This is a genomic window from Thermodesulfovibrionia bacterium (genome assembly GCA_030646035.1).
GTDB lineage: Bacteria > Nitrospirota > Thermodesulfovibrionia > UBA6902 > UBA6902 > JACQZG01.
The window spans coordinates 1-56,431 of the sequence record JAUSMY010000040.1 but is presented as its reverse complement, the minus strand read 5'-3'; the positions used below and the strand labels follow the sequence as shown (position 1 = coordinate 56,431).

The window sequence follows — 56,431 nt, the reverse complement described above, 5'->3', positions numbered from 1 at the left end:
CAAGAAGGATAAATAGTCGCAAGAAAACTTATCAGAATCGCAGCAGCAGGCACAATAAGAAAATCAAACAAGTCTATCCTCACAGGAAGATAGCTGAGATAGTAGACATCTGCAGGCAGGCTTATGAACTTGTAGGTCTTAAGCAGCTGGCAAACAATATATCCTCCGGCAACACCAAAGGCCGTACCCAGGACACCAATAATCAGGCCGTGGATCATGAAGATAGACATAATCCCGCCGGATGTAGCGCCTACAGCTTTTAGAATAGCTATCTCTCGCGACTTTTCAATGACGATCATTATCAGATTGCTGACGATATTAAAGGATGCGACAAGTATTACGAGTGTCAGGATTATGAACATTACTATCTTCTCAAGCTTCAGGGCGGAAAAGAGGTTCCTGTTCATACGTATCCAGTCCCAGGCGTAATACTTTATTGTAGGTATCTTTTCATCGCTATTCACTTTTGCTCCATTATTGAGAGCATCGCCGATTCTTTCCGATATGGCTTCAGCTTTGTAAATGTCATTTACACGAACCTCGATTCCCGTAACAGAACTTCCATAGTTGAGAAATTTCTGCGCATCTTTGATATTAATAAAAGCAAGGCCTGAATCATACTCATACATACCGACTCTGAAGGCACCACCGATACGGAACTTCTTCATCTTGGGGATCATACCGAGCGGCCCGACCTCACTTACAGGCGATATCATCTCTATCTCATCGCCTACAAATGCTCCAAGTGTCCTGAGAAGCTCCATGCCTATTATTATCTCAGGAACATCCCTGCCTTCCTTAAGGCCGGCTAAACTGCCTTCCTTAAGGCTGTTCAGCACATCCGTTGTCTTCGCCTCAAGCGCCGGATCAATGCCCTTTAAGATAACACCGTTCACCCTGTCGCCAGACCGTAACATGACCTGGCCGTAAATATACGGGGAAGATGACAGGACATCTTTTTCAGCACTTATGGTCTTCATCATGGAATCATGATCAGATATCCTGCCTTCATAACTCTGAACAACTATATGCGCATTGACCCCGAGGATCTTTTCCTGTAGATCCTTCTGAAATCCCTCCATTACGGCAAGTACGATTATCAGAGCCATTACGCCTAACGCAACGCCTCCGATAGATATCAAAGTGTTCAAGGATATCCCTCTGCTCTTTTTCTTGCTTCTGAAGTAGCGGAGCGCTATGAAGAATTGATAAGGAAGGTTCATAAAATATAAATTAAAATCTTATTTTTTATTCTTGGCCTTGCTGCTGTTCCGGTTTCATCTGCGGGAATAGAATAACGTCCCTGATCGACTGAGAATTTGTCAGCACCATGAGAAGCCTGTCGATTCCAATTCCCTCTCCTGCGGCAGGAGGCATGCCGTATTCCAACGCCCTTACAAAATCCTCATCCATATGGCTGGCCTCATCATCGCCCTTCTCTCTTGCCTCAACCTGCTCAAGGAACCTCTGCTTCTGGTCTGCCGGGTCATTGAGCTCGGAAAAGGCATTTGCTATCTCCCTGCCGGCAACAAAGAGCTCAAACCTCTCGACAAGTTCGGGGTTCTCTTTCTTTCTCTTTGCAAGCGGTGACAGTTCAACAGGATAATCTGTTATAAATGTCGGCTGGATCAGCTTCCACTCAACCTTCTCTTTGAATATCTCATCCAGTATCTTTCCATGTGAGGCATTCTTGTCAAAACCGATATTATTTGCAGATGCAAAAGCTCTGGCTTTCGCTATGTTACTGAATACGGCACGATCTACGCCTTCCTTCTCCATCGCCTCCATAATGGTCAGCCTCGGCCACGGAGGCGTAAAGTCTATCGTCTCCTGCCCGTCCTCTCCATGCGGCACCTTTAAACTCCCTGCGACCTTTTCGCACAGGAGAGCGATCAGCTCTTCGGTAAGATCCATAAGATATCTGTAATCAACATAAGATATATAAAACTCAAGCATTGTGAATTCAGGGTTATGCTTTTTTGAGATGCCCTCGTTCCTGAAGTTCTTGTTAATCTCATATACCCTGTCATATCCGCCGACAAGGAGCCTCTTGAGATAAAGCTCAGGAGCTATCCTAAGGTAAAGGTCTATACCCAGGGCCTTATGATGGGTGATGAATGGATTTGCAGCAGCCCCTCCGGGGATCTGATGCATCATCGGGGTCTCAACCTCTATGAAATCCCTGGAATCAAAAAAATCCCTGAGAGCCTTTATCAGCATGCTGCGCTTTATAAAGACTTCCTTCACAGCGGGGTTAACGATAAGGTCAACATAACGCTGCCTGTACCTTATCTCAATATCTTTAAGCCCATGCCATTTTTCAGGCAAAGGGCGAAGTGATTTGCAGAGAATTGAAAAGCTCCTGACCTCTATAGTCAGTTCATCAGTCTTCGTTTTAAAGAGGATCCCGCTTAAACCCGTTATGTCACCAATGTCCATATCCTTCAGCAGATCATAGCTTTCACCCAGGATCTCCTTCTTGAAATAGACTTGTATCCTTCCGGTCGCATCCTGAATATGGGCAAAGGCAGCCTTGCCGAATCCCCTGTATGCCACGATGCGGCCTGCTATAGTGCAATTGATCTCATCCTGAAGAAGTTCATCCTTGCTCTTGCCGGCATGGTGTGAATGAATATCATCAGACTTGTCCTTTACGGAAAAAGGGCCTCCGTAAGGATCTATGCCGGAATCCTTAAGCTTTTGAAGCTTCTTGAGCCTCTCCTGTATTAATACGTTATGTTCTTCCATTATTCACTTTACAAAAAAAGGGGTACATTCAAGGCAGCCTAAGGGATCATGACTACTTTTCAAGCAGGCTCGACAAGACCCTTGTCTTCTCCTCAATAATTTTGTCAAAGGATTCCAGCTCATCCCTGGTTTTAAAGAGTTCATCAGCTATGCCTAATGCAGCCATGATCGCCACCTTTACATGATTAGAGTTTGGAGCTGCGCTATAGACCTCTTTTAATTTACTGTCAACATATTGGGACAGCTTTTTAATATAAGCCTCATCCTCATCTGTCTTTATTGAGTAGTTCTGTCCAAGGATCTGCACCTCTATTGATCGCATAGAATAATCCCCTACAGCTCTATAGATTCAAGCTCGCCTATTAAACCCTCGATCTGAGACTTAACGGCGTCACGCTCGCTGTTGAGCTTGTCAATGTTTTCTTTGAGTTTATTGGCGATCTCCAATTCTTTTTTAAATGATATGATCTGCTCATCCTTCTTCCCAAGCTCTTCATTGAGTTCCTGCACCCTGGAATTCAGTACACTATTTTCATCTGAAAGAGATTTGAGCTTTATGATCACCTGCGTTATCTTCTCCTCAAGCAACTTCATCTTATCCAAGACATCATCCTCCCTTAAGAAATTAAAGACTTCCTGTTTTGTCAGTTTGTAAGTTATCAAAGTTAAACCTAAAAGTAAAGCACTTCAATCTATCTGTTTAATTATACTCAAAAATCAATATCCCTCAATATTCAGTCCGTATAATAACCTGTACCGCCAGTAACTCCTTAAAACCTTTTTTACGTAATTTCTGGTCTCATCATAAGGGATCTCCTCTATGATCTCATCAGAAGGCCTCCCCTGATACCTCTTCATCCATCCCCGTACCGCGTTCTCGCCGGCGTTATATGAGGCTATAGAAAAAGGCAGAACCTTGAATTCTTTTAAAAGTAAGGACAGATAGTGTGTTCCAATTAGAATATTTTTTTCAACATCATACAGGTCTGACTCATTTTTCAGAACAACGCCTGCATCTGACTTGAGCCTGCCGGCGGTGGCAGGCATAAGTTGCATAAGGCCGTATGCCCCGGCCCAGGACATCACACCAGAATTAAATCTGCTCTCTTCCCTTATAAGAGCCTCAACAAGATAAGGGTCTATGCCTTTTGATTCAGAGACACTGCTTATTATATCCCAGTAAGCAAGCGGATATGACAGAACGAGAAAATCTCTCCCCTCTGCCCCTTCTGCGAATCTGATAATGCTCTTATATTCATCAATGCTCTTGGCCAGGTACCCGAGATATAACAGTTCTGAGTTAGCCAGAGATTTTGATAAAACAGCGGCAATTTCATTCACCGCCTCATCCTTCATCCCCAAAAGCGCAAGCGCATCTATTCTCTGGAAGCTCACGCCCTCCGGCCTTTCAGGGATATAAGGAGCAGCCCTCTCAGGCATCTCTCCAATCCCGTAATTCAACCTTAGAAGCAGCCCGTAATAACTGTTATCAGGGGCAAAGTCTTTGATTAGATACTTGCCGGACGCAGGACAATTTACACCTTCAGATTTATGAGTAAGGCAGTTCTCAGAGAGCTTGTCAATGCTCCTTGCCTTCCAGTAAATGTACTTATTGTAATCCTTGCTCTTCTTATATTCAGAGAGCCTGATAAAACCTGCAAGGGCCGCCTCATAATTGCCGGCGGTGTAGTTCATCCACGCTATCCCCCACAACGCCTCCTCTGCATCTGACGGTGAGTTCTCTATTATTTTATTGAATATCTCTGTAGCCGCATTCACATCACCCTTTCTCCTGAAGTCGTCGGCGTAAACAAAGAGAGCCATTGCAGAGTATTTGTCATTAGGGTACTTCTTCCGGAGTTCATTTACTACCTGCACAAACTCCCCAAACCTGTCAGCCCTGTAAAGAGACCTTGCCTGCCAGTATTTTGCCCTTGCGGAACCGACCGTGCCAAAGATAGCAGCTGACTTATCATAATCCTTAAGCCTGAAACGGCACGTAGCGATCTGATATTTTATTCTCTTTTTGATGGGATCAATAAAACCTTTTAGTGCATGATTGTAGTTAACTTCGGCCAGCCTGTAGTCGCCTTTTTTAAAGAAGTTGTCAGCCCTCTTTAATATCTCCCTCTTTGTAAATATATCAGCCTTCAAAGGCTTCAGTTCCTTACTTGCATCCGTAGAGAGCGGGGACGCGCTTATGTAGATGTCTTTATATATCTTTACTGCAGCTTCTGTTTCGCCTCTTCCTCTAAGCAGTGATGCGAGCATCCATTTGTAATCCCATTCCTGAGGATATAAATTGATGAATTCATATAGCTCTTTCTTTGCATCATTATCCCTCTTTAAGACAAGCAGGGATTTTATCCGGATAAGCATCACTTCCTTCTTGAGAAGGCTGTTCTTTATCTGGGCTGCCGCATCAAGGGCCTTTTCATATTCCCTGCTCTTGAGATAAGTATCAGCAAGAAGTTTTGACGCATAATCCTTAAGAAGCGGATACTCCTCTTCAGCCTTCTTCAGGTATTGTTCAGCCTTAACGGTTTCCCCTTTGATCAGGTAAAGCCTTCCAAGCAGGAGAAAGGCCTTGGCATCCGGCGAAGATCTTTCTATCAGTTGAAGAAGTGATGTTTCTGCCTCTACATGTTTGCCTGAACTTATGAATCCAGCCGCCTCTCTTATCTGAGCCTCGGCCTCATCAGGCTGAAAATATGAAGCATGAGAGATATGGGCAAAGCACAAAATAGATAAGAGCGATAAAAGAAGATATGGAATCTTTCGGACCGATGGAAGTAGCATTAGATATATTATCTTAAAAGACTCGGGCAAACAATCAAAAATATTGGAGGCGACGAGCGGATTCGAACCGCTGAATAAAGGTTTTGCAGACCTCCCCCTTAGCCACTTGGGTACGTCGCCTTTTAAGTGTGAGTAGGATTTTACCAGATTTTACCTTTTCATTGCCAATTCAAAAATTTAAAAACTTCAGATGCCGGCAAAATTGATCCAATATCGCTTTTATAACTGTATAGGTTGTGATAGAATTTACGCAGAGGCTTTCAGATGGTTAATAATGATAAAAACGATAACGAGTTTGGCCGTCAAGGCGAAATGGAAGAAGATGCGGCTGAACGCAAATTTGTCAGGAGGACTTTAGTTGACAGGCGAAGACACACGCACCACCTTGGATATAAAGGACATCAGCGAAGATACCATATCAGAAGACTAAAGAATGACAGAAGAGATGTTCCAGAACCGGAGAAAGATGACCTTGGTAAACATATCCCTTAAAAAAAGAGCAGGGCGATGCCTGATAGTCTTCATAATAATAATGGGGCTATTATCGTTAGGCGCGATGTGGTTAGTGACCAAGTTATCAATAATGCGTCAGGAAAAAATGGCGCAGAAAAATACTGAGCAGACAACACAAAAAACTACTGAACATAACTGGAAAGCAATAGCAGACAGTTTAACCTCTAAATATCAAGGCAAGATATTTTCAGTTTTACTAATCAACCCAAAAAACTGCCGGATCAATCTATCACCTGCCCTGTCTGAGCTTGAAGCTGTGGAAATGGCTGAAAACATAGGACGTGACATAAGAAATTTAACAGCCGGCATTAACATTGCAACACCATCAGTTCAGGTTTTCATTAATGGAAAACTTACTGCAGTCGCCCGGCTTGAGGGATCGGATTATATTGGTGAAGTCAGCCGTTAAATACGGCTGAAACATTGATATAGCAATAAACAGCAAGGAGTTAAACTAACATTTTCCCTTTAAGATTTTTCTCTTCATACATCAATTCATCAGCATCGGAAAGCAGTTTGTCTATTGAACACGGGGACTCGGGATTATAACGTTTTATCCCGATACTTAAAGATATCTCACAGGTCTTTCCCGCTTTAGCATTGTATGCATCCAGATTTGTTTTTAAGCGGCGGATAAGTCTCTGGATGTTGTCTTCATGCATACCATCTGCCAGAATCGCAAACTCATCACCGCCGATGCGGGCTATGATGTCAGATTTATCAAAACTTTTCCTGATAATGCCGGCTGTTTCTATTAATACATTGTCGCCAATCTGGTACCCCAGGTTATAATTAATATACTTCAGGAAATCAAGGCCGGCACAAAACAAAACCTTTTCTCTCTTTTCGCGCTCGGCCAGCTTCAGCTGATCCGCGCCCAGAACAAAAAATTCTCTCCTGTTGTAAAAGCCGGTAAGTTTATCAGATATTGACAATGTTTCAACTTCCTTCTCCAGGTTTTTACGTGCTACAATATTCAATCGTAATGGTTTAGCCAGGAAAAAATACAGGATCGGGATGACCACACATATCAATATTAATGAATCAATAATAGCTTGCGTGCTTAACGGAAAAGAAGTGAACTTCGAGATGGTGAACATAATTACGGCTTCTGCAGCAAATATTGAGACAATTGTAAACAGAAAAAGACGTTTCAACAAGAAACCATAAAACCACAGATAAGAATTATAACAGACAGGGCACTCATAAAATCTTGTAAAAACAAAAAACTTTATCAGCCAGTTACGGCGCTGCCTATTAAGTTCCACTCCGCATTTTTTGCAGATCATTTACAGTATACTCCCATCATTATCCTTGCCTCTTACACCTGCTAAATCCGGGCACTGCTTCTATGTCACAATCTTAAGAAATCGTAACAGAGCTTTCAACAGAGCAAGAATACGCGATCTCCAATTAAAAAGAAGGAGTTAATCCCGATTTGAAGGGACTAACTCCTTTGATCTTTAATGGAGCGGGTGAAGAGGCTCGAACTCTCGACCCCAACCTTGGCAAGGTTGTGCTCTACCACTGAGCTACACCCGCAATAAAACAATTTTTAACTCTTTTTATTCTATAATAGACAGTTAAAATCATAATGAATATTGAGTGGGTTTGTCAAATGCTCCACCCTGACATAGAGGAATTTAAAAAGAAGACAAAGGAAGGCAATCTGATCCCTGTCTATAGGGAGATCCTTGCCGATCTTGAGACCCCGCTTTCCGCATTTCTGAAGCTCAAGTCTAAGGCAGGTTTCTTGCTTGAGAGTATCGAGGGCGGCGAGAAATGGGCAAGATACTCTTTCCTCGGAAGCTCCCCTTCAATGATAATCGAGGGGAAGGGCAGAAACATCACTATCAAACGCGGTTCAGAAAAAGAGAAGGTTAAGTTCAAGCACGACCCGCTTGAGGTGATATCAGCTGAACTGAAAAAGTACAGGCCTGTAAAGACAGAAGGCCTCCCGAGGTTTCACGGAGGATTTGTCGGCTATATCGGATATGACACAGTGCGCCATTTTGAAAAGCTGCCTGACATGCGCCATAAGGGCATTGACCACCCTGATATCTTTCTGATGTTCACTGACACGCTTCTTGTCTTTGATAACCTGAGCCAGACAATAAAGGTCATATCCAACGCATACACAGAGGGAAAAGACCCTGAAGAGGCATACCGAGAGGCTGAAGAAAAGATAAATGCCATAGTAAAAAAACTGATGACAAAGGCTGTCCCGCCAAAGAACAGAAAGAGCAATAATACCGGGACAGAACAGAAAACAGAGATAAAAAGTTCATTCGGGAAAGAAGGATTTAAAGAGGCTGTTGAAAAGGCAAAAGAATACATCAACTCCGGTGATATCATCCAGGTCGTATTATCACAGAACTTTGAAAGAGAGACAGACATCAACCCCATGAACGCTTACAGGGCGCTTAGGGTCATCAACCCATCGCCGTATATGTTCTACCTGAATACAGGCAGAAGCACGCTTGTCGGCTCATCGCCTGAGATACTCGTAAGGGTAGAAGACGACACTATCGAACTGAGGCCTATCGCAGGCACAAGAAGAAGGGGCAAGACCAAAGAGGAAGATATCGCATTGGAGAAAGAGCTCATCGCCGACCCGAAGGAACTGGCTGAGCATATAATGCTCGTTGACCTTGGCAGAAACGATGTCGGAAGGGTTGCGGTCACAGGTTCCGTAAAAGTGACCGAACTCATGACAATTGAGAAATACTCGCACGTGATGCATATAGTCTCAAATGTTGTGGGCAAGCTCAAAAAAGGGCTTGACTCATTTGACGTGCTCAGGGCATCATTCCCTGCAGGCACCGTATCTGGAGCGCCGAAGATAAGGGCTATGGAGATAATCGAAGAACTTGAACCCACGAGGCGCGGGCCGTATGCCGGATGTTTAGGGTACTTTGACTTTTCAGGTAATATGGATATGTGTATAACAATAAGGACTATCATATTTAAGAATGATAAAGCATACATCCAGGCAGGGGCAGGCATAGTGGCAGACTCTGACCCTGAAATGGAATATCAGGAGACAGTGAATAAGGCAAAAGGCATGTTCAAGGCGATAGAGATGGCGGAGAAACTTTAATGTTATTAATGATCGACAACTATGATTCCTTCACTTATAACCTGGTTCAGTACTTCGGCGAACTGGGTGAAGATGTAAAGGTCTTTAGGAATGACAGGATAACTATTCCTGAGATTGCGATGCTGAGCCCTGGAAAGATAGTCATCTCGCCGGGACCATGCACGCCTAAAGAAGCGGGTATATCAATTGAGGTCATAAAACATTTCGCAGGCAAATTACCCATACTCGGCGTATGCCTCGGCCACCAGTCAATAGGCGCCGCGTTTGGCGGAGACATAATAAACGCGCCAAGACTTATGCACGGCAAGACGTCAATGATACATCATGACGGCAAAACCATATTTAAAGGATTGCCAAATCCTTTCGAAGCAACAAGATACCATTCACTCCTCATTAAGCGCGAGACACTTCCCAATTGCTTTGAGATAACCGCATGGACTGACATGGATGAGATAATGGGGATTAGGCATAAAGAGCTTCTTATAGAAGGCGTGCAGTTTCATCCTGAATCGATATTGACAAAGGCAGGGATGGACCTTCTGAGGAATTTCTTAAAGCTATAAGCAGACCAATGGCCAAACCTGTTAAACACAGAGTAAGAAGATACAAGAGTTCAAAGAGATCTACGAAATCCGGGCTTCTTCCCGGAGCTCCGGTATTTGTCGGCGAAAAAAAGACTGAAGAAGTAAAGATAACTTTAATTGATTATGATGAGATCAATGTTGAGATAAAAGAAGTCCACAAAGTTGAAGACTGCTTCCCATTCAAAGAAAGGCCGACGGTCACATGGATCAATGTTGACGGGCTTCATGATGTATCTATAGCAGAGAAACTGGGCGAACATTACAATATCCATTCCCTCGTCATCGAGGATCTCCTTAATACAGAACAGCGCCCCAAGATGGATATTATTGACGATTACATATTCATCGTCCTCAAAATGCTCACTTACAACGAAGAAACCAAGTATGTCGATGTTGAGCAGGTAAGTCTTATCATCGGCAATAACTACGTCATAACATTCCAGGAAAATATCGGGGATATTTTTGACTCGATCAGAGACCGGATCAAACTTAATAAAGGGCGCACAAGAAAGGCAGGCGCTGATTACCTCGCGTATTCCTTGATAGATGCCGTAGTGGATAACTATTTCAAGGTCATTGAAAATATCGGTGAAGATATAGAGCTGATAGAAGAGGAGCTCGTCACGAATCCGAGGCCTGAAACACTGCAGAAGATACATTTATTGAAAAGAGAGATGATATTTCTGCGGAAATCAGTATGGCCCCTGCGTGAGATGATAGGAAACCTGGAGCGGGAAGAGACTCCGCTTATAAAAGAATCCACCAGCATATACCTGCGCGACCTTTACGACCACACGATACAGGTCATTGATTCAGTGGAGACTTATCGGGACATGATCTCCGGCATGCTTGATGTATACCTCTCAAGCATAAGCAACAGGATGAACGAAGTAATGAAGGTCCTCACCATCTTCGCGGCGATATTCATACCGCTGACCTTCATCGCAGGACTCTACGGCATGAACTTCAATACGGCAAACAGCCCTCTCAATATGCCTGAACTCAACTGGTACTACGGTTATCCATTTGCATTGGGTCTAATGGCTACTGTGGCAATTACGATGCTGTTCTTCTTTAAGAGGAAGAAGTGGTTTTAGCGCCCTCTACCCAACCGGGATCTCAAGCACTATCCTGTCATATGACACTTCAGGAGTACACTTCTCTCTGCCGTCTTTGGTCTTCTTCAGATCTATAAGCCCCATCTCTTCCAGAAGCCGGACATCATTAAATGTATTCTTGATATCCCTGTGGAGCAGGCTGGCAAGTTGATAAATTGATTGCGGATGTTCTTTCTTGATCGTCTTCAATATCTTCAGCCTCTTCTCTGTCAGAACCTTTCTCATGGCATCAAGACTTTCAAAAGATATCCCCTCGTGCCTTGAAACCTTCTTACCTTTTTCCAGTTTTCCCCAGACACCTTTTACCTCATCTAATAATTCATCCTGCGTTTTTATGGATATTTTTATATCTCTTACTCTCATCTCTGCCTCCTGAATCGTTCTATGTCCATGTTAAAGTCCTGCCATAACTTATCCAGGCTATGAAATATATAAGGATACTCTCTGCCTTTGTAATGCCTGTGGTCTCCTTTATATTCTGCATTGTCATATCCCAGCACCCTTTTATTATCAGCAATATAGGCAAAAGAGTATTTGATGCCATGAGGCTTGTCTCTGCTTTCAGGAACACTCCATATCTTTATCTCCTGAAAAGTACTGTCCTCAAAATATCTCTTCTCATGATAAACAAGTTCTGCCTTCATTTTACCTCATCATGGTACTAATATACCATACATGCAAAAGAGCACCATCAGTTATTAGTTTAAAAAAATAAAGATGGATAAATGCAACCCCATTACTGCCTGATTTTTCAAGATAAAAAATTAACCCACATACTACCGCTGAAGATATTTTGAATTAATAAACAAGATGTGTTTCAAAGCAGAAGTCAGCAAAATCGAACCCAATGAAAGCAATAGAGACCGGCTCACCCAAGCAAAAACGACTGATGCAGATGCGGGACATTAACCTTCGCGGATATTTTCTGTTTCATTATCTCTTTCCTGAAACCCTCAATGCTGTCGCGCTCGCCGTGTACGAGGAAGACCTTATCAAGCCCTTTGCAGTGCCGCAGCCAGTCTAAAAGTATATCCTTGTCAGCATGCGCTGAAAAACCGCCTATCGTATATATCTTTGCGTTTACCTTGAAAGGCTCATCAAAGATCTTCACTCTCCTGTTGCCGTCAACTATCTTCCGCCCAAGTGTGCCGGCAGCCTGATAGCCCGCGAATATCACTGAAGATTCTTTTCTCCATATATTATGCTTAAGATGATGGCTTATCCTTCCGCCGTTGCACATGCCTGAACCCGCAATGATAATGGCATTGCTCTTTATAAAATTTATCTTTCTTGATTCTTCAGGATGCCTTGTGAGCTTTAAACCCTGGAACATGAAAGGGTCTATTCCTCTCTGCAACAGCCCGGCTGCTTCAAGATCGAAAAGTTCAGGATGCCTGTGCATGATATCGGCAACATTGATCGCCATAGGAGAATCAAGATAGACGGTGCAGGCGGGTATCTCCGCGTTCTGCCTGAATTCTCTCAGGAAATAAAGCAGGTCCTGAGCCCTCTCCAATGCAAATGAAGGAATAAGGACATTGCCGCCCCTTTTGAATGTATCGATTATCGCCTGACGGAATTCAGCTACTGAGTCATCAATATTCTTATGGTTCCTGTTTGCGTAAGTGCTTTCAAGTATGACCACATCAGCTCTTTCAGGGAATGAAGGGTCATTAAGTATCGGCTTGCCCCTGTTGCCGAGATCGCCGGAAAACAGTATCGTTCCAAAACCTTTAACCTTGATCTCTATGAATGCAGACCCGAATATATGCCCGGCGTCCCTGAATGTTGCGGTCACGTTTCCGTTTAATTTGATCGGAGTCTCATATCGTGCGCTTGGATCAAAATGCACAAGTGCGTCAACAGCATCGAGAGTTGTATATAGAGGCTCCCGCTGTATCTGTCCCCTGCGCCTCTTTATCCTCTTCCATCTCTCAAAATCCTCTTCCTGTATCTTCGCGGAATCAAGCAGGATTACCTTTGCGATCTCGCCGGTTGCAGCGGTGGTAATTATCTTCCCCTTAAAACCTTTCTTGACAAGGATTGGAATTCGTCCGCAATGGTCAAGATGCCCGTGCGTGACAAGGAGGTAATCGATAGAGGAAGGATCGAAACCGAACTCGCCATAGTTTTTCTCATCGATCTCAGAACCGCCCTGAAAGAGCCCGCAGTCAACAAGGATATTCAAACCTCCGGCTTCAAGAAGATGGCACGAGCCGGTTACAGTATCGACACCGCCGTGAAAAGAGATGTTAATTGACATTGGTTATACCATATCCTTTTATCTAAAATTAATTGAACGACTTATATATATTCCACAACCCTTCAGCGATAAAATTGGAAGCTATAGCCGCCAGCATCAGGCCCATCAACCGCGTTATCACCAGAGAGATGGTCACACCCATTATCTTGTTGATCTTGTCAGCGAATCTAAAAAAAAGATAAGAGAGAAAAAAGGTCAGTAAAATGGCAAGGAGTGTTATGACCTTCAAGTCCCATGTCTTGCCTGTTCGTATCAATACGATCACCGTAGTGATAGCGCCCGGGCCTGTGAGCAGAGGAATAGCAAGCGGGAACACGGCGACATCATCCCTCTTTGAAGCATCCTTGACTTCCTCAGGCGTCACGCTCTCTCTGGAGACCCTTCCATGGAGCATGTCAATGGCTATCAAAAAGAGCAGCACCCCTCCTGCGACACGCAGACTGTCCACGGTAATATTAAAGAACCTCAGGATGGCCTCTCCGGCAATGGCAAAAGCTATCGCTGTTATGCAGGCGACCGTCACAGAGCGTTTGGCTATCTCTTTCTTTGCAGAAAGATCCATCCCGTTAGTCAACGCGATGAACGTGAGTATGCCGCTCACCGGATTTACAATGACAAAGATAGATGTGAATGCGTAGATGAAAAAGGTCAAAGGTTCCATTTGGTCAGATATATCGCCTCTTAAAAATGCACCGTTATCAACCTGAACATCGGTCTGGATGAGACCTCATCCGGAGAGAGGAGATTGTTCTTATCCATATCCAGGCCCATAAAAGCCTTCATTATGTTTGAGTTGCTTTCCGCGTAATCTGAAAACTCAAAAAAGGTGATCCTGCTGTCTGTGTCCCTGTCTATCTTCTTGAAAACACTTTCATGCTCTTTCTCTTCAGTGATATCAGGGACGCTGCCCCATTCACTTTCAGTCACTTCTTTGTTCTTATCAGCATCAAGCTCATCAAAGACCTGCTTCTTCATCTCGCCTGAAAATTCCTGGAGATCTACCTTTCCGTCATTGTTTATATCAAGGCTCTTGAAGTATTCGTGCAGAGCTTCGCTTCTTGATGCCCCAAGGCTCATTATTGCAATTACAAGAATACCTAAAATAATTTTTACCGTTGCTCTTCTCATTTAATCCTCCTTAATATTTTTCAGCTGTTATTTCGTTTCCATGTCCATTCACGGATCTCAGGCATGTCCTGGCCGTACTTTTTGATGTACTGCTTATGCTCAATGAGTTTATCACGAACAAACTGTTTAGTGTAAGCTGCGACAGAGCCGAGATCCGCTACGCGGTCTATCACATCAGCAACAAGGTGGAAACGGTCCAGGTCATTACAGACGACCATATCGAACGGAGTTGAGGTGGTGCCTTCTTCTTTGTATCCCCTGACATGGAGGTTCTTGTGATTCGTCCTTCTGTAGGTGAGGCGGTGGATAAGCCATGGATAACCATGATACGCAAATATTATCGGCTTATCCTTAGTAAAGAGAGTGTCAAAGTCTTTGTCCGAGAGCCCATGCGGATGCTCCTCTTTCGGCTGGAGCGTCATGAGGTCAACAATATTGATGACCCGTATTTTTAGATCAGGCACCTGCTGGCGGAGGATGTCCACTGCGGCAAGTGTCTCAAGTGTAGGGACATCACCGGCACATGCCATGACAACATCCGGCTCCGAACCCCTGTCATTGCTTGCCCATTCCCATATGCCTATCCCGTATGTGCAGTGCTTGATAGCAGCATCCATGTCAAGCCACTGAGGTGCAGGCTGTTTGCCAGCGACAATAACATTTATGAAGTTACGGCTTCGCAGACATTTGTCTGTCACAAAGAGAAGTGTGTTTGCGTCAGGCGGAAGATAAACGCGGATGATGTCCGCCTTCTTGTTCACCACATGATCGATAAAGCCCGGGTCCTGATGGCTGAAGCCGTTATGGTCCTGCCTCCATACATGCGAGGTCAGGAGATAATTAAGAGACGCAATAGGACGGCGCCATGGTATCTCCTTTGACGTGACCTTCAGCCACTTTGCGTGCTGGTTGAACATCGAGTCAATGATATGGATAAATGCCTCGTAGCATGAGAAAAGCCCGTGCCTGCCTGTGAGAAGATAGCCCTCAAGCCAGCCCTGGCACGTATGCTCGCTCAGTATCTCCATCACGCGCCCGTCAGGAGAGAGGTGGTCATCTTCAGGAATCGTATCAGACATCCATACACGGTCTGTCACTTCAAAGAGCGCGCCGAGGCGGTTTGATGCTGTCTCATCCGGGCCGAAGACACGGAAGTTACTGCTCTTCATATTGAGCTTCATTATATCCCGCAGAAAGTATCCCATAACGCGTGTTGCCTCTCCCTCAACCTGCCCTGGTGCATCTACCTTTAACGCGTAATCGCGGAAGTCAGGCATCTTTAGAGCCTTGAGGAGCGCACCGCCGTTGGCATGAGGATTTGCGCCCATACGCCTTTCACCCTTTGGAGCGAGTTCAGACAGTTGGGGTTTAAGCATGCCTTTCTCATCAAAAAGTTCTTCAGGCCTGTAGCTCTTCATCCAGTCTTCAAGAAGTTTGATGTGGCCGGGATTGCCAGTCATTTCTGAAAACGGAACCTGATGCGACCTCCATGAACCCTCGGTCTTCTTGCCGTCAACTACCTTCGGGCCGGTCCAGCCTTTTGGCGTCCGCATAATGATCATAGGCCACATCGGCCGTTTTGTAACCCCATTTAAACGGGCACTATCCTGTATCGATTTTATCTCGGCAAAAACTGTATCCATGGTCGAAGCCATCAGCTCATGCATGACTTCGGGGTCAGACCCTTCAACAAAATACGGTTTATATCCATACCCGATAAAAAGCTTTTCAAGCTCCTCATGACTGATCCTTGCCAAAAGTGTGGGGTTGGCTATCTTGTATCCGTTCAGATGAAGTATCGGCAATACTGCTCCATCGCGCGCAGGATTTAGAAATTTGTTTGAATGCCAGGCAGCGGCAAGCGGTCCTGTCTCAGCCTCTCCGTCTCCGACGACACAGGCAGCGATAAGGCCGGGGTTATCAAATACCGCGCCGTAGGCATGAGAAACAGCATAACCGAGTTCACCTCCTTCATGTATCGAACCCGGTGTCTCAGGCGCTACATGGCTGGGAATTCCGCCGGGGAATGAGAACTGTTTAAAGAGTTTCTTCATCCCGTCGGCATCCTGAGAAATATGCGGATAGACCTCGCTGTACGTTCCTTCAAGATAAGTGTTGGCAACGATCGCAGGGCCGCCGTGACCGGGGCCGGCAATGTAGAGCACATTCAGGTCATGCTCCTTTATAATTCTGTTGAGATGAACGTAAATAAAATTGAGCCCCGGAGTCGTGCCCCAGTGGCCGAGCAGCCTCGGCTTGATGTGCTCTATCTTCAGAGGTTCCTTCAGGAGCGGATTATCATAAAGATATATCTGCCCCACGGCAAGATAATTTGCCGCGCGCCAGTAAGCATTCATTAACTGTAATTGCTCTGCGGATAAAACATTACTCATTTAACCCTCCTATAACTGTAAACGCCTCTTTTGCAAGAACTGCGGCTTCGTCTACTGAAATCACCCACGCTTCAATTTTACTTGAAGATGAAGTGATGCGCCCTTCAATACCAATTGTATCATTGTTAATACGGCGGTCAAGCTCTATGCCGCACCATTTCATATCATGGAGAATGCGCTCTCTTATCAACGAAGCATTCTCCCCTACCCCGCCGCCAAAGAGAATTACATCAGCCCCGTTGAGAACTGAAAGGTATGAACCTATATATTTTCTTGCGCGGTAGCAGTAAAGATCAATTGCAAGGCGCGCTTCAGGTGCGTCGCTTTCCAGCAGCACACGCATATCATTGCTGATGCCTGATAAACCCAATAAACCTGAGGACTCGCTCAGCATTTTATGTATCTCATCTGCTGTAAGGCCTCCGGACTTTTGAAGAAATAATAATATCTCAGGGTCAATATCTCCTGAGCGTGTTGCCATGACCAGACCTTCAAGAGGAGAAAAGCCCATTGAGGTATCTACAGCTTTGCCATCTCTTATAGAAGTTATCGAACAGCCTGCGCCAAGCTGAAGCGATATCACCCTGCCCCCGTATTTAATATCAGGCCGTATTCCCTGCCATCTCTGAAGCATGGCGCTGTGAGCAAGGCCGTGAAAGCCGTAACGCCGTATCCCGTGCTCTATGCAAATATCACGAGGCAAAGCGTACGTTTTTGCAACTTCAGGCATCTGAGAATAAAAGGCTGTATCAAAGACCGCAACCTGCGGAACATTCTGCCCGAATAATTCGCGGCATATGCGGATCCATTTCAAAGCCGATGGATTGTGCAATGGCGCCATAGGTGAAAGGCGGTTGATCTCATTCTCGATTTCACTATTTATCAGACATGGCTGAAGGAGTTTTGTGCCTCCATGAACGACACGGTGGGCAATGCATTGAACATCCTTAAAATTGCTTTCATTAACAAAAGCCCGCAGAATTGCCTCGGGTGTACTCTCGTTCAGCTTTATATGTCTGTCAGCCAGCTTTTTAGGCACGCTGCCTGAATTGATAAATGCGGCAAGACGGACAGAGGAACTTCCTGTGTTTACACTTAATATCTTCAATTTGCCTTTTTGTAACGATTATAAAACAAGACAGTTTGATACTTCCCTGATAGAATGAATTATATATGAAATTTGACCGGAAGCAATAACAAATATTATATTTATCCATACTGCAGAAAGATAAGCAGCTGAACTTTCCCCCGCATTACTTCGAGTTATGGGAAGCAGAATATGAAGACTAACGGCAGTGACAGGATAAAGAAGAGCCTTCATTACTCTATCATTGACGGGACCTTTGCCGCATCTATGATAGGTTTCGGAGAATCTTTTCTAGCTGCTTTCGCAGTCTTTCTCAAAGCAACCAACATAAACCTCGGCCTGTTAAGCTCCATGCCTCTGCTGATAGGTTCACTATCGCAGCTTTACTCAAATAGGCTTATCAGGCTTTTTGGATCGCGGAAAAATCTCGTCTCAACAGCAGCCCTGCTCCAGGGTCTGATGTATATCCCAATATCCCTCGTATTCTTCTTCGGAACATTCCGTATCGCTCATCTGATATTTTTTGCCTGCCTTTACTGGTTATTCGGCATGATACTCAGCCCGGCATGGAACAGCTGGATGGGCGACCTTGTGAATGAAAACGAGCGCGGCGCTTACTTCGGCATGAGGAACAAGGTAACAGGCTTTGCAACATTCTCAGCTTACATGGCAGGCGGATATATTCTGCAGAATTTTTCAAGCACGCCTGAAATGCAGTATATAGGCTTTGTCACGATCTTTTCACTTGCGCTTATTTCGAGAATAGCCTCATTTTTCTTCCTTAGGAAAAAGTACGAACCGCCGTATGAAGTGTCTGAATCAGCTGAATTCAGTTTTGTTGAGTTCATCAGACAGGCGAGATTCCGTAACTACGGCACATTTGTGCTTTACCTCTCTTTAATGAATTCCTGCGTCTATATGTCAGCGCCGTTCTTTACTCCCTATATGCTGAACGACCTGAAATTCAGCTACTCAACATATACCATCATCATTGCGGCTGCCATCATTTCAAAACTCCTCTTCATGCCTGTCTGGGGCAAGGCATCCGACAGGTTCGGCTCAAGAAAGGTACTGAGCCTATCAGGTTTCTTAATGCCTCTTGCGCCTATTCTCTGGCTCTTTTCCAGTTCGGTCTGGTATCTTCTGGCAGTCCAGATCTATGCCGGTTTTGTCTGGGCAGGTTTTGAGATAGCATCCTTTAATTTTATCTTTGACACAACAACACCTCAAAAAAGGGCGACCGGCATCGCATATTACAATGTCATTAACGGTGTTGCCATATTTGCCGGCTCCCTAATCGGCGGCCTGATAGTACGCTACAATCAGATATTCTGGTCGAATTACCTTCTGGTATTTGTTGTGAGCTGCATCATCAGGTATATAGCCTCGTTTATCTTCATTCCAAAACTCAGGGAGGTCAGGGAGGTTGAGCACATCCCATATTCAAAACTATTTTTGAAGGTAATCAGCACAACACCGACAATAGGGCTTGTATATGATCTGATACCGTTTAAGAAGAAATCTGATTGAGACAGTTAGGAAAAGTTAAATTGATTTTTGGTAAAGTTTAAGTTATATAATAACTGAGTGATCGACCCAAAGATAAGGTGATGACATGACCTATTTCAGCAAGTGAAACAAAGCCTTGATTTCAATATCTTAGCCCAGCCAACTGAGACAACATGCGGCCCGGCATGCCTGCACGCAGTTTATAATTATTTCGGGGACAATATCTCGCTGGATCAGGTTGTCCAGGAGGTAAAGTATCTTGATGAGGGCGGCACACTTGCCGTGTTTCTGGCATGCCATGCCTTGAACCGCGGATATACCGCAACGATCTACACATACAACCTCAACATCTTTGACCCGACATGGTTTGCGGACGACGGGCCGGATATACAGGAACGTTTAAAAGCACAGATGTCGGCAAAGGATATTCCCAAACTCCATGTGGCAACAGAAGGCTTTCTTGAATTCCTGCAGCTTGGCGGCAAGCTGAGATTAAAGGACCTGACCAAAGCGCTTATAAGAAAATACCTGAACCGCGCCGCTCCGATCTTAACGGGCCTCAGTTCAACATATCTTTACCAGAGCCCGAGGGAATCAGGACAGATGAACGACTGGGATGATATAAAGGGAGAGCCTGCAGGGCATTTTGTCGTGTTGAACGGATATAACAGGGAAGAGCGGACCGTCATGGTGGCTGACCCTTTTCTCGCGAACCCGTATTCCGACAGCCATCATTATATGATCTCAATAGACAGGGTTTTGTGTTCTGTACTTCTTGGAGTTCTGACCTATGACGCAAACCTGCTCATCATCGAACCCAAGAAGGCAAAGTAAGGAAGAAGATTGGCAATACTTATAGTCGTCAATGACCCCAGCGACCTTCCGATCCATTTTGAAGGAAGTGAACTTGTAGCTGCAAAGACCTATCTTACCGATCCGGGCTATGCCGCGATGCGTGACGTGAAGGTCTTCAATCTCTGCCGGTCCTACCGGTATCAGAGCACCGGCTACTATGTCTCGCTGCTTGCCGCCGCAAGGGGGCACAAGCCCATTCCGAGCATCAGCACGATACAGGACCTTAAATCCCAGACCATCATACGGGTTGCTTCTGATGAAGTTGAAGAACTTATTCAGAAGAGCCTTGCCCCTATCCAGTCGACAGAGTTTGTGCTCAGTATTTATTTTGGACGGAATATGGCAAAGAGGCATGACCCGCTCTGCAACCATCTATTCAAACTTTTTGAGTCTCCATTTCTGCGGGCTATATTTGTCTTTAATGACAAAGAGCAGAAATGGCAGATACAGAATATTAATCCCATCGCAGTGAACGACATCCCTGAAGAGCATCGCGCTTTTGTGGTTGAAGCCGCAAGTGAGTATTTCCAGAAGAGGCGGAAATACACCAGCAGAAAAAAGGCGCCGCGATTCGACCTCGCTATCCTCTTTGATAAAGATGAAGAGGAACAGCCTTCAAACCCGAAAGCTATCGAACGTTTCATAAGGTCTTCGGAATCTCTCGGAATGGAAGCGGAACTTATCGACAGGGAAGATTTCGGCAGGCTCAGCGAGTTTGACGCGCTCTTCATCCGTGAGACCACAAGCGTACTTCATCATACATACCGCTTTGCAAGCAAGGCTGCGGCAGAGGGACTGGTTGTTATTGACGATCCTGAGTCCATACTGAAGTGTACCAATAAGGTCTTTCTTGCGGAACTGCTTGAGCGCAACAAGATGCTGACTCCAAAGACGGTCATCGTTCACCGCGAAAATGCAAAACAGATAACCGGTATGCTCGGTCTGCCCTGCATCCTGAAAAAGCCGGACAGTTCGTTCTCACAGGGTGTCATAAAGGTTGAGACTGAGGAAGAACTGAGGCTGAATGTGGGGAAGATGCTCGACCGTTCAGAGCTGATAATCGCCCAGGAATTCCTGTCAACACCTTTTGACTGGCGCGTCGGCGTCTTTGATCGGCAGCCGCTTTTTGTATGCAAATATTACATGGCTAAAAAACACTGGCAGATAATAAAACGCGACCTGAACGGTTTAAAGACCGAAGACGGCAGGGCTGAAACTATCCCGGTGGAGCATGCTCCAACAGGCCTCATACGCGCCGCGCTCCGCGCCGCAAACCTGATAGGCGACGGTTTATACGGTGTCGACATAAAACAGGACGGCGACAAGTATTACATCATTGAAGTGAACGACAATCCCAACATCGACTACGGGGTTGAGGACGCGATACTCAAAGAAGAGCTCTACCTGAGGATCATGCGTGTCATATTGCGCAGGATAGAACAGCGCAAGGAAACATGGTATTAACCTGTGGCTGCGAATAGACTGAAACTGTTTGAAGGCTGCGGCATTGAACTCGAATATATTATCGCAGACTGCGAAACGCTTGATGTCATGCCTGTATCCGACGAAGTCCTCCGCTCTGCAGCAGGACGGTACACGACCGATCATTATAACGGCAGCATGGGCTGGTCAAATGAACTTGTCTCTCATGTCATGGAGATCAAGAACAATGATCCCGTGCCCTCGCTGAAGGGGCTTTCAAAATCATTTCATAAGCAGATAACAGACATCAATAAGATCCTCAGCCCGATGGGCGGAATGCTCATGCCCTCTGCCATGCATCCGTGGATGAACCCCCGAAAAGAGACCAGGCTATGGGCGCGCCGTTACCATAATGTGTACGAAACCTACGACAGGATATTCAACTGCAAGAGGCACGGCTGGGCAAATGTCCAGAGCATGCACATAAATCTCTCTTTCAAAGGTGATGATGAATTCGGCAGGCTTCATGCCGCTGTACGGCTGCTCCTACCGATGATCCCAGCGCTCGCCGCAAGTTCTCCTGTTGTTGAAGGGAAGATCACCGGCTTGCAGGATACGCGGCTTCTGCATTACGCCGCAAACCAGAAGAAGGTTCCTTCGATCATGGGAAAGATAATTCCTGAACCTGTCTTCACAAAGGCTGAATACAAAGAAAAGATACTTGGGAAAATGTACAGGGATATAGCGGAATATGATGATGAGAATATCCTGCAAAATGAATGGCTCAATTCAAGAGGCGCCATACCGCGTTACGAGAGAAACGCGATGGAGATACGTATTGCAGATACGCAGGAATGCCCGCGCGCTGATATCGCCATAGCTGAGATAATCATATCAGTCTTAAAACTTCTTGTTGCTGATGAATGGTCCGGCTATGAAGAACAGAAGGCATGGGGAGTGAACGCATTGCTTCCGGTCTTTAAAAGCACCATACGCGATAGCGGAAGCGCGGTAATTGAGAATGCGCATTATCTCGAGATGTTCGGATTCTTTGGAAAGAAGGCAACTGCAAATGAATTGTGGAAGCATCTTATAACTGAAGCCGGAAAGAAAGCCGCCATTTCTTCTGAATCGCTTGAAATACTCAGGCTCATTACAGAAGAGGGAACTCTCTCAAAGCGAATACTCAGATCCATTGGCAGAAACCCTTCACATGAAAAGCTGAAAACGGCATATAAAAAACTTTGCGAATGCCTCGCTGAAAACAGGGTGTTCATTGAATAAGCCATTTGAGATAATCATCTCCTGCGAACACGGCGGCAATCTTGTGCCGCAGGAATACGCACATCTTTTCAAGGGCAAAGAAAAACTGCTGAAGAGCCATAAGGGTTTTGATCATGGCTCATATGAACTCGCAGGAGCCATTGCAGAAGATCTCGGAGTCCGCTGTTATTACTCAGAAATCACACGCCTGCTTGTTGACCTGAACCGGTCATTAAAACATCCGAACCTCTTTTCTGAAATAAGCCGAAAGATCGACCGTGATGAAAGAGCCAATATCCTAAAAAAATACTACCATCCCTACCGGAATGCTATTGAATCAGTTATTGCAGAAAAGATTCATTCGGGCAAAAATGTTCTGCACATAGCGGTTCATACCTTTACGCCTGTGATTAATGGCGTGAAGCGCACTGCAGATATTGGGCTGCTATATGACCCTTCGAGAATGAAAGAAAAAGATTTCTGCATCCGCTGGCAGAAGGCGCTCACCGCCTCAAATCACGATCTCGTCGTCCGCCGCAATTATCCCTACCTCGGCAAAGCCGATGGTCTTGTGACATATTTCAGAAAAAGTTTCCCGCAGAGACAGTATATCGGGGTTGAGCTTGAGGTCAATCAGAAATTTCCCGTCGGAGATAAGAGGCACTGGAGAGAACTTCAGGCGAATATCATTAAAGCGGTTAGCGATGCCCTGCTTTGCAAATAGAATTATATTGACCCTGCTAAGAAATATTGTTATTATCCAGATAACTATCTAATAAAAATATGGTTAGGAGATAATATGAAACGTCTCGTTGCTCTATTAATCGTATTGGTGTTACTTCCCCTATGCGCTCATGCTGAGATAGAGAAAATTGCCGTTCCGTGTGAAACCGGGGTGTGTTTCTATTGGTGGCCCAAGATGCCAACTTTAAAAGGCTGGCACCATGACCGTGATCATAGTTACATGTACAGCGCCAATGCTCAAGCACCTGACGGTTATACATTCGCCAACGCTGAATCAGTTATCTACGTGAAGGCGCTTTACAAGCCAAGAATTCCTGAAATAAAATCTATGGATTCGTTGATTAGCGATGACAAAGAGCAGTTCATGTCACAAGATCCCAGTCTAAGCATTTCTGAAGTTACTTCACTTACTACTGCTGATGGTCAGCTTCTGAAATCGTATACATTTTTCCCGAAAGAAAAGGGAAACTGGGAGCAAGCGTCATACGGCGAAGAAGGTGATTTCTATCTAATCTTCACTCTTAGTTCTCGTTCGCAAGAAGGATATCAAAAAGTACTGGACGCATATAAGCAATTCATAAGCACGTACAAGGCCAAACCCTAACATGCGCAAAAAGACACGTGTCTCACCCGTGCATTGTGGGATTATATTAATATTGTAAAATTTATATAGGAGGTGTTCACAATGAGACCAAATGAAATCGTAAAAGAGATAGATAAATTGGACTTGTCAGAAAAACTACTATTAGTTGAGGATATTTGGGATGCTATTGCTCGAAACAATGAAGTGCTGCCAATGCCGGAATGGCAAAAAATCGAATTAGACAAAAGATACAAAGATTATAAAGATGGAAAACTGGAACTTCATGATTGGAAAAGTGTTCATGAAGAGCTGCGTGATAAATATAAATGATTCTGCGCTATACAGACAGGGCTAAAGACGACCTTGAATTAGCGTTTGAATGGTACGAAAAACAGAGAAGAGGACTTGGTTTTGAATTTCTCGACTGTATTGAGGTATCGCTAAATAACATTCTCGCTTTCCCGGAGATGTACAAAACATTATATTCCTGTTTAAGAGGCTGTGTCATTAGAAGATTTCCTTTTTCAATATTTTATTCTATCGAAGGAAACGAAATAGTAATTCATTCTGTTTTTGATAACAGACAAGACCCTCAAAAACACCCATAACAAATCACCACAGCGAACACCATAGGTACATTCGCTGAATAAGCCAGAATCCGCCTGCAACTTGGAATTAACCGCGCTTTTAGCATATAATTCTATAAAACAAAAAAGGAGAATGCCATGGGTGCTGAAGATGTAAATGAATTAACAATGAACTATGAAGAGGACAATGTCCAGCTCGTCAAGGAACTTGACAAGGTGATACTTTCAAAAGGCGCGTGGGCGACTTTAATGTTCAGATACCAGCAGTGGGACAAGAAGAACGAGACGTTCGGAGAAGAGAAATACAGTATCCGCCGCTACCAGAAGACCAACGGGGTGTACAGCCAGAGGTCCAAGTTCAACATATCCAGCAAAGAGCAGGCGAAGAAGATCATTGAAACGCTGCAGGAGTGGACCAAAGAGTAGGCAGTTCGCAAGATATGATCTTCCATGAAGACACCCGAACTCCTGGCGCCTGCCGGCAACTTTGAAAAACTGATAACCGCGCTTCACTACGGCGCCGACGCGGTATATCTGGGGCTTTCTGAATTCAGCCTCAGGGCAAAGGCCGGTAACTTTGATGAAGATGGGCTGATAAAGGCCGTTGAGCTGGTCCATCAAAAAGGCAAAAGAATATATATCACTGCAAACATCATACCTCACAGCAGAGATATCTCTCCGATAAAAGATCATTTAACCTTTCTAAAAAGGGCAAAACCGGACGGAATAATAATCTCTGACCTCGGCATCTTTGAGATGGCAAAAGATATCTCGCCGGAGATCCCGATCCATATAAGCACGCAGGCAAATATCACAAACCCTAAGACCGCCCTATTCTGGGAAAAGGCCGGTGCTAAAAGGCTCGTCCTTGCAAGAGAGCTTGCGATCGATGAGATAAAAGAGATACGCGACAGTGTATCAATCGAGCTTGAGTGCTTTGTCCACGGCGCAATATGCATCTCTTATTCTGGTAGGTGCTATATCAGCAGCTTTCTCGCCAACAGGCCTGCCAACCATGGGGAATGCACAAACTCCTGCAGATGGAACTATACGCTAATGGAGGAGAAACGGCCTGATGAGTTTCATCCTGTTTATGAAGACAAGCGAGGCACATACATGATGAGCTCAAAAGACCTCTGCATGTTAGAGCACCTTGATAAGCTTGCCGATGCAGGGATTGACAGCTTTAAGATAGAGGGGCGCATGAAGGGCATAAATTACGTTGCCGGAGTGATCAAGACTTACAGGGAAGCGGTTGACAGCCTGAAGGATCGTCCCTACGTTGTGCAGGAGAGATGGCTTAGAGAACTTTCCATGATCTCAAGCAGAGGTTATACAACAGGTATGTTTCTTGGCAAGCAGCCTGATGAAGATTACAATCATAATGAAGAAAATGTTTACAGGATGAGCCATGATCTGGTCGGCATAGTGAGATCAGTCCATAACGGCAGAATCGATATCCTATTAAGGAACAATCTCAGCACAGGAGATAGTGTCGAATTCCTGTCAACAGGACTTGAAGATAGATCATTCATTGTGGATGATATATGTAATGAAAAGGGAAAGCACGTTGATGTGGGCAGGAACGAAGAGATCGTATCAATCCCTTCTGTTGATGGAGTGAGAGAAAATGATCTTATCAGGCGTGTCAAATCAGATAACTAATTCAAAAAAAGGAGATATGCCATGAAGATGAAGAGAGCCATTGTTGCAGTTGTTAGTTTTATCGTATTGTTTGCCGGAATCAGCGCCTCAGAGGCAAAGAGCAGGGATGAGATAAACATAGACGCTGACGCCACTCTGGCGCAGTTCCAGAAAGAGATCCCCGGAGGGAGTGAGTTTCTCAAAAAAGCAAAAGGCGTGCTTATCTTCTCCGGAGTGATAAAAGCAGGCATCGGTGTAGGCGGAGAATACGGCGAGGGTGTGCTGCGTATAGACGGCAAATCAGAAGAATATTACAGCACAGCCGCAGCATCTATCGGGTTTCAGCTCGGGGCGCAGTCAAAGTCAATAGTTATTGTATTCCTCGAAAACAAAGCGCTTGCCGATTTCAGGAAGAGCGACGGATGGAAAGCCGGGGTAGACGGCTCAGTCGCCATAGTGAAATGGGGTGAAGGAGGCGACATCAATACCATGAATATAGAAGACCCGATAGTCGGCTTTGTATTCAGCAATAAAGGGCTTATGTTCAACCTGACCATCGAGGGTTCAAAATTCACAAAAATAATCCGCTGAAACAGTCTGTCAAAGGAGGCCTTGCAGATGAAGGTTATCGGTTTTAACGGAAGCGCGCGCAAAGACGGAAATACGGCTATACTCTTAAATTCTGTTCTGGATGAGATAAGCAGAGAAGGCATTGAGACCGAACTCTTTCAGATGGCAGGCAAGCCTATCCACGGATGCATCGGATGCTTTAAGTGCTTCGACAAAAAGGACAAGAGATGCAGCGTTGATAATGATATCGCAAATGAATGCATCGAAAAGATGCTTGAGGCTGACGGTATCATTCTCGGCTCTCCCACCTATTTTGCCGATGTCTCTGCAAATATGAAGGCTCTGATCGAAAGAGCAGGCATGGTATCACGCGCCAATGACAATATGTTAAAGCGCAAGGCAGGAGCCGCTGTTGTCGCCGTACGGCGCGCCGGCGCCAGCCATGTCTTCAGCTCTTTAAACTACTTCTTCCTCATAGGGGAGATGATAATCCCCGGCTCAAGCTACTGGAATATCGGCATCGGAAGAAAACCGGGCGAGGTCAAAGATGACAGCGAAGGGATTGAGACCATGAAGAAGCTCGGAGAGAACATGGCATGGCTTATAAGGAAGATCAATTCCTGACATTTATCTTTAACTTATTAGAATTGTAACCACCCGCTATTTAACAGTAGCTTAATCACATATAGAAAGAATATAATTACAAACATATGGATAAAACTTATCATTTTATTTAATGGAGGAGCATATGAAAACGAAAGGTTTTATTTCATCTTTATTAATAACTTCAGTAATTATCCTAACCTTCGGAACCGCCCTCGCCTCACAAGATATCACCTCAACCAAAGTCAAAGAGTCTCCTGCCATTGACGGAGTTTCCAATGACAAGGTATGGGAGGGTATAAAAAGCTTTAAGGTAAAAGATGTCAGGACAGAAGCAGATGTGACAATTAAAAGTATTTACACTGATGATATGATCTACTTTCTGGTCAAATACCCTGATGCTACTGAAGACAGGCTCCACAAACCATGGGTATGGGACAACAACCTGGAGTCATACATACTCGGCCCGCAGAGAGAAGATACCTTTACCCTCAAATGGAATATGATGGACCATAAAGTCGATCTCTCCAGTTTCTCGGACGATGACTATACTGCTGACATATGGTACTGGAAGGCAAACCGTACTGACCCGAGCGGGTATGCTGATGACAAGTACGACATAATCTCAGCAGTCTCTCAGAATAAATCACAGGAAGTTGTAAGTACGACAGGAAAGAAGCGTTATCTTCTGAGGCTGTCTGATGAAGGGAACCCCAGCTATCAAAATATAATACTTACCGAATACAAAGGTGACATCATAGACCAGTTCACGCATATAAAGCCCTCAGGAAGCATGGGAGATATCCCTGCCAAAGGCGTATGGAAAGAGGGCGTATGGACTATCGAGTTCGGCCGCAAGCTTGATACAGGGCATAGCGATGACATCCGGTTAAGCCCCAAATCCGGGGAGAAATATCTCTTCGGAATATCAATCCCCGGCCTCTACGGAGAGCCCATTGATAAGAAAACAGCGCACTGGTATGGACAGGGGAGAATATCCGAACCGCTTTTCCTGATATTTAAATAATTATGAATAAGTTGCATATATCAAACCGCGCCCTCCGATACATCGGCCTTGGAATACTTGTATTCCTCATAGCCGTTATCAGCCTGCTTGACATCTACCACACTTCATACATGAACAGGGAACTGGCTTCTTTAGAGGAAGGGCACAGAAAAAATCTCAGGGATATAGATGAACTTCTTTCAAGGTTTGTTGATATAAGGGGGCAGCTCACCGTATATGTAATTGAAGGCCATACAGATATAAAGCCTTTGCTGAAAAACATCAAACAGCTTACTGCAGATTCAGAATCCCTGAAAGATACTCTTATCCATGAAGATGACAAAGTAATGCTGAAGGCCTTTATTGAAAAATCAAAGAAATACAGAACTGCAGTGGTTGCTTATTCACAGGAGCTTGCCACTGGAAGTACCGGAGAAGGGGTGCGCTCATGGGAAAAGGTACTCCTTGAAACAGAACATTCAGCCCATGAGAATGTGCTGGCACTGAAAAACAATGTCCGGGTCGAGATAAGCAGGCACATGGAAGAGATCATATCTAAAGGAAAGCGGTCACAAACACTCAGTTTGGTTTTCGCTGCCATTGGAATATTGTCCGGTATTCTGCTCGCCTTTCTCCTGCAAAAAGCGCTATCCAGGCCGGTGAAGAACCTTGTTACTGTTTTCCAATCTGTTGCTGACGGGAACCTCAGCCAAAAGGTTGATGTAGCCTCAGATGATGAGATCGGCCAACTCGGCCTCGCATTTAATAAGATGACCCAGAAGCTTTCTGAAGTCTTGGTCTCAAAAAGCCACCTCGACGAGATCCTGGAGTCTATTGCTGACATCATGGTCATACTGGATTCTAAAGGCAGGATCAAGAACGTTAACAATGCAGCGGTGAACCTCCTCGGCTACAGCAAAGATGAATTGATAGGCAGTGAATTCGGCATGCTGTGCGGTAAGGCCGGAAGAGAGACAGACCAGGCTGATTTCTTCGGCATGCTCCTTGATGCAGGCATTGTCAGGGGATATGAGACCTCATGCGAGACAAAGGGCCATGACTCAATACCATCCATCCTGTCAGGCTCTGTGCTGAAAGATGACCACGGCGATATCACCGACATAATAATAATAGCCAAGGATATCACTGACCGCAAATCAGTGGAAGCCCTGCTTATGGATACACGCGAGAAGCTTGAGACAGACAGAAAAAACCTTCACCATGCACTTGAAACCTTCTCGCAGATCATTAACGAGGTTGAGGCAAAAAAAGGTTTCACTAATCATGAATACAAACCTGTTCATAATCCCTACATCCCCACCTGCTGGGAATTTAAAAAGTGCGGAAAAGAAGACTGCCCTGCTTATGGAAAACATAATGTGAGATGCTGGCAGCTTGCAGGCACACACTGCGGGGGACAAGTGCAGGGACAATTCGCACAGAAATACGGCAGGTGTGAGCAGTGTGACGTTTACAAGATGTCCACAGCAGATGCGCTTTATGAAACAACCGAGACCTTCAACAACATGATGTTCATCCTTGAGGGTACCCACAAGGATCTTGTATCAGAGCGTATCAAGGCTGAAGAAGCAAACAAGATCAAGTCCGAGTTCCTTGCAAACATGAGCCATGAGATACGCACACCGATGAACGCTATTGTGGGGATGACCTCGCTGGCGCTGGATACCGAGCTTACGGATGAACAGTATGATTTCCTTTCAATTGTTAAAAAGAGCGCTTATTCCCTTCTGAACATAATAAATGACATCCTGGACTTTTCAAAGATCGAGTCAGGGAAGATGCCTATAGAGCATATAGATTTCAACCTGAGGCTTACAGTAGAAGGGGTTGCCGAGACCCTCGCCTTCCAGGCATCTGAAAAGAATCTCGAACTCGCATGCATGATCCATCATGAAGTGAGTTCACTGCTGATAGGCGACCCTGCCAGGATACGCCAAATACTGCTGAACCTGGGCAACAACGCTATCAAGTTCACTCATAAAGGGGAAGTGGTAATAAGGGCCGAACTTCTGGAAGAGGACGATGATGTGGAAAATATCCTCTTCTCTGTTTCAGACACCGGGATAGGGCTGCCTGAAGACAAGCTGGATATGATCTTTGATGAGTTTTCACAGGCAGACGGCTCCACAACACGCATCTATGGAGGAACCGGGCTGGGCCTGTCTATATCAAAAAAATTAGTTGAACTCATGAACGGAGAGATAGGCGTTGATACCACACCGGGCAAAGGGAGCAGGTTCTGGTTCAATCTGCCGATAAAGAAACAGAAAGATATTCAGCCGATACCTGTTGATAAGACAACGCCGGAATTAAAAGGCATGAGAGTGCTTATAACCGACGATAACAAGACCAATAGGCTGATACTTGAGAAGACACTGGAGAACTATGGCTGCAGGCCGGTATCAGTTGACAGCGGAGTTGCAGCTATCAGGGAACTCAAGAAAGCTGCTGCAGCTAAAGACCCGTTCAAGGTCATGCTGCTTGACATGCAGATGCCTGGAATGGACGGTGAGCATACCACTGTCATTGTTAAGAACACGCCTGAGATCAAGGACACGGAGATAATTATTCTTACATCTCTGGGGAGCCGGGGAGATGTTGCCGACATACGGAATATAGGTTGTTCAGGCTATCTCATAAAGCCTGTTAAGGAATCTCTGCTTTTAGAAACAATTGTCACTGTGCTCAGCGGAAACGAAAAGGATAGATCGACCCATAGACATAAGATCGTGACAAGCCACACATTGAGGGACACAAAGTACCAGAGCGTAAATATACTGCTTGCTGAAGATAATCCGGTCAACCAGAAAGTGGCTCAGAAAATACTGACAAAAGCAGGGTATCAGGTTGATATTGTTGAGAACGGCAGGCTGGCGCTTGAAGCGCTGGATAAGAAAAAGTACGATATTGTTTTAATGGATATACAGATGCCGGAGATGGACGGCATCAAAGCCACAAATGAGATCCGCTTAAGAGAGAACAATGGCATGCACACAACAATAATCGCAATGACAGCACATGCGCTGAAAGGCGACTTTGAGCGCTGCATCGAAGCCGGGATGGACGACTACCTGTCAAAACCTATTGAGCCTCAGGAGATGCTGGAGAAGATCTCCAAGTGGGTAAGATCCAAAATAGTCATCCCAAAACCGATAGCAACAAAAACGACTGACGACATTACTGAATCCGGAGCCAAACCTGAATCAGATACACCTGTAGACATAAAGAGCGCGATGGCCAGGTTCGATGATGACAAAGACTTTTATAAAGAGCTGTTGAATGAATTTCTTTCTTATGTACCGGATAAGATCAAGGCGATCGAGGACGCCGTGGCATCAGGAGACACGGACACTGTGCAGAAGAATGCGCACAGCATAAAGGGCGCGGCAGGAAACCTGAGCGCCACAAGGGTGCAATCCCTTGCATTGGCAATAGAGCACAAAGGCCGAAACAATGATATATCCGGCCTCACACAGCTTGTTGACAATCTCAGGTCTGAGATATCCGAGTTGAATAAATTCGCAGAGAGCATTTAAACAGTAAAAGGCAAATATGAAGATACTTGTTGTTGAAGACGACCTCATATCAAGAAAACTCCTGGAGAAGACCGTCAAGGCCTGGGGCCACGAAGTAATAGCAGCTGAAAACGGAATGATAGCGTGGGAGATATTCCAGCAGGAAGAGATCAAGTTCATAATCGCAGACTGGATGATGCCGGAAATGGACGGGGTCACATTGTGCAAAAACATACGCGCCTTGAATAAAACAGGATATATTTATTTTATACTGCTTACCGGCAAAGACAAAAAAGGGGACATAGTAGAAGGGCTTGAGGCAGGCGCTGATGATTACGTTGCAAAACCTTTTGACGTGGCAGAGCTTAAGGTCAGGGTCAGGGCAGGAGAGAGGATACTGAACCTTGAAAAGGAGCTTACACAAAAAAATGATGAACTTGGCAATTTAAATAAAAGGCTGGAGGAGATAGCCAGAACAGATGCCCTCATGGAGATCGGGAATCGCCATGCCTTTTATGAATCGATTAAGAAGTCCCATCACCGTGCATGCAGATACCTTCAGAATTACGGGCTGATAATGTGCGATATAGATTACTTCAAGAACTATAACGATACATACGGCCATTTGGAAGGAGATATTCTCCTTAAGAAAGTTGCTGACACATTAAAAGAGGTCATCAGGATGTCAGATGACATATTCAGATGGGGCGGTGAAGAGATAGTCGTAATTGTGCATGAGCAGGTGAAGTCTCAGGCAATACTTGTTGCTGAAAAACTGAGGCAAGCCATAGAGTCTTTAAGGATCGAGCATAAAGGCTGTGAAAGGGGCTACCTTACCATAAGCTGCGGGGTTGCGGCATTTAACGAAAACGACAACCACAACCAGTGGAAGGATATCCTCGAACGAGCCGACAAGGCCCTCTACATCGCAAAACAGTCCGGCAGAAACCGTGTCTGCGTACCGACAGATAAAGTAGAAACAGCGCCCTCTTCATAACTTATGTAACTCAAGCTTCAATAACTTCCCCTCGCCCTAATAACTTCTTTTATGATAAAATCAGCATGTCCCAAAAGCTATACTTTGACCGGAGGATGTAATGATAAAAGAAGCCATAAGTTTGTTAATAGAGGGCCGAGACCTTTCGAAAGTCCAGATGGCTGATTCCATGAGGGATATCATGGAGGGCAAGTCTACAGACGCGCAGACAGCCTCTTTTCTGACAGCCCTGAGATTAAAGGGCGAGACCATTGATGAGATCACTGGCGCGGCGGTCATCATGCGCGAAAAGGCGACAAAAATAAATTCTCCCCTGAATACGGTTGACACATGCGGGACAGGCGGCGACATGGCGCATACATTCAACATCTCAACTACCTCTGCCATAGTCGTATCGGCATGCGGCGTGCCTGTCGCAAAGCACGGCAACCGCTCTGTCTCAAGCAGGTCGGGAAGCGCTGATGTTCTTGAGGCCCTCGGGGTCAAGATAGACCTTGAGCCTAAAAAAGTAGAGCGTTGCCTTCAGGAGACCGGATTCGGCTTCATGTTCGCTCCGCTCTTCCATCCTGCCATGAAGTTCGCAATAGGCCCTCGAAAAGAGATGGGCATAAGGACCGTCTTCAATATACTTGGGCCTCTTACCAACCCTGCCGGCGCAAAGAGACAGGTGCTCGGAGTATTCAGCGACCCGCTTACAGAGACAATGGCACATGTGCTATGTAACCTCGGCATTGAACATGCATTTATCGTTCACGGCAAAGACGGGCTGGATGAGATAACAAATACAGACGATACAAAAATATCTGAACTGAAAAACGGGACTGTGAATACCTATTACTTGTCTCCTTCGGATATAGGATTTAAAAAAGCAGGAAAGGATGAGCTTGTCGGAGGAACAGCTGAAGAGAATGCGAAGATAACAATGGACATACTCAAAGGCTTAACCGGCGCCAAAAGGGATATAACCATAATGAACTCAGCCGCAGCCCTGATAGCAGGCGGCCACGCGAACGGTTTTTTTGGAGCTGTTAAACAGGCTGAAGAGGCCATTGACTCAGGAGCCGCGCTCAGGAAACTTGAAGAGATAATAGCGATTACAAATAAACTTTAAAGCTGGAAGTTGTGGTTTTTTCCTTTAAAATTATATGCCTTTTCACTCTCAAATTTTAACTTTTCCGTTGTTTGACTAAAGACCCCTGATATTCTAAAATCTATCATGCATTCCAGCTACGTTCCGCTTCACCTCCATACCCATTACAGCTTGCTTGATGGGGCAATTAGAATTGATGACATGATCGAGAAGGCCCTTGAGTATAAGCTCGCGGCTATCGCTATCACTGACCATGGAAACATGTTCGGCGCGATAGAGTTTTATAAAAAGGTATCAAAGGCAGGGCTGAAGCCTATCATCGGCTGTGAGGTATATGTCGCGCCTGACAGCCATTTGAAAAAAGCTTCATCCAACGGAAAAGCAGAGACATCTTTTCACCTGATACTCCTTTGCAAAGACATACACGGTTATCAAAATCTGACCCGGCTGGTGAGCAAGGCGTATCTTGATGGATTCTATTACAAGCCGAGGATAGACAAGGATATGCTGTCGCAGTACAGCGGAGGGCTTATCGGCCTGTCAGCCTGCCTTAAAGGCGAGGTGTCGTTTCTTCTTCATAGGGGCATGGTAGACGAGGCAAGAGATGCGGCATTAAGCTATATGCATATCCTCGGAGCGGATAACTTCTATCTTGAGGTTCAGGCAAACGAGCTTCCTGAACAGGATATAATCAACAGCCAGATAATAGAACTTGGCAAAGACCTCCACATAGGGGTGGTTGCAACCAACGACTGCCACTATTTAAACAAAGAAGACTCAAACGCGCATGACGCGCTCTTATGCATACAGACCGGCAAGACCCTTGATGACAAGGAGAGAATGCGCTTCTCAAAGAATTCCTTCTATTTCAAGAGTCCGGACGAGATCAAAGCTTATTTCAAAGATAATCCTGAAGTAATTGAGAATACAAAGAAGGTTGCGGAAAGATGCAATCTTGACCTTGTGTTCGGGGAGTTCCATCTGCCCAGGTATAACGCAGACAGCACTGATGACCTTGACTCATATTTAAAGCGGCTTACAGAGTCAGGGCTGAAGGAAAAGCTCGGCGGCGATATACCGGAAGAATACGCATCAAGGCTGGTTACAGAACTTAAGACGATAAATGAGATGGGCTTTTCCTCCTACTTCCTGATAGTCTGGGACTTTATCAAATATGCAAAGAGCATGGACATCCCTGTCGGCCCGGGAAGAGGTTCTGCGGCAGGAAGCCTTGTTGCTTACAGCCTTGATATAACCGGTATCGACCCTATGAAATACGACCTCCTGTTTGAGAGGTTCTTAAATCCTGACAGAGTGAGCATGCCTGATATAGATATAGATTTCTGCATGGACAGGAGGTCAGAGGTAATTGATTACGTGACCAATAAGTACGGCAAGGATCATGTCGCTCAGATCATAACGTTCGGAACCATGAAGGCGCGTGGCGCCATAAGGGATGTCGGCAGGGTGATGAACATGCCTTATGCTGAAGTGGACAGGGTCGCCAAACTCATCCCCTTTGACCTGAAGATGACCCTTGACAAGGCGCTTAATGCAGAGCCTCAACTGAAAGAACTTTACGAAACAAATGACGAGATAAAGAAGCTGATAGATATCGCCAAAAGGCTTGAGGGCCTCTCAAGGCACGCCTCAACGCATGCAGCAGGAATTGTTATATCACCGGAACCCCTGACCGATTACCTTCCGCTTTACAAGGCTTCTAACGAGGATGCCGTTGTTACACAGTATGATATGGACGCGATAAAAGATTTGGGACTGCTCAAGTTCGACTTCCTGGGCCTCAAGACGCTCACTGTAATTGACAAGGCTGAAAAGATAATCAACAGCAACCTTCTGCCTGAAGACAAGGCGGAAGCCGGACATTTTTCTATCAAGAATATCCCTCTTGATGACAAAGAGACATTTGATCTCCTGAGCTCTGCAAAGACCACAGGCATATTTCAGCTTGAAAGCTCCGGCATGAGAGATCTGCTTGTAAGGATAAGGCCTTCGGTCTTTGAAGACCTTATAGCCCTTGTGGCGCTTTACAGGCCCGGCCCTCTTGGGAGCGGCATGGTGGATGAGTTCATTAAAGGAAAGAAAGACCAGGAATCTTCAAATGAGATAATAACCTCAGGCTCTCTGTCAAAGCTATCACTGCCTGAGCTGGACAAGATACTTAAAGAGACACACGGCATCATCCTCTACCAGGAGCAGGTTATGAAGGTCGCGCACAAGATCGCAAACTTCACGCTTGCACAGGCTGATATCCTTAGAAAAGCTATGGGCGGAAAGAACCCTGAGGAGATGGAGAAGCTTAAGAACACATTCATCGAAGGAGCAAAGAAGAATAAGATATCCGAGAAGAAGGCTGAGAAGCTGTACGGCCTTATACTTCAGTTCGCCGAGTATGGTTTTAATAAGTCACATTCCGCAGCATATGCGCTTATAGCATACCAAACAGCATATCTTAAGACCCACTACCCTGTTGAGTTCATGGCAGCATCCCTGAGCTCGGATATGGATAATACTGAAAAGGTCGTTGCCTATATTATCGAGTGCAGGGATATGGATATAGAGATACTTCCACCTGACCTGAATGAGAGCAAGCGGGAGTTCACAGTCATGGGAAGGGCTATTCGTTTCGGCCTTGAAGCGGTAAAGGGTGTAGGGGGCTCTGCTATCGAGGCGATAATCTCAATAAGAGACAGCGGCCGTTTTGTTTCATACTTTGATTTCTGCTTAAGGGCTGATTCAAGAAAGGTAAATAAGAAAGTTATCGAAGGCCTGATCAAAGCTGGCGCCATGGATTCATTCGGCAGAAGGGCGCAGCTTATGGAAGCATTGGGCCCTGTAATGGATGCTGCGATGAAGTCACAGAAAGAGATGCACTCAGGGCAGGGAAGCATGTTCGACATGCACACCCCTGCGGCAGAAGATCTTCCTGAAGTCGAGGAATGGAGCGAGTCAAAGCGCCTGACCATGGAAAAAGAAGCGCTTGGTTTTTATATATCAGGGCATCCGCTTAATAAGTTTAAGGAACAGCTTGCTAAACTTTCAGTCAAGTCTACAACATCAATAAGGGAATGCAATGACAAGGAAGATGTCAATATCTGCGGCATAGTGCAAAGCATCAAGAAGATAACTACTAAGAAGGGAGACATGATGGCAGCCCTCACTATCGAGGATATGTACGGAACTGCTGAGGCGGTCGTCTTCCCTGATATATACACAAAGTGCAGCGAGCTTTTATCACAGGAGGAGCCGATAGTCATAGCAGGGCATATCGACAAGTCTGACAAAGGCGTGAAGGTTATTGCCAAAGAGGTCGTCTCTATAAATGATACCGCAGGAGCGTTGAAGGCTGTTTCAACATCAGGAAGGGCTGCCAGAGGAAATGGACGGGAAAAACCCACAGAACAAAAATACAGGTCACTTGTGCTTGTAATGAATAACGATACCGATCCGCTAAGGCTCAGGAAGCTTCAGGATATATTCACAAAACATTCAGGCTACTGCAATGTATTCCTTAAGATCATATCTCCTGAAAAATGGGAGACAACACTTTCAACCGATTTCAAGATTATGCCTTCCAACGAGCTGCTTGTTGAGGTGAAAAATATCCTTGGAGAAAACTCCGCAATTCTTAATTAATATTATATAATTATACCTATGCATAATTATCTTGAATTTGAAAAACCTGTAGTAGATCTTGAGAATAAGATCGAAGAGCTGAGGCGTATAGCTGACGGCAAGGACGTCAATATAACATCTGAGATACGCAAGCTTGAGAAGAAGGCCTCTGACCTGAGGATCAATATCTTTTCAAAACTTACGCCGTGGCAAAAGACCCAGATAGCCCGGCATTCTGACAGGCCCCATACCCTTGACTATATAAAGCTCCTGATGGAAGATTTTGTCGAGCTTCACGGCGACAGGAACTTCTCTGACGACCCGGCAATAGTAGCAGGCATCGCAAGGTTTGAGGGCTTCCCTGTTGTAGTCATCGGACATCAGAAGGGCAAGACCACGAGGGAGAGGATCGAAAGAAACTTCGGCCAGCCCCACCCTGAAGGGTACAGAAAGGCCCTGAGGATAATGAGGCTCGCTGACCGTTTCAATAAACCGCTCATAACTTTTATTGATACGCCCGGAGCCTATCCCGGACTTGGCGCTGAAGAAAGAGGCCAGGCTGAAGCCATTGCCAAGAACCTCTATATGATGTTCAAACTGAAAAACCCTATCATCTCTGTTGTGATCGGAGAAGGCGGAAGCGGAGGAGCGCTTGCCCTTTCAGTTGCAGACAGGATACTTATGCTTGAACATTCGATCTATTCTGTCATATCTCCTGAAGGATGCGCAGCTATCTTATGGAAGAAAGCGCCTAACGAGACCGGGCCGAAAGATTTTGAAAGGGCATCCGCAGCGCTTAAGATCACTGCGGAAGACCTTAAAAAGTTCGGGGTCTGCGACGATATAATACCCGAACCAACAGGCGGCGCACACAAAGACCACAAAGAGATTGCAGAGAACATGAAAAGAGCGTTATTGCTCCACATCGATGAACTCTCCAGAAAAACCCCGGAGATGCGTATCAAAGAGAGATACGACAAGTTCAGGAAGATTGGCGCGGTTAACGGAGATAGTATTTAGTTCCTCGTTCCGCTAAGTTATAACTTCTGCGCTACTTCTTTATGCCGTATATCATTTGTGCTTGCCTTTTCTTATCCATACAACTATGATATTCATATTCCAGCAATACGGTTGGCAGTATACTAATTATTATGCCTCTAACGATACATATATGCTCAGGTAATTAGATGACATCAGACGATTCTCAAAATCCATTAAATATGGGACCAGATCCTTATGCAGGTGACACTTTTGTTTTACCAAAAACCAAGTGTACGTTAGAGCGACGATTGTTTTTTAGACGACTCAATGAAATTACTGGATTTCTTTATGTTACTAAATTCTCCCTTGATGAATGTAAAAAACGTTATGCAGAAACGATTATTCCCAAGTTACCATTCAAAGAAAAGACACCTATCAAAATTCAACTTAATAGTGGCAATTATGTTGTTATGCCTGCTGCACGATTACTTAACTTCACAGTTGATGGAGTTAATGTTTTGACGAGACAGACCTTGGTAATGTTTTATGGTTCTTTTGAAACATATTTATACCAACTTTTTGACCGTTCTTTTCAGGCTGTTGGTATCACTGAAAATCAATTTGATATTTCTCGGGATATACTCATGTCACGAAAATGGGATGGTAAATTTTGCAAGATGAGTGAAGTTTTTAATATTGGGTATAGAGCAAACGATATAGTTAATCATTACTCTAGTTTTCCACTGGAGTTTGAGGGCACAAAACACAAAAACCCATTACATTTTCTAGATGATCTAGCGCAGGTACGTCACAGAATTGTCCATGCTTCAAGTATTCTTGAAAAAGACAAGATGATTTTCATTGACATTAATAGTTCACATGAATTATTTGGTTTCTTTTTTCTTCTTACTGACTATATTGACATTCTTTTTGCTAAAAGATTTGGTTATACAAGAGACGAAGTCAATCCAGCGGAGGCATAACCATGCGCTGCAGATGAACGAGTACCACAGGACACTTTTTGAGGTAGCATTGTTATGAGGTATGCAAATTGGTTTGGAGGTTTGTTGTTATCTTGCAGTGGTACTCGTCACTGAGCTTTACGTTATGTGGGAAGCAAGTCAAATGAATAGAATCTGGAGGGACATACCATGATTGAGATGAAGGATCTAGTGCCCATTGTTATTTCAATAGTAGCATTGCTCGGCTCAATTATCAGTCTATACGTATCAAAATTTCGTATGGGCGAACTCCATCTCACCGCTGGTGAGCACACTGCCATCAGCCACGACTTGGAGGGGCCTGTCTCGTTCATCTTGGCAGTGAATTTTGCGAATGCTGGCTCCAAGCATCTCACCGTTGATAGAGTTGCCCTCTTGATCCAGCATAGCGGCAGCCCCGAGGGTTACCTTCTTGAACCTGCTTATTACCTTGCCTTTGGAGAGAGCGGGGAATTAATACGTGACTCACTGGCAGTTCCTATCACAGTCTTTGGTGGAGAGAATGTCACTAAGCAGGTTCAGTTTTCTTCTTCGATTGAACGCCCATTTGAGTACCAGATGACTAAGGATGGCACCTATGATTTGACACTCCTAGCTTGGTTGCACGGCTCAACCAAACCTAGCATGTCGGATTGTTTTTCCCTTGTGGTAGAGGAGGCACATGTAGCGAAGCTGCTCAGCTATATCAAAGAAAAGAAGAATCTTACAGTCATGCTTAAGCAGTCAAAATGGCGCAATTGGGATGCCCATAGCTGCAAAGCGAATGAGGTTGAGGGAATTATTGAACACGCGACTTCACTGCCATATCTAGTAAATAAGAAACGTAAGTGATTCAGCATTCACCTAACACGGCGCTCAACCAGACGCGGCAAACAGCGTCGCTCAGGTTAGCTCGGCGTTGGGCGGAGAGAGATACCTAAATCTGACAAAAGCAAGGAGTAGTTATGCGAAATGTATATCCTGTTATACGTCTTGCAATGTTGGGCGTTTGCTTAATCCTGACAGCATGCGCGACATTGACGCAACCGTCAGCTGTTATCGCTATAAAGGATCCGCATCCAGCCCCAGTCTATAACTTCCATATCGTAATCCCAGGTGGCACTGATGGTGTAGGTGCAATCTACCGAAGCGGTCAACCAAAGGGAGATGCAGATTGGTGCTATCTGGAGAAGATAGGCATCAAGACCGTGGTCAAGCTGAACAAATTCTCGTCTGATGCAGACGAGTCAGAAGAACTTCGTCTCGCCAAGAAGCATAATATCAATGTAATCCCTCTTTACATGCAACCGGAAGACTTCCCGCATAACTTAAACCCATGGGCCAGTCCAGATGAAAATATTCTCAAGCAAGCGATAGAAGCATTAGAGAAAGGAAATAATTGGCCGGTCTTGGTGCATTGCAGCCATGGGAAGGACCGCACGGGATTGGTTATCGCGGCCTATACCGTGCGCAACAAGAATTTTTGTAAGGATACCGCCTACGCGCAGATGAGGTACTACGGAACCAACCCATTATTATTCGGGATTAAACCCAGGCTATACAACAGCCCCAATATCAAGGAGAACCCTGGCTGCACTCACGAGTGGATCGCACAATGAAGCAATGATGTTCCGCGGGTAACCGACGCCCAACCCATCCATCAAGTAGGATGAACTAAAGTACGCCCCTTATGTCAAAAGTTGAAATCAAAAAAAGGCCTGTGATCGCTCACAGGCCTTAGGGTGATTTATATTAATTAAACTTTACTTTTCTGTCGTCTCTGCTTTCGCAGCCTTTGCCTCTTTCTTCTTTGCCTTCTGCTCTATCTCCTCTTTGTTCTGGAGCTTCTCATAATCAACAAACTCAAGCACAGCCATTGAAGCATTGTCGCCTATCCTGTTGCGGGTCTGCAGCACTCTAAGGTAACCGCTGGTGCGGCTTATCTTCGGTGCTATTTCATTAAAGAGTTTGGTGATGGAGTTCTCATCAGGAATAGATGACATCGCAAGCCTTCTTGCATGCAGGTCGCCCTTCTTGCCGAGAGTGATTATCTTCTCAGCTATCTTCCTTGTCTCTTTTGCCTTGGCAACGGTCGTCTCTATCTTTAAGTGGGTTAAAAGTGATATTACCAAACCCCTCAAAAGTGCTTTCCTCTGCTTTGTGTTCCTTCCAAATCCTCTGCCGGCTACTTTATGACGCATGCTTGACTCCTCTGGCCTTCTCCAGTTTCTTCAACACATCTGGTTCAATCCTCATGTTAAAGTGCAGGCCCATCTTTAAAACTACCTCTTTTATCTCGTTTAGTGACTTTCTGCCGAAGTTTTTAGTCCTGAGCATCTCAGACTCAGTCCTCTGTACAAGGTCGGCAATTGTAAATATATTTGCATTCTTAAGGCAGTTATTTGAACGTACTGAAAGCTCAAGTTCATCAACGCTCTTAAGGAGATTGTCATTAAACACACTCAGTGAACTCGGTTCTTCCTCTTCATCCATCTCCTCAAACGAACTATCATCATCTTCTTCATCAGGAACAATATCATCTGCATATGCATCTGTATCTATAACTTCCTTTTTCACTTCCTCATCCATGGAAAAAAGAGATATATGTTCATTTAGTATATTTGCGGCCTGGGAAAGAGCTTCCTGAGGAGTGATACTGCCGTCAGTCCATATCTCCATGATAAGCTTATCAAAGTCGGTTGAACGGCCAACCCTGGCCCCCTCTATCCAAAAGTTGACCTTCCTGACAGGGGTGAATATAGAGTCTACCTTTATCATATCCACGGTTTCATCCTCACCGTGCACTTCATCAGGCACTCTGTAGCCGGTGCCCTTTTCAATCTTGAGTTCAGCAGTAAATTTCATCTTCTTGTCAAGGGTTGCAATATGCTGATCAGGGGTAAGAACCTCGACATCGGCATCAGTGATAATATCCCTGCCCTTGACCTCCCCGGGGCCGCTTATCTCAATAGTTACAACCTTGGGTTCATCTGAATGCATCTTGAATCTGAGCTGCTTGATGTTGAGTATGAGATCAACGACATCCTCTTTAAGGCCCTGCAGCGTGGAAAACTCATGAAGCACTCCAGGAATCTTTACAGAAGTAACCGCTGCCCCTTCAATAGAAGAAAGCAAAACCCTTCTTAATGCGTTACCTACAGTAGTGCCATAGCCTCTTTCAAATGGTTCGGCGATAAGCTTGCCATATTTATGGTCGCTGCCTGAATCAAAAACAACCCTTTCAGGAATGTTAAAACCTCTTTTTTTGAATTCCATCTGTCCTCCAAAATATGAAAAAAGTTACAAGTTAAAAGCTAAAAATTAAAAAAATTATTAATAACTTTTAACTTAAGAATATTAAAATTATTTTGAATAAAGCTCAACTATGAGCTGTTCCTGAACAGGAATATCTATTTCATCTCTTTCAGGAAGATGCAGAACCTTGCCCTTCAGGCCTTCAATATCCATTTCAAGCCAGGACAATACTCCCTTCTGCTGAACTTTTTCCATGTTTTCCTGAATGACCTTGAACTTCTTGCCGGCTTCACTCGGACTTACAACATCACCTGCGCGAACAAGGTATGAAGATATATTTACAGGTTTGCCGTTCACGGTAAAGTGGCCGTGTGTCACTAACTGTCTTGCCTGGTTGCGGTTTGCAGCAAAGCCAAGACGGAAAACAACATTGTCAAGCCTGCTCTCAAGAATTTTAAGAAGATTACTTCCTGTAACCCCGCTCATTTTATCCGCCATGTAAAAATATTTCTTAAACTGACGCTCAAGCACACTGTAAGTTTCCTTAGCCTTCTGTTTAGCCCTTAACTGGACGGCATAGTCGGACATCTTCTTTCTTCGCTGGCCATGCTGTCCTGGGGGATACTTTCTCCTCTCTACAGCACATTTATCCATAAAACATCTGTCACCTTTAAGGAAGAGTTTCTCCCCTTCCCTTCTGCACAGCCTGCAGAGGGCTCCTGTGTATCTTGCCATTAGACTCTTCTCCTCTTCGGCGGCCTTGTGCCGTTATGCGGAACAGGTGTAATATCTCTTATTATATTAACTCCGAGTCCGGCTGAAGACACGGCCCTTATCGCCGATTCCCTGCCTGCTCCCGGACCCTTGACAAATATATCGACCTGGCGCATTCCAAATCCCATCGCCTTCTTTGAGGCATTTTCCGCAGTGATCTGCGCAGCATATGGCGTGCCTTTTCTTGAACCTTTAAAACCATGGGCACCTGCTGAAGACCATGCGACAACATTGCCTGATTTATCAGTTATTGTAACTATTGTATTATTAAAAGTAGCCTGAATAAATACTGAACCTGAATGAACTGCCTTTTTCTCTTTTTTTCCGCCTCGCTTCTTCTGGGCCATTAATCCTCCAATCCTTATATATAATTACAATCTGGATATTGTTTCAGTGAATATTATTTTTTCTGAAGCCCGCCAATAGATTTTTTAGCGCCCTTACGCGTACGGGCATTAGTCTTTGTCCTCTGCCCTCTCGAAGGGAGTTTAAGTTTATGCCTGGTTCCCCTGTAACTGCCTATATCACGCAGCCTCTTTATGTTCATGGCTACCTCACGCCTGAGATCACCCTCAACCGTAAAATCCTTATCTATAGCAGCCCTTATCTTAATGCCTTCCTCGTCAGTAATGTCCTTGACTCTCTTGTTAAAGTCGACTCCGGCTTCCTTAAGTATATTCATGGAAGCAGTCCGCCCTATACCAAAGATTTTTGTAAGTCCTATCTCTATCCTCTCATTGTTTTGTAAATCTACTCCTGCTATTCTCACTTTCTCTCCTTAAAATAATTATGAGTTAAGAGTTGAATGTTAACAGGCAAGTTAATCCTCAACTCTTAACTTGTTATCACCCTTGTCTCTGCTTGTGTTTGGGGTTGGTACAAATAACGCGTAGAATCCCCTCTCTCTTAATTATCTTGCATTTTGTACACATTGGTTTTACTGATGAACGCACTTTCATTTATCCCTCAATTTTAAAATATTATTTTTTCAAGCAATAACTTTTCTATTTATACCTGTATGTTATTCTGCCTTTAGAAAGGTCATAAGGCGAAAGAGCAACGGTTACCTTGTCACCGGGAAGTATCTTTATAAAATGCATGCGCATCTTCCCTGAAACATATGCCAGTATCTCCTGCCCATTCTCCAGCTCAACCTTAAACATCGCATTGGGCAGATTCTTCAGAATGGTGCCTTGTACCTCTATTGACTCTTCCTTTGTCATTTTTAACTTGTAAGTATAAATAATTTAATGAAATTTAGTCAAGATTAATGGACCATTTTTAGTCACTGCGACAGTATGCTCGAAATGGGCAGACAGGCGGTGATCACGGGTTACTGCTGTCCAGCCGTCATTCATAACATCTACTTTCCATGTTCCTGCATTTATCATAGGCTCAATTGCAAGAGTCATGCCATCTCTCAGAATGGGGCCTACTCCAGGCTTCCCAAAATTAGGGATCTGCGGATCCTCATGAAGTTCCCTGCCGATACCATGCCCGACAAATTGCTTTACAACTGAAAAACCATCGGCTTCAGCATGCTTCTGAACAGCATAAGATATATCTGAAAGCCTGTTGCCAACAAGTGCTTTTTCAATACCTTTATAAAGTGCTTCTTCTGTAGCAGACAGCAATTTGCCGGCTTCTTCAGATATCTGCCCCACAGGCAAAGTTATGGCAGCGTCTCCATAAAACCCCCCTTGGTAGACGCCGACATCAATACTGATTATATCACCTTCTTTTAATACAGCAGGGCCTGGTATTCCGTGTACTACCTGATCATTCAGTGAAGTACAGAGTGTTGCCGGATAGCCCTTATAACCCTTAAAAGCCGGCGTTGCCTTTTGTGACAAAATATACGATTCTGCAATTTGATCAAGTTCTTTTGTCGTCATGCCGGGAACTATGCTCTCCCTTATCTTCATGAGGACTTCAGCCACTATACGGCATGCTACTGCCATCCTGTCTATTTCATCCTGAGACTTTAGAACTATCAATGATCGATACCAGTAAGAAACAAAAAACTCAAATCACCTTTAATAATATTCAGCCTCTCCTGCCGCGAATCCTGCCCTTTTTGAGAAAGCCGTCATATGAACGTGTAACAAGATGCGACTCCATCTGTGAAATGGTATCAAGCGCCACACCGACCACGATGAGAATGGACGTGCCGCCGAAATAGAATGGAACATTGAACCACGTTATAAGGAACTGGGGCAACAGACATACCGAAGCAAGATAGACCGCACCGCCGAAAGTAATCCTTGAAAGCACCTTGAAGATGTGGTCTGATGTCTTCTGACCGGGTCTTACGCCAGGGATAAACCCCCCATGCTTCTTAAGGTTCTCCGCTATATCAACAGGATTAAATGTTATAGAAGCATAAAAATAGCAGAAAAAGAATACCATTGCGGTAAAAGATAATGTGTAGAATACAGACCCAGGAGCAAACTGGCCTGCAATTGATTGAACCCAGGGAATAGAGATAAATCCTGCGATAGTTGCAGGGAACATTAAAATAGAAGATGCGAAAATAGGAGGTATGACACCGGCAGTATTAATCTTTAGCGGAAGGTGCGTATTCTGCCCGCCGTAAACCTTTCTCCCAACAACCCTTTTGGCATATTGTATAGGTATTTTCCGCTGACCTCTTTCAATGAAGACAATAACAGCTATCACAGCAATCATCATAACTAACAAAAGCAACATTAATATAAGGTTTATCTCTCCTGCCTTGATAAGAGATATTGAACTAATAACAGCATTTGGAAAGCCTGCGACTATTCCGGCATAGATTATAAGAGATATCCCGTTGCCGATGCCTCTTTCGGTTATCTGTTCGCCAAGCCACATGATAAAGGCGGTGCCTGAAGTCATTGTCAGCATCGTCATCAGCCTGAACGACCATCCGGGATCCTGTACAAAAGCACCCTGGTTCATGCTCTCAATACCGACTGCTATACCTAACGACTGAATGATACTTATAACTACCGTGCCGTATCTCGTATATTGGGTGATCTTCTTTCTTCCGCTTTCCCCCTCTTTGGCCAATTTCCCAAGTGCAGGGACAACAACAGTAAGAAGTTGAAGTATGATCGAAGCACTGATGTAAGGCATTATTCCCAGAGCAAATATGGTGGCTCTTGACAAGGCACCTCCTGAGAACATATCAAAGAAGCCCATAAGAGCGCCGCCCCTGTCCAGAAGGAACTTGCTAAGCTCCAGACCGTCTATGCCAGGAGTCGGGATGTGTGCGCCTATTCTGTAAACAGCCAAAAGGCCAAGTGTGAAGAGTATCCTGCTCTTCAGTTCGGGGATTTTGAAAACATTTTTAAAGCTCGCGACTATGCTCATATTATTTATCCGGCTAAATGAATGCTCAAGGAGTGTTTAGTATTACCAGGTCTTTTCAAACTCTGGAACTTATATTGTTTCAGCATTACCCTTTGCTTTGGCTATCTTTTCTTTAGCAGAAGCGCTGAAGGCATGAGCTTTAACATTAATAGAGTTTGTCAGCTCACCAGATCCGAGTATCTTTACCGGATTTGCAATATTCTTTATCAAACCCTTCTCCACCAGCACTTCCGGAGTTATCGGAGTTTCAGTTATATCGTTTAAAGCTCCTACATTGACAACAGAAAACTGCTCCTGGAAAATATTGGTGAATCCCCTCTTTGGGGTTCTGCGCTGCAGCGGCATCTGTCCGCCCTCAAAGCCCGGCCTTGTGCCGCCTCCGGTTCTTGCTTTCTGTCCCTTGTGGCCCCTGCAGGATGTCTTCCCGTGGCCCGACCCAGGTCCTCTTCCAACCCTCTTTCTCTTCTTTGTGCTGCCTGGTACCGGTGCAAGATCTGATAATCTCATTAATTTTTCCTTTTTATCTCTAAATAACTATATAGAAATCTTCAATTATTTTTCTGATTCAACAACTTCCAGCATATGCGAAATCTTATGGATCATTCCCCTTATCGTAGGCTCATCCCTGTGCAGTACTGTCTGATGAAGTTTTCTCAAACCAAGAGATCTTACGATCTTTCTCTGTTTTTCAGGTTTGCCAATCACACTTCGCTTTAATGTTATCTTAAGATTCATCATTGTTTAATCCCTGCTCCTGTCCTTCTTCTGCCCTGCCTGCCCTTCTAAGGGCCGTGTTGCTATCCTGCAATTTGGTGAATCCGTCTATTGTTGCCCTTATCATATTAAAAGGGTTTCTGCTGCCTAGAGACTTTGCAACTATGTTACGAATCCCAGTCATTTCCATAACAGCCCTTACAGGCCCTCCGGCAATAAGTCCTGTTCCAGGTTTTCCTGGCTGAATAACAACCTTGCCAGCTCCATAACTGCCTACTATCCTATGCGGGATAGTCCCATTATTCATAGAAACTTTGATCAGGTTCTTCTTGGCATGTTCAATAGCCTTCCTTATGGCCTCGGGAACCTCTCCAGCTTTGCCCTTACCAAATCCGACATAACCGTTTTCATCGCCAACAACAACAAGGGCACTAAAGGAAAATCTCCTTCCGCCTTTTACAACCTTGGCGACTCTATTAATAAAAACTACCTTGTCTTTCAGATTCAGACTTTCAGGGTTGATCCTACCCACTATGCCTCCAGAATAAATTATATTTTAAATTTATCATCTTCAATTAAAATTCCAATCCGCCTTCTCTTGCTGCATCGGCAAGGGCCTTGACCCTTCCGTGATAAAGATACCCGCCTCTGTCAAAAACAACGCTCTTTATCCCTTTACTTGAAGCCCTCTCTGCAATGAGCAGGCCTACAACCTTTGCGGAATCAATGTTTCCTCCGGACTTGATCTTTCCCTTGATCTCCTTGTCCAGGCTTGATGCAGAAGCAACAGTCGTTCCGGAATAATCATCTATAAGCTGCGCATATATATGATTACTGCTCCTGAAGACATTAAGCCTTGTCCTGACAGCGGTACCGGCGATCTTCTTCCTAACCCTGAAATGTCTTTTCTTTCTTGGTTCCTGCCTCTTTAAGTTCAAAAAAACCTCCGACTTATAACTCTCATTTTGTTTTTAATGTTTACAACAATCGCCAGCTTACTTCCCTGTCTTGCCGGCCTTCAACTTGATCTGCTCACCTTCGAATCTTATACCTTTGCCTTTATATGCATCAGGACGCCTTATTGCTCTTATATTAGCAGCCACCTGGCCTATAAGTTGTTTATCAATACCTGTGAGTGTCAACAGTGTCTGCTTCTTATCGATCTCAGCACTGATGCCTTCAGGAAGGATAAACTCCACAGGATGTGAATATCCAATCGCGAAATTGATCTTATTGCCCTGTACCTGCGCCCTGTAACCAACTCCAACGATCTGAAGCACGATCTTGTAACCTTCGCTTACTCCGGTAACCATATTGGCAATAATACTTCTTGTGGTCCCATGAAGAGACCTGACATCCTTTGAATCAGACGGCCTTTCAACAACAAGCACCTTGTCCTGAAGAGAAACCTTCATCCGCAACGGAAAGTCCCAAACCAATGCACCCTTTGGGCCCTTGACAGAGATATTGCTTCCCTGTATCTTGACATCTACACCATTAGCTACATTTATCGGGGTTTTACCTATTCTAGACATTTTATCTCCAAAGAAAATTACTTAACTTTAAACTCATAACAGTTTTTACCATACACTGCAGAGAACTTCTCCGCCAACTCTCTCTTTTCTGCACATATCATCAGAGAAGACGCCTTTTGATGTGGAGATGATAGCTAAACCAACTCCGCCCATAACCTTTGGAATACTTTGGCTATCAACATAAACCCTTCTGCCGGGCTTGCTTATCCTCTTAAGGTCTGTTATCACCCTTTTATCTCCACCAAAATACTTAAGAGAAATTCTGATGATCCCCTGTTTATTGTCCTTCAAGACCTTGTAGCCCCTTATAAATCCTTTTTCCTTAAGGATCTTGGTCATCTCAAGCTTAAGCTTTGAAGAAGGCATATCAACCTTTTCAAGCTTTGCCATATTACCATTCCTGATTCTTGTAAGCATATCTGCAATCGGATCTGTCATCATATATTTATACCTCTTACCAACTTGATTTTGTTACGCCAGGGATCATGCCTTTTAAGGCAAGCGTCCTGAAGCATATTCTGCACATTCCGAATTTCCTGAGAAAACCGTTAGGCCTTCCGCACAGGCGGCATCTGTGATATGCCCTGACCTTAAACTTAGGCGTCCTTTTACATTTCTCAACCAAACACTTCTTTGCCATAAAACTCCCTTTGCTCAGTTAACGTTTTTATTAATAAAAGGCATGCCTAAATGCTTTAGTAACGCCCTTCCTTGTGCATCGGTTTTCGCCGATGTAACAATGACCACGTTCATCCCGTGAGTGCTGGCTATCTTGTCATAATTTATCTCAGGGAATATTATCTGTTCCTTTACGCCAAACGAAAAATTACCCCTGCCATCAAACGATTTTGGAGATACCCCGTTAAAATCCCTGATTCTCGGCAAAGCAAGCGAGATGAACTTATCGAGGAAATCATACATCCTGTCGCCTCTTAGCGTGACCTTTGCACCTATGGACATACCTTCCCTAAGCTTGAATGTCGCAATGGATTTCTTGGCCTTTGTAATAACAGGCGCCTGCCCCGTAATAGTAGCCAATTCTTTCACTGCTGCATCAAGGAGTTTGATCTCCTGAATAGCCTCACCCATCCCGACATTAAGGACAATAGATGTCACCTTCGGAACCTGCATAACATTCTTAAAGGAGAACTCTTTCATCAGAGTCGCCACAACTTCTTTATTATATTTCTCTCTTAATCTGCTCATCGGCGTTACTAAATAACCTCCCCGCACTTGTTGCATGTCCGGACTTTAGTTCCGTTCTCAAGTATCTTGTGTCCTATCCTGATAGGCTTATCGCATTTTGAGCAAACAAGCATTACATTAGACAGATTCATAGGAGCCTCTTTTTCTATGATGCCGCCCTGTTTGTATTGATTATTCGGCTTCATATGTTTCTTGATCATGTTGATGCTTTCGATAATGAGCCTGCCCTTGCCCGGGTCAACTTCAAGAACCCTGCCTCTCTTGCCTTTATCATCACCGGATATTACCAGTATCGTATCTTCTTTTTTTATACCTAATCCCACAACTGCTCCTTTAATTTATAAGACCTCTGGGGCAAGAGAGATGATCTTCATGTAATCTTTCCATCTTAACTCCCTTGCAACCGGTCCAAATATTCTTGTGCCTACAGGCTCCCCTTCAGCGTTGATTAAAACAGCGGCATTCTGATCGAACCTTATGTAGGAACCGTCCTGCCTCCGCAGCTCCTTTTTAGTCCTGACGACAACCGCCTTCATTACAGAACCCTTCTTTACATTACTGTTAGCTATCGCCTCTTTTACTGAAACTACGATCCTGTCACCGATCCTGGCATATCTCCTTCGAGAACCGCCAGAAACCCTGATGCACATAACCTTCTTTGCTCCTGAGTTGTCAGCTACATCCAATACTGTCTGAACCTGTATCATTCGCTTCCTCTTTTGACTATTTCAGTCACTTTCCATCTCTTATCTTTGCTTATAGGCCTTGATTCAGTTATCTGAACCTTGTCGCCGATCTTACACTGGTTCTCTTCATCGTGCGCTTTGAACTTTGACACCTTCGTTATAGTCTTCTTATAAAGAGGGTGCTGTGTAACTCTGGTAACAGCCACAACAACTGTCTTGTCCATCTTATCGCTCAGTACTTCTCCTGTATAGTTTTTTCTTGGCATATCTATTTCTCTCTAATGAATTATTTGTTGGCCCTTGATTTATAACCTGATATAGTTAAGACCCTTGCAATTCCCTTTTTTACCTGATTAATTCTCATAGGGTTCTCTATCTCGCCAGTCACCTTCTGAAACCTCAGATTGAATAATTCCTTTCTCAGATCATGCTCTTCCTGCCTGAGTTCTTCAACAGTCATATCACGTAGTTCAGAGGATTTCTTCATAGTACATCTCCTCTCTTGACAAATTTTGTAGCAATCGCAAGTTTATGTGACGCAAGTCTTAGAGCCTCTTTTGCCAGTTCCTCACTGACACCTGATATCTCATACATGACCCTTCCAGGCTTAACCACGGCAACCCATACACCTGACAGAGCGCCTTTCCCCTTACCCATTCTTGTTTCTGCGGGTTTTTTGGTAAGTGGCTTGTCAGGAAATATCCTTATCCAGAGTTTACAGCCTCTCTTGGCATGCCTTGATATCGCGATCCTCGCAGACTCTATCTGACGGTTAGTGACCCAACCCGGCTCAAGCGCTTTAAGCCCGTACTCGCCGAAAGATATTGACGAGCCCCTGTAGGCCTTACCGTTCATATTGCCCTTCATCATCTTTCTGAATTTAACTTTTTTTGGCATTAACATGGCTGTCTTCCCTTAAACTACTGTATCTCCGCTTGCAATTTCTGCTATAGCGGGTTTTTCTAAAATATCACCTTTATATATCCAGACCTTTACCCCTATTCTTCCGAAAGTGGTCTTTGCCTCAGCAGTTCCATAATCAATGTCAGACCTGAATGTGTGCAAAGGAACCCTTCCTTCACGATACCACTCTGACCTTGCTATTTCTGCGCCGCCAAGTCTGCCGCCGCACATTACTTTGATACCCAATGCTCCGAACCTGCGGGCAGTAGTGACAGACTTCTTCATCGCCCTCCTGAACATTATCCTCTTCTCCAGCTGAAGCGCAATATTTTCAGCAACAAGCTGTGCATCAAGTTCAGGCTTTCTGACCTCTTTAATATCTATAGAAACCTTCTTGCCTGTCATATCTTCAAGGGTCTTTTTAAGCTTATCGACCTCAGCACCTCTTTTGCCGATGATGATCCCGGGGCGTGCTGTCTGGATAATGACCTTCAGTTTCTGACCGGCCCTCTCTATCTCAACCTTGGGCACGCCTGCATGAAAAAGCGTTTCCTTGATGAACTTTTGTATGGCAAGATCTTCGTGAAGCAACTCAACATAGTCTTTCTTAGCAAACCATTTCGAGTTCCATGTCTTAATTATTCCGAGCCTTATTCCTATCGGATGTACTTTCTGCCCCAAATTTTCCTCCGATCCTATTCTTCCAGAATTAAAGTTATATGACTTGATCTCTTTCTTATTACATCCGCCCTGCCCATGGCACGAGGCATCATTCTTTTCATTACGGGACCCTGGTTAACAAGTACCTTCGCAACTCTCATTGACTCAGGGTCTGCAACCTTCTTCTGTTCTGCATTGGCAACAGCAGACCTGAGTATCTTATATACAATCCTTGCAGGACTGTGAGGAAGGAACTTGAGGCTTATAAGAGCATCTCCCGCTGTTTTCCCTTTTATCAAATCTGTTACTCTCCTGACCTTCCTTGGAGAGATCCTTGCATATCTTAATAACGCTTTAGATTCCATAGTTATTTCTTCTTTGGCACTTCTTTCTTGGCGCCTGAATGTGCTCTGAATGTCCTTGTCGGTGAAAATTCACCGAGTTTGTGTCCAACCATATTCTCAGTAACATATACCGGAATAAATTTATTGCCATTATGAACTGCAAATGTAAATCCGATGAACTCAGGAACTATCGTTGACCTTCTGTACCAGGTCTTTATGATCTTCTTGTCATTCTTTTCGCTCATCATAAGAACCTTCTTCATGAGTTTAGCATCTACATACGGCCCTTTTTTCAGTGATCTTGCCAAGGTCTGTCCTCCATTCTTCTAACTTCTTTTATTCAATTATTTCTTTCTTCTCCTGACAATGAGCCTGTCAGTCTTCTTATTGTTCCTGGTCTTTACACCCTCAGGCTTGCCCCATGGTGAACACGGCGGCCTGCCGCCTGAAGTCCTGCCCTCACCGCCTCCGAGAGGATGGTCGACAGGGTTCATAACTACACCCCTGACACCGGGCCTCTTGCCTAACCATCTGTTCCTGCCAGCCTTGCCGAGAGATATGTTCTCTCTCTCAACATTGCCAACCTGTCCGACAGTAGCTATACAGCCTGAAGGAATAAGCCTTACCTCTGAAGATGAAAGCTTTATATGGCACATATCCTTATCTTTGGCAACTAGCTGCGCATATGAACCAGCGCTCCTGGCAATTGAACCTCCTTCACCAGGCCTGAGTTCTATGTTATGGATGATAGTTCCAAGAGGAATGCTGCTTACAGGCAATGCATTTCCATTCTTTATCTCCGCATCCTTGCCTGACATGAGCTTGTCGCCTACCTGCACACCTAACGGCGTAAGTATATATCTCCTCTCGCCATCAGCATACCTGAGAAGGCTTATACGCGATGTCCTGTTCGGATCGTACTCAATCGTCTCAACTACGCACGGTATATTTATCTTGTCACGCTTAAAGTCAATGATCCTGTAAGCCCTTTTATGGCCTCCGCCCTTCAGCCATGACGTAATGCGCCCCTTGTTATTTCTTCCACCCGACCTCTTTATCGGGAGAACAAGCGGCTTATATGGTTTTGTCTCTGTGATCTCTGCAAAGTCAAAACCACTTTTAAAACGTGAGCCCGGTGATGTTGGTTTATATTTTTTTATTGCCATTTATGCACCTTCGACAAAATCGAATTTCTCCCCTTCTTTTAATGTAACCATAGCCTTTTTCCAGTCTGATCTTTTGCCTGCGTATTTACCAAGCCGCTTCTTTTTCCCTTTACAGTTGACGGTTCTTACAGAATCTACTTTAACTTTCAGGATTCCTTCAACAGCTTTTTTTATCTCTATTTTATTCGCAGTCTTGCTGACCTTGAACAATATCACATTATTAGTCTCTTTTAGCAGTGAGCCCTTTTCCGTCAGAAGCGGGCCATGAAGAACATTATATTCTTTGCTCATCCCAGGTATATCTCCTTGATCCGTTCAACAGCTCCCTTAAGTATCATAACTTTGTCATGATTAAGTATTGAGTAAACATTAAGCTCACTCGCCCTTGCCACATGAACATTGGGAATATTACCGGCTGAAAGCTCAAGTGCGCTGTCTTTTTCCGGTATAACTATCAGAACGCTTTTTTCGATCCCCATCGTTTTAAGTATGCTTGCAAGTTCCTTAGTCTTTGGCGTGGCAATAGGAAGACTATCAACAACAAGGACTTCCCCGTCAACAACTTTTGCAGAAAGCGCAGCACTTAGTGCCCCCCATTTGACCTTTTTGGGCAGCTTATATGAATAGTCTCTTGGCCTTGGTCCAAAGACAGTACCGCCGCCTCTCCAGACAGGAGACCTGCTGCTTCCTGCCCTGGCCCTGCCGGTACCCTTCTGCTTGTAAGGCTTTTTGCCTCCGCCGCTGACCTCGCCCTTCGTCTTTGTACAAGCATTTCCCTGACGCTTGTTCGCAAGATAATTACGAACAACGTCATGAAGGATTCCGTTTTTGACCTCGACACCGAATATGTCATCAGGCAGATCTATCTTACTCACTGCTATATTTTCTTTATTCAATACGTCTATCTGTGGCATCAGCCTTTATTCTCCTTAACAGCCAGATCAGGCATTGGAGCATTGGAACCGATAACTACATAATTACCGTTCGCCCCCGGAACTGCACCTTTTACAAGCAAGAGATTCAATTCCTTCTTTATATCAACAACCTCAATGTTCATTGTTGTAACCTTTACATTGCCCATCTGCCCTGGAAGCCCCTTGTTCTTCCAAACCCTTGAGGGATAAGAACTGGCTCCCATAGAACCTGGCGCCCTCTTGAACATAGAGCCGTGAGATGCCGGGCCTCCTCCGTAGTTATGTCTCTTCATAACTCCCTGAAAGCCTTTACCTTTGGAAGTCCCTGAGATGTTGACGATATCCCCCTTTGAAAAAATATCAACGGTTATGTCATCCCCTTCTTTCAATCCTTCCATATTAAACTCTCTCAAGAAACGGTAAGCCGGTGATGATGTCTTACTGAAATGTCCAAGCATCGGCTTAGTTACATTCTTTTCCTTGCGGTTAGGATCAAAACCGATCTGTACAGTAATATAACCGTCTTTATCCTTATTTTTGGATTGCGTTACCCTGCATGGTCCTGCTTCTATTACAGTGACCGGGATAACTTGCCCATCGTCCATAAATACCTGGGTCATGCCTAATTTTTTTCCAAGAATTGCTTTCATAATTTTATCTCTACATCTACCCCTGCGGATAGATCAAGTTTCATAAGTGCATCAACTGTCTGTGAAGTTGGTTCAAGAATATCTATCAGTCTTTTATGGGTCCTGATCTCAAACTGTTCCCTTGACTTCTTGTCAACATGAGGACCCCTGAGCACAGTGATCTTGCTGATCTTGGTCGGCAAAGGTACCGGACCTGAGATCTTTGCGCCTGTACGTTTTGCAGTCTCAACTATCTCTTTAACAGACTGATCCAGCAGTCTGTGATCATAAGCTTTTAGATTAATCCTTATCTTCTCGTTCATATTCTCCTGCTACTGGCTCTCAATATATTATTCAATTATCTTAGCGACAACACCTGCGCCAACTGTCCTTCCGCCTTCTCTTACTGCGAACCTCAATCCCTCTTCCATCGCTATATTGCTTATGAGCTCAACTTCTATATTTACGTTGTCTCCGGGCATTACCATCTCTACTCCCTCAGGAAGCTGTGCTATTCCTGTAACATCGGTCGTCCTGAAGTAGAACTGGGGCCTG

At 44.6% G+C, this 56,431-nt stretch carries 70 protein-coding genes and 2 tRNA genes (1 of these 72 cut by a window edge); 26 read left to right on the top strand and 46 right to left on the bottom strand.

All coding sequences use genetic code 11. From position 1 onward, the window contains the following. The 6 genes from Q7U10_06545 to Q7U10_06520 form a co-directional block, all read right to left on the bottom strand. Positions 1-1,223, bottom strand: partial view of a lipoprotein-releasing ABC transporter permease subunit gene (locus Q7U10_06545; protein MDO8282268.1) — the 5' portion only. 46 nt of this gene lie to the left of the window's left edge; 1,223 of the gene's 1,269 nt are visible here — the first part of the coding sequence; the start codon lies at positions 1,221-1,223; its stop codon lies off the left edge, out of view. 25 nt (positions 1,224-1,248) lie between these two features. Beyond that, on the bottom strand, positions 1,249-2,748 hold the full coding sequence (gene lysS / locus Q7U10_06540) for a lysine--tRNA ligase (protein ID MDO8282267.1): 1,500 nt from the start codon (positions 2,746-2,748) through the stop codon (positions 1,249-1,251). 52 nt (positions 2,749-2,800) lie between these two features. Further along, complete coding sequence (locus tag Q7U10_06535) at positions 2,801-3,070, bottom strand: cell division protein ZapA (protein ID MDO8282266.1); 270 nt, start codon at positions 3,068-3,070, stop codon at positions 2,801-2,803. Between the two features lie 11 nt (positions 3,071-3,081). Then, positions 3,082-3,351 carry a hypothetical protein gene (locus Q7U10_06530; protein MDO8282265.1) on the bottom strand — a complete coding sequence of 90 codons (270 nt, stop codon included), beginning with the start codon at positions 3,349-3,351 and terminating at the stop codon, positions 3,082-3,084. Positions 3,352-3,465: 114 nt separating this feature from the next. Then, positions 3,466-5,547 carry a transglycosylase SLT domain-containing protein gene (locus Q7U10_06525; protein ID MDO8282264.1) on the bottom strand — a complete coding sequence of 694 codons (2,082 nt, stop codon included), beginning with the start codon at positions 5,545-5,547 and terminating at the stop codon, positions 3,466-3,468. A 44-nt stretch (positions 5,548-5,591) separates the two neighbouring features. Next, a tRNA-Cys gene (locus Q7U10_06520) sits at positions 5,592-5,667 on the bottom strand. 144 nt (positions 5,668-5,811) lie between these two features. Here Q7U10_06520 and Q7U10_06515 point away from each other — a divergent pair. Continuing rightward, positions 5,812-6,039 (top strand): hypothetical protein, encoded by a 228-nt coding sequence (locus Q7U10_06515; GenBank protein MDO8282263.1) that lies wholly within the window; start codon positions 5,812-5,814, stop codon positions 6,037-6,039. After that, positions 5,981-6,469: a hypothetical protein gene (locus Q7U10_06510; GenBank protein ID MDO8282262.1), complete on the top strand. Its 489-nt coding sequence runs from the start codon at positions 5,981-5,983 to the stop codon at positions 6,467-6,469. The genes Q7U10_06515 and Q7U10_06510 overlap by 59 nt, the downstream gene beginning before the upstream one ends. Before the next feature lie 40 nt (positions 6,470-6,509). Here Q7U10_06510 and Q7U10_06505 read toward each other — a convergent pair whose 3' ends face one another. Together Q7U10_06505 and Q7U10_06500 are read right to left on the bottom strand one after the other, a co-directional pair. Further along, on the bottom strand, positions 6,510-7,160 hold the full coding sequence (locus Q7U10_06505; GenBank protein MDO8282261.1) for a GGDEF domain-containing protein: 651 nt from the start codon (positions 7,158-7,160) through the stop codon (positions 6,510-6,512). A 367-nt stretch (positions 7,161-7,527) separates the two neighbouring features. After that, positions 7,528-7,602, bottom strand: a tRNA-Gly gene (locus tag Q7U10_06500). Between the two features lie 76 nt (positions 7,603-7,678). On the opposite strand from Q7U10_06500, the gene trpE reads away from it, so the two are divergent. The 3 genes from trpE to corA are packed head-to-tail and all read left to right on the top strand — an operon-like array spanning position 7,679 to position 10,841. Further along, positions 7,679-9,160 (top strand): anthranilate synthase component I, encoded by a 1,482-nt coding sequence (gene trpE, locus Q7U10_06495; GenBank protein MDO8282260.1) that lies wholly within the window; start codon positions 7,679-7,681, stop codon positions 9,158-9,160. Beyond that, positions 9,160-9,723, top strand: a complete 564-nt coding sequence (gene pabA, locus Q7U10_06490; GenBank protein ID MDO8282259.1) for an aminodeoxychorismate/anthranilate synthase component II — start codon at positions 9,160-9,162, stop codon at positions 9,721-9,723. Before trpE ends, pabA begins: the two co-directional genes overlap by 1 nt. Before the next feature lie 8 nt (positions 9,724-9,731). After that, complete coding sequence (gene corA, locus Q7U10_06485; protein MDO8282258.1) at positions 9,732-10,841, top strand: magnesium/cobalt transporter CorA; 1,110 nt, start codon at positions 9,732-9,734, stop codon at positions 10,839-10,841. A gap of 6 nt (positions 10,842-10,847) precedes the next feature. Here corA and Q7U10_06480 read toward each other — a convergent pair whose 3' ends face one another. From Q7U10_06480 to Q7U10_06450, 7 genes are all read right to left on the bottom strand, one after another. Continuing rightward, positions 10,848-11,225, bottom strand: coding sequence for a MarR family transcriptional regulator (locus tag Q7U10_06480; GenBank protein MDO8282257.1), 378 nt, complete (start codon positions 11,223-11,225; stop codon positions 10,848-10,850). Next, entirely contained in the window at positions 11,222-11,506 is a 285-nt protein-coding gene (locus Q7U10_06475) for a DUF6516 family protein (protein MDO8282256.1), read from the bottom strand. The genes Q7U10_06480 and Q7U10_06475 overlap by 4 nt, the downstream gene beginning before the upstream one ends. Positions 11,507-11,730: 224 nt before the next feature. Then, positions 11,731-13,125, bottom strand: coding sequence for an MBL fold metallo-hydrolase (locus Q7U10_06470; GenBank protein ID MDO8282255.1), 1,395 nt, complete (start codon positions 13,123-13,125; stop codon positions 11,731-11,733). Between the two features lie 28 nt (positions 13,126-13,153). Further along, entirely contained in the window at positions 13,154-13,786 is a 633-nt protein-coding gene (locus Q7U10_06465; GenBank protein MDO8282254.1) for a MarC family protein, read from the bottom strand. A 20-nt stretch (positions 13,787-13,806) separates the two neighbouring features. Continuing rightward, a complete protein-coding gene (locus Q7U10_06460; GenBank protein MDO8282253.1) occupies positions 13,807-14,253 on the bottom strand; it encodes an EF-hand domain-containing protein in 447 nt (148 codons plus the stop codon). Positions 14,254-14,273: 20 nt separating this feature from the next. After that, positions 14,274-16,646, bottom strand: coding sequence for a phosphoketolase family protein (locus Q7U10_06455; protein MDO8282252.1), 2,373 nt, complete (start codon positions 16,644-16,646; stop codon positions 14,274-14,276). After that, complete coding sequence (locus Q7U10_06450) at positions 16,639-17,754, bottom strand: acetate/propionate family kinase (GenBank protein ID MDO8282251.1); 1,116 nt, start codon at positions 17,752-17,754, stop codon at positions 16,639-16,641. The genes Q7U10_06455 and Q7U10_06450 overlap by 8 nt, the downstream gene beginning before the upstream one ends. A gap of 171 nt (positions 17,755-17,925) precedes the next feature. Between Q7U10_06450 and Q7U10_06445 the strand changes: the two genes are divergently transcribed. The 21 genes from Q7U10_06445 (at position 17,926) to Q7U10_06345 (ending at position 41,355) form a co-directional block, all read left to right on the top strand. Beyond that, a complete protein-coding gene (locus tag Q7U10_06445) occupies positions 17,926-19,263 on the top strand; it encodes an MFS transporter (protein MDO8282250.1) in 1,338 nt (445 codons plus the stop codon). A 102-nt stretch (positions 19,264-19,365) separates the two neighbouring features. After that, positions 19,366-20,076 carry a C39 family peptidase gene (locus Q7U10_06440; GenBank protein MDO8282249.1) on the top strand — a complete coding sequence of 237 codons (711 nt, stop codon included), beginning with the start codon at positions 19,366-19,368 and terminating at the stop codon, positions 20,074-20,076. Positions 20,077-20,085: 9 nt separating this feature from the next. After that, on the top strand, positions 20,086-21,561 hold the full coding sequence (locus tag Q7U10_06435; GenBank protein MDO8282248.1) for a RimK family protein: 1,476 nt from the start codon (positions 20,086-20,088) through the stop codon (positions 21,559-21,561). 3 nt (positions 21,562-21,564) lie between these two features. Continuing rightward, positions 21,565-22,803: a glutamate-cysteine ligase family protein gene (locus Q7U10_06430; protein MDO8282247.1), complete on the top strand. Its 1,239-nt coding sequence runs from the start codon at positions 21,565-21,567 to the stop codon at positions 22,801-22,803. Next, the gene (locus Q7U10_06425; GenBank protein ID MDO8282246.1) at positions 22,796-23,506 is read left to right on the top strand and encodes an N-formylglutamate amidohydrolase; all 711 of its coding nucleotides are present in this window, start codon (positions 22,796-22,798) and stop codon (positions 23,504-23,506) included. The genes Q7U10_06430 and Q7U10_06425 overlap by 8 nt, the downstream gene beginning before the upstream one ends. 75 nt (positions 23,507-23,581) lie before the next feature. After that, positions 23,582-24,130: a hypothetical protein gene (locus Q7U10_06420; GenBank protein MDO8282245.1), complete on the top strand. Its 549-nt coding sequence runs from the start codon at positions 23,582-23,584 to the stop codon at positions 24,128-24,130. Positions 24,131-24,211: 81 nt separating this feature from the next. Beyond that, positions 24,212-24,439, top strand: a complete 228-nt coding sequence (locus tag Q7U10_06415) for an addiction module protein (GenBank protein ID MDO8282244.1) — start codon at positions 24,212-24,214, stop codon at positions 24,437-24,439. After that, on the top strand, positions 24,436-24,717 hold the full coding sequence (locus Q7U10_06410) for a type II toxin-antitoxin system RelE/ParE family toxin (GenBank protein ID MDO8282243.1): 282 nt from the start codon (positions 24,436-24,438) through the stop codon (positions 24,715-24,717). The genes Q7U10_06415 and Q7U10_06410 overlap by 4 nt, the downstream gene beginning before the upstream one ends. 117 nt (positions 24,718-24,834) lie before the next feature. Next, positions 24,835-25,122 (top strand): hypothetical protein, encoded by a 288-nt coding sequence (locus tag Q7U10_06405; GenBank protein ID MDO8282242.1) that lies wholly within the window; start codon positions 24,835-24,837, stop codon positions 25,120-25,122. Positions 25,123-25,146: 24 nt separating this feature from the next. After that, positions 25,147-26,361, top strand: a complete 1,215-nt coding sequence (locus Q7U10_06400; protein ID MDO8282241.1) for a U32 family peptidase — start codon at positions 25,147-25,149, stop codon at positions 26,359-26,361. A gap of 21 nt (positions 26,362-26,382) precedes the next feature. Continuing rightward, positions 26,383-26,931, top strand: coding sequence for a YSC84-related protein (locus tag Q7U10_06395; protein ID MDO8282240.1), 549 nt, complete (start codon positions 26,383-26,385; stop codon positions 26,929-26,931). Between the two features lie 27 nt (positions 26,932-26,958). After that, on the top strand, positions 26,959-27,534 hold the full coding sequence (locus tag Q7U10_06390) for a flavodoxin family protein (GenBank protein MDO8282239.1): 576 nt from the start codon (positions 26,959-26,961) through the stop codon (positions 27,532-27,534). Between the two features lie 124 nt (positions 27,535-27,658). Further along, the gene (locus tag Q7U10_06385) at positions 27,659-28,540 is read left to right on the top strand and encodes an ethylbenzene dehydrogenase-related protein (GenBank protein ID MDO8282238.1); all 882 of its coding nucleotides are present in this window, start codon (positions 27,659-27,661) and stop codon (positions 28,538-28,540) included. Between the two features lie 2 nt (positions 28,541-28,542). Then, positions 28,543-32,076, top strand: coding sequence for a response regulator (locus Q7U10_06380; protein MDO8282237.1), 3,534 nt, complete (start codon positions 28,543-28,545; stop codon positions 32,074-32,076). A gap of 16 nt (positions 32,077-32,092) precedes the next feature. Next, positions 32,093-33,052, top strand: coding sequence for a diguanylate cyclase (locus tag Q7U10_06375; protein MDO8282236.1), 960 nt, complete (start codon positions 32,093-32,095; stop codon positions 33,050-33,052). 100 nt (positions 33,053-33,152) lie between these two features. Next, positions 33,153-34,163, top strand: a complete 1,011-nt coding sequence (gene trpD, locus Q7U10_06370; GenBank protein MDO8282235.1) for an anthranilate phosphoribosyltransferase — start codon at positions 33,153-33,155, stop codon at positions 34,161-34,163. Between the two features lie 105 nt (positions 34,164-34,268). Next, entirely contained in the window at positions 34,269-37,796 is a 3,528-nt protein-coding gene (locus Q7U10_06365; GenBank protein MDO8282234.1) for a DNA polymerase III subunit alpha, read from the top strand. An 18-nt stretch (positions 37,797-37,814) separates the two neighbouring features. Continuing rightward, on the top strand, positions 37,815-38,795 hold the full coding sequence (locus tag Q7U10_06360) for an acetyl-CoA carboxylase carboxyltransferase subunit alpha (GenBank protein ID MDO8282233.1): 981 nt from the start codon (positions 37,815-37,817) through the stop codon (positions 38,793-38,795). A 167-nt stretch (positions 38,796-38,962) separates the two neighbouring features. Further along, positions 38,963-39,739, top strand: coding sequence for a hypothetical protein (locus Q7U10_06355; protein ID MDO8282232.1), 777 nt, complete (start codon positions 38,963-38,965; stop codon positions 39,737-39,739). A gap of 168 nt (positions 39,740-39,907) precedes the next feature. Beyond that, a complete protein-coding gene (locus Q7U10_06350; protein MDO8282231.1) occupies positions 39,908-40,588 on the top strand; it encodes a hypothetical protein in 681 nt (226 codons plus the stop codon). Between the two features lie 113 nt (positions 40,589-40,701). Beyond that, complete coding sequence (locus Q7U10_06345) at positions 40,702-41,355, top strand: tyrosine-protein phosphatase (protein MDO8282230.1); 654 nt, start codon at positions 40,702-40,704, stop codon at positions 41,353-41,355. 144 nt (positions 41,356-41,499) lie between these two features. Here Q7U10_06345 and rplQ read toward each other — a convergent pair whose 3' ends face one another. The 31 genes from rplQ to tuf all read right to left on the bottom strand — a co-directional run. Then, the gene (gene rplQ / locus Q7U10_06340) at positions 41,500-41,937 is read right to left on the bottom strand and encodes a 50S ribosomal protein L17 (protein ID MDO8282229.1); all 438 of its coding nucleotides are present in this window, start codon (positions 41,935-41,937) and stop codon (positions 41,500-41,502) included. Next, positions 41,927-43,012 (bottom strand): DNA-directed RNA polymerase subunit alpha, encoded by a 1,086-nt coding sequence (locus Q7U10_06335; GenBank protein ID MDO8282228.1) that lies wholly within the window; start codon positions 43,010-43,012, stop codon positions 41,927-41,929. Before Q7U10_06335 ends, rplQ begins: the two co-directional genes overlap by 11 nt. Before the next feature lie 87 nt (positions 43,013-43,099). Then, positions 43,100-43,726 carry a 30S ribosomal protein S4 gene (gene rpsD, locus Q7U10_06330; protein MDO8282227.1) on the bottom strand — a complete coding sequence of 209 codons (627 nt, stop codon included), beginning with the start codon at positions 43,724-43,726 and terminating at the stop codon, positions 43,100-43,102. Further along, positions 43,726-44,112, bottom strand: a complete 387-nt coding sequence (gene rpsK / locus Q7U10_06325) for a 30S ribosomal protein S11 (GenBank protein MDO8282226.1) — start codon at positions 44,110-44,112, stop codon at positions 43,726-43,728. The genes rpsD and rpsK overlap by 1 nt, the downstream gene beginning before the upstream one ends. A 53-nt stretch (positions 44,113-44,165) precedes the next feature. Then, complete coding sequence (rpsM, locus tag Q7U10_06320; protein ID MDO8282225.1) at positions 44,166-44,534, bottom strand: 30S ribosomal protein S13; 369 nt, start codon at positions 44,532-44,534, stop codon at positions 44,166-44,168. Positions 44,535-44,610: 76 nt separating this feature from the next. After that, complete coding sequence (gene rpmJ / locus Q7U10_06315; GenBank protein MDO8282224.1) at positions 44,611-44,724, bottom strand: 50S ribosomal protein L36; 114 nt, start codon at positions 44,722-44,724, stop codon at positions 44,611-44,613. Positions 44,725-44,769: 45 nt separating this feature from the next. Continuing rightward, positions 44,770-44,988 (bottom strand): translation initiation factor IF-1, encoded by a 219-nt coding sequence (gene infA / locus Q7U10_06310; protein ID MDO8282223.1) that lies wholly within the window; start codon positions 44,986-44,988, stop codon positions 44,770-44,772. A 24-nt stretch (positions 44,989-45,012) separates the two neighbouring features. Further along, a complete protein-coding gene (map, locus tag Q7U10_06305) occupies positions 45,013-45,762 on the bottom strand; it encodes a type I methionyl aminopeptidase (GenBank protein MDO8282222.1) in 750 nt (249 codons plus the stop codon). A 49-nt stretch (positions 45,763-45,811) separates the two neighbouring features. Further along, positions 45,812-47,119, bottom strand: coding sequence for a preprotein translocase subunit SecY (secY, locus tag Q7U10_06300; protein ID MDO8282221.1), 1,308 nt, complete (start codon positions 47,117-47,119; stop codon positions 45,812-45,814). A gap of 69 nt (positions 47,120-47,188) precedes the next feature. Then, positions 47,189-47,626: a 50S ribosomal protein L15 gene (rplO, locus tag Q7U10_06295; protein ID MDO8282220.1), complete on the bottom strand. Its 438-nt coding sequence runs from the start codon at positions 47,624-47,626 to the stop codon at positions 47,189-47,191. 45 nt (positions 47,627-47,671) lie between these two features. Further along, complete coding sequence (gene rpmD / locus Q7U10_06290) at positions 47,672-47,857, bottom strand: 50S ribosomal protein L30 (GenBank protein MDO8282219.1); 186 nt, start codon at positions 47,855-47,857, stop codon at positions 47,672-47,674. Beyond that, on the bottom strand, positions 47,844-48,365 hold the full coding sequence (gene rpsE, locus Q7U10_06285; GenBank protein ID MDO8282218.1) for a 30S ribosomal protein S5: 522 nt from the start codon (positions 48,363-48,365) through the stop codon (positions 47,844-47,846). The genes rpmD and rpsE overlap by 14 nt, the downstream gene beginning before the upstream one ends. 43 nt (positions 48,366-48,408) lie before the next feature. Next, on the bottom strand, positions 48,409-48,771 hold the full coding sequence (gene rplR / locus Q7U10_06280) for a 50S ribosomal protein L18 (GenBank protein ID MDO8282217.1): 363 nt from the start codon (positions 48,769-48,771) through the stop codon (positions 48,409-48,411). A 57-nt stretch (positions 48,772-48,828) separates the two neighbouring features. Next, complete coding sequence (gene rplF, locus Q7U10_06275) at positions 48,829-49,368, bottom strand: 50S ribosomal protein L6 (GenBank protein ID MDO8282216.1); 540 nt, start codon at positions 49,366-49,368, stop codon at positions 48,829-48,831. Between the two features lie 45 nt (positions 49,369-49,413). Then, complete coding sequence (gene rpsH / locus Q7U10_06270) at positions 49,414-49,809, bottom strand: 30S ribosomal protein S8 (GenBank protein ID MDO8282215.1); 396 nt, start codon at positions 49,807-49,809, stop codon at positions 49,414-49,416. Between the two features lie 13 nt (positions 49,810-49,822). Further along, complete coding sequence (locus Q7U10_06265; protein ID MDO8282214.1) at positions 49,823-50,008, bottom strand: type Z 30S ribosomal protein S14; 186 nt, start codon at positions 50,006-50,008, stop codon at positions 49,823-49,825. Positions 50,009-50,022: 14 nt separating this feature from the next. Beyond that, positions 50,023-50,574 (bottom strand): 50S ribosomal protein L5, encoded by a 552-nt coding sequence (gene rplE, locus Q7U10_06260; protein MDO8282213.1) that lies wholly within the window; start codon positions 50,572-50,574, stop codon positions 50,023-50,025. A gap of 8 nt (positions 50,575-50,582) precedes the next feature. Then, entirely contained in the window at positions 50,583-50,897 is a 315-nt protein-coding gene (gene rplX / locus Q7U10_06255; GenBank protein ID MDO8282212.1) for a 50S ribosomal protein L24, read from the bottom strand. A 15-nt stretch (positions 50,898-50,912) separates the two neighbouring features. Beyond that, positions 50,913-51,281, bottom strand: a complete 369-nt coding sequence (gene rplN, locus Q7U10_06250) for a 50S ribosomal protein L14 (GenBank protein MDO8282211.1) — start codon at positions 51,279-51,281, stop codon at positions 50,913-50,915. Beyond that, complete coding sequence (rpsQ, locus tag Q7U10_06245) at positions 51,278-51,526, bottom strand: 30S ribosomal protein S17 (protein MDO8282210.1); 249 nt, start codon at positions 51,524-51,526, stop codon at positions 51,278-51,280. The genes rplN and rpsQ overlap by 4 nt, the downstream gene beginning before the upstream one ends. A 20-nt stretch (positions 51,527-51,546) precedes the next feature. Continuing rightward, positions 51,547-51,747, bottom strand: coding sequence for a 50S ribosomal protein L29 (rpmC, locus tag Q7U10_06240; protein MDO8282209.1), 201 nt, complete (start codon positions 51,745-51,747; stop codon positions 51,547-51,549). Then, positions 51,744-52,163: a 50S ribosomal protein L16 gene (gene rplP, locus Q7U10_06235; protein ID MDO8282208.1), complete on the bottom strand. Its 420-nt coding sequence runs from the start codon at positions 52,161-52,163 to the stop codon at positions 51,744-51,746. The genes rpmC and rplP overlap by 4 nt, the downstream gene beginning before the upstream one ends. Before the next feature lie 12 nt (positions 52,164-52,175). Continuing rightward, entirely contained in the window at positions 52,176-52,844 is a 669-nt protein-coding gene (rpsC, locus tag Q7U10_06230; GenBank protein MDO8282207.1) for a 30S ribosomal protein S3, read from the bottom strand. A gap of 14 nt (positions 52,845-52,858) precedes the next feature. Next, a complete protein-coding gene (gene rplV, locus Q7U10_06225; protein ID MDO8282206.1) occupies positions 52,859-53,188 on the bottom strand; it encodes a 50S ribosomal protein L22 in 330 nt (109 codons plus the stop codon). A gap of 2 nt (positions 53,189-53,190) precedes the next feature. Beyond that, positions 53,191-53,475 (bottom strand): 30S ribosomal protein S19, encoded by a 285-nt coding sequence (gene rpsS / locus Q7U10_06220; protein ID MDO8282205.1) that lies wholly within the window; start codon positions 53,473-53,475, stop codon positions 53,191-53,193. Positions 53,476-53,511: 36 nt separating this feature from the next. Continuing rightward, the gene (gene rplB / locus Q7U10_06215) at positions 53,512-54,333 is read right to left on the bottom strand and encodes a 50S ribosomal protein L2 (GenBank protein MDO8282204.1); all 822 of its coding nucleotides are present in this window, start codon (positions 54,331-54,333) and stop codon (positions 53,512-53,514) included. Further along, positions 54,334-54,624 (bottom strand): 50S ribosomal protein L23, encoded by a 291-nt coding sequence (gene rplW, locus Q7U10_06210; GenBank protein ID MDO8282203.1) that lies wholly within the window; start codon positions 54,622-54,624, stop codon positions 54,334-54,336. After that, positions 54,621-55,247: a 50S ribosomal protein L4 gene (rplD, locus tag Q7U10_06205; protein ID MDO8282202.1), complete on the bottom strand. Its 627-nt coding sequence runs from the start codon at positions 55,245-55,247 to the stop codon at positions 54,621-54,623. Before rplD ends, rplW begins: the two co-directional genes overlap by 4 nt. Continuing rightward, positions 55,247-55,900 (bottom strand): 50S ribosomal protein L3, encoded by a 654-nt coding sequence (rplC, locus tag Q7U10_06200; protein MDO8282201.1) that lies wholly within the window; start codon positions 55,898-55,900, stop codon positions 55,247-55,249. The genes rplD and rplC overlap by 1 nt, the downstream gene beginning before the upstream one ends. Continuing rightward, a complete protein-coding gene (gene rpsJ, locus Q7U10_06195) occupies positions 55,894-56,199 on the bottom strand; it encodes a 30S ribosomal protein S10 (protein ID MDO8282200.1) in 306 nt (101 codons plus the stop codon). The genes rplC and rpsJ overlap by 7 nt, the downstream gene beginning before the upstream one ends. A gap of 27 nt (positions 56,200-56,226) precedes the next feature. Beyond that, positions 56,227-56,431: elongation factor Tu (tuf, locus tag Q7U10_06190; protein MDO8282199.1), on the bottom strand; the 205-nt coding region annotated here is incomplete at its 5' end.

What these genes read in the sequence shown, in the direction of transcription:
- rplN (MDO8282211.1), bottom strand. Translation starts at nt 51,281, where the DNA reads ATGATACAGGTTCAGACAGTATTGGATGTAGCTGACAACTCAGGAGCA.
- rpmD (MDO8282219.1), bottom strand. Translation starts at nt 47,857, where the DNA reads ATGATGAATCTTAAGATAACATTAAAGCGAAGTGTGATTGGCAAACCT.
- rpsJ (MDO8282200.1), bottom strand. Translation starts at nt 56,199, where the DNA reads ATGAACGAGAAGATAAGGATTAATCTAAAAGCTTATGATCACAGACTG.
- Q7U10_06360 (MDO8282233.1), top strand. Translation starts at nt 37,815, where the DNA reads ATGCATAATTATCTTGAATTTGAAAAACCTGTAGTAGATCTTGAGAAT.
- rplP (MDO8282208.1), bottom strand. Translation starts at nt 52,163, where the DNA reads ATGTTAATGCCAAAAAAAGTTAAATTCAGAAAGATGATGAAGGGCAAT.
- rplE (MDO8282213.1), bottom strand. Translation starts at nt 50,574, where the DNA reads ATGAGCAGATTAAGAGAGAAATATAATAAAGAAGTTGTGGCGACTCTG.
- corA (MDO8282258.1), top strand. Translation starts at nt 9,732, where the DNA reads ATGGCCAAACCTGTTAAACACAGAGTAAGAAGATACAAGAGTTCAAAG.
- Q7U10_06525 (MDO8282264.1), bottom strand. Translation starts at nt 5,547, where the DNA reads ATGCTACTTCCATCGGTCCGAAAGATTCCATATCTTCTTTTATCGCTC.
- rpsQ (MDO8282210.1), bottom strand. Translation starts at nt 51,526, where the DNA reads ATGCCAAGAAAAAACTATACAGGAGAAGTACTGAGCGATAAGATGGAC.
- Q7U10_06350 (MDO8282231.1), top strand. Translation starts at nt 39,908, where the DNA reads ATGATTGAGATGAAGGATCTAGTGCCCATTGTTATTTCAATAGTAGCA.
- Q7U10_06515 (MDO8282263.1), top strand. Translation starts at nt 5,812, where the DNA reads ATGGTTAATAATGATAAAAACGATAACGAGTTTGGCCGTCAAGGCGAA.
- Q7U10_06400 (MDO8282241.1), top strand. Translation starts at nt 25,147, where the DNA reads ATGAAGACACCCGAACTCCTGGCGCCTGCCGGCAACTTTGAAAAACTG.
- Q7U10_06375 (MDO8282236.1), top strand. Translation starts at nt 32,093, where the DNA reads ATGAAGATACTTGTTGTTGAAGACGACCTCATATCAAGAAAACTCCTG.
- Q7U10_06265 (MDO8282214.1), bottom strand. Translation starts at nt 50,008, where the DNA reads ATGGCAAAGAAGTGTTTGGTTGAGAAATGTAAAAGGACGCCTAAGTTT.
- Q7U10_06365 (MDO8282234.1), top strand. Translation starts at nt 34,269, where the DNA reads ATGCATTCCAGCTACGTTCCGCTTCACCTCCATACCCATTACAGCTTG.
- Q7U10_06460 (MDO8282253.1), bottom strand. Translation starts at nt 14,253, where the DNA reads ATGAGAAGAGCAACGGTAAAAATTATTTTAGGTATTCTTGTAATTGCA.
- rplQ (MDO8282229.1), bottom strand. Translation starts at nt 41,937, where the DNA reads ATGCGTCATAAAGTAGCCGGCAGAGGATTTGGAAGGAACACAAAGCAG.
- Q7U10_06535 (MDO8282266.1), bottom strand. Translation starts at nt 3,070, where the DNA reads ATGCGATCAATAGAGGTGCAGATCCTTGGACAGAACTACTCAATAAAG.
- trpE (MDO8282260.1), top strand. Translation starts at nt 7,679, where the DNA reads ATGCTCCACCCTGACATAGAGGAATTTAAAAAGAAGACAAAGGAAGGC.
- rplB (MDO8282204.1), bottom strand. Translation starts at nt 54,333, where the DNA reads ATGGCAATAAAAAAATATAAACCAACATCACCGGGCTCACGTTTTAAA.
- rpsK (MDO8282226.1), bottom strand. Translation starts at nt 44,112, where the DNA reads ATGGCCCAGAAGAAGCGAGGCGGAAAAAAAGAGAAAAAGGCAGTTCAT.
- Q7U10_06480 (MDO8282257.1), bottom strand. Translation starts at nt 11,225, where the DNA reads ATGAGAGTAAGAGATATAAAAATATCCATAAAAACGCAGGATGAATTA.
- rpsH (MDO8282215.1), bottom strand. Translation starts at nt 49,809, where the DNA reads ATGATGACAGATCCGATTGCAGATATGCTTACAAGAATCAGGAATGGT.
- Q7U10_06385 (MDO8282238.1), top strand. Translation starts at nt 27,659, where the DNA reads ATGAAAACGAAAGGTTTTATTTCATCTTTATTAATAACTTCAGTAATT.
- Q7U10_06390 (MDO8282239.1), top strand. Translation starts at nt 26,959, where the DNA reads ATGAAGGTTATCGGTTTTAACGGAAGCGCGCGCAAAGACGGAAATACG.
- rpsD (MDO8282227.1), bottom strand. Translation starts at nt 43,726, where the DNA reads ATGGCAAGATACACAGGAGCCCTCTGCAGGCTGTGCAGAAGGGAAGGG.
- rplV (MDO8282206.1), bottom strand. Translation starts at nt 53,188, where the DNA reads ATGGAATCTAAAGCGTTATTAAGATATGCAAGGATCTCTCCAAGGAAG.
- rplF (MDO8282216.1), bottom strand. Translation starts at nt 49,368, where the DNA reads ATGTCTAGAATAGGTAAAACCCCGATAAATGTAGCTAATGGTGTAGAT.
- Q7U10_06345 (MDO8282230.1), top strand. Translation starts at nt 40,702, where the DNA reads ATGCGAAATGTATATCCTGTTATACGTCTTGCAATGTTGGGCGTTTGC.
- Q7U10_06455 (MDO8282252.1), bottom strand. Translation starts at nt 16,646, where the DNA reads ATGAGTAATGTTTTATCCGCAGAGCAATTACAGTTAATGAATGCTTAC.
- Q7U10_06470 (MDO8282255.1), bottom strand. Translation starts at nt 13,125, where the DNA reads ATGTCAATTAACATCTCTTTTCACGGCGGTGTCGATACTGTAACCGGC.
- rpmJ (MDO8282224.1), bottom strand. Translation starts at nt 44,724, where the DNA reads ATGAAAGTGCGTTCATCAGTAAAACCAATGTGTACAAAATGCAAGATA.
- rpmC (MDO8282209.1), bottom strand. Translation starts at nt 51,747, where the DNA reads ATGAAGAAATCCTCTGAACTACGTGATATGACTGTTGAAGAACTCAGG.
- lysS (MDO8282267.1), bottom strand. Translation starts at nt 2,748, where the DNA reads ATGGAAGAACATAACGTATTAATACAGGAGAGGCTCAAGAAGCTTCAA.
- rplW (MDO8282203.1), bottom strand. Translation starts at nt 54,624, where the DNA reads ATGAGCAAAGAATATAATGTTCTTCATGGCCCGCTTCTGACGGAAAAG.
- Q7U10_06355 (MDO8282232.1), top strand. Translation starts at nt 38,963, where the DNA reads ATGACATCAGACGATTCTCAAAATCCATTAAATATGGGACCAGATCCT.
- Q7U10_06380 (MDO8282237.1), top strand. Translation starts at nt 28,543, where the DNA reads ATGAATAAGTTGCATATATCAAACCGCGCCCTCCGATACATCGGCCTT.
- Q7U10_06475 (MDO8282256.1), bottom strand. Translation starts at nt 11,506, where the DNA reads ATGAAGGCAGAACTTGTTTATCATGAGAAGAGATATTTTGAGGACAGT.
- Q7U10_06405 (MDO8282242.1), top strand. Translation starts at nt 24,835, where the DNA reads ATGGGTGCTGAAGATGTAAATGAATTAACAATGAACTATGAAGAGGAC.
- Q7U10_06415 (MDO8282244.1), top strand. Translation starts at nt 24,212, where the DNA reads ATGAGACCAAATGAAATCGTAAAAGAGATAGATAAATTGGACTTGTCA.
- Q7U10_06410 (MDO8282243.1), top strand. Translation starts at nt 24,436, where the DNA reads ATGATTCTGCGCTATACAGACAGGGCTAAAGACGACCTTGAATTAGCG.
- Q7U10_06465 (MDO8282254.1), bottom strand. Translation starts at nt 13,786, where the DNA reads ATGGAACCTTTGACCTTTTTCATCTACGCATTCACATCTATCTTTGTC.
- rplO (MDO8282220.1), bottom strand. Translation starts at nt 47,626, where the DNA reads ATGAGATTATCAGATCTTGCACCGGTACCAGGCAGCACAAAGAAGAGA.
- secY (MDO8282221.1), bottom strand. Translation starts at nt 47,119, where the DNA reads ATGAGCATAGTCGCGAGCTTTAAAAATGTTTTCAAAATCCCCGAACTG.
- pabA (MDO8282259.1), top strand. Translation starts at nt 9,160, where the DNA reads ATGTTATTAATGATCGACAACTATGATTCCTTCACTTATAACCTGGTT.
- Q7U10_06420 (MDO8282245.1), top strand. Translation starts at nt 23,582, where the DNA reads ATGAAACGTCTCGTTGCTCTATTAATCGTATTGGTGTTACTTCCCCTA.
- rplD (MDO8282202.1), bottom strand. Translation starts at nt 55,247, where the DNA reads ATGCCACAGATAGACGTATTGAATAAAGAAAATATAGCAGTGAGTAAG.
- trpD (MDO8282235.1), top strand. Translation starts at nt 33,153, where the DNA reads ATGATAAAAGAAGCCATAAGTTTGTTAATAGAGGGCCGAGACCTTTCG.
- Q7U10_06335 (MDO8282228.1), bottom strand. Translation starts at nt 43,012, where the DNA reads ATGGAATTCAAAAAAAGAGGTTTTAACATTCCTGAAAGGGTTGTTTTT.
- Q7U10_06510 (MDO8282262.1), top strand. Translation starts at nt 5,981, where the DNA reads ATGACAGAAGAGATGTTCCAGAACCGGAGAAAGATGACCTTGGTAAAC.
- infA (MDO8282223.1), bottom strand. Translation starts at nt 44,988, where the DNA reads ATGACAAAGGAAGAGTCAATAGAGGTACAAGGCACCATTCTGAAGAAT.
- Q7U10_06395 (MDO8282240.1), top strand. Translation starts at nt 26,383, where the DNA reads ATGAAGATGAAGAGAGCCATTGTTGCAGTTGTTAGTTTTATCGTATTG.
- Q7U10_06505 (MDO8282261.1), bottom strand. Translation starts at nt 7,160, where the DNA reads ATGTTCACCATCTCGAAGTTCACTTCTTTTCCGTTAAGCACGCAAGCT.
- Q7U10_06445 (MDO8282250.1), top strand. Translation starts at nt 17,926, where the DNA reads ATGAAGACTAACGGCAGTGACAGGATAAAGAAGAGCCTTCATTACTCT.